The organism is Paraburkholderia sp. GAS448, assembly GCF_050435685.1.
Taxonomy (GTDB): domain Bacteria; phylum Pseudomonadota; class Gammaproteobacteria; order Burkholderiales; family Burkholderiaceae; genus Paraburkholderia.
The window spans coordinates 57,672-113,208 of record NZ_JBNDKT010000005.1 but is presented as its reverse complement, the minus strand read 5'-3'; the positions used below and the strand labels follow the sequence as shown (position 1 = coordinate 113,208).

General features: G+C 61.6%; 54 protein-coding genes and 5 pseudogenes (2 of these 59 only partly in view). 22 read left to right on the top strand and 37 right to left on the bottom strand.

Translation table 11 applies throughout. From position 1 onward, the window contains the following. On the top strand, window positions 1-207 hold the 3' end of the coding sequence (locus tag P3T23_RS11815) for an alpha/beta hydrolase fold domain-containing protein (RefSeq protein WP_429316346.1). Its footprint begins 738 nt before the window's first position; only the last 207 of its 945 coding nucleotides appear in the window; its start codon lies beyond the left edge, outside the window; its stop codon occupies window positions 205-207. 180 nt (window positions 208-387) lie between these two features. Beyond that, a complete protein-coding gene (locus P3T23_RS11810; protein WP_429316345.1) occupies window positions 388-1,092 on the top strand; it encodes a MarR family winged helix-turn-helix transcriptional regulator in 705 nt (234 codons plus the stop codon). Window positions 1,093-1,220: 128 nt separating this feature from the next. On the opposite strand, the gene P3T23_RS11805 is transcribed toward P3T23_RS11810, so the two are convergent. The 3 genes from P3T23_RS11805 to P3T23_RS11795 are packed head-to-tail and all read right to left on the bottom strand — an operon-like array spanning window position 1,221 to window position 2,812. Beyond that, entirely contained in the window at window positions 1,221-1,868 is a 648-nt protein-coding gene (locus P3T23_RS11805; RefSeq protein ID WP_429316344.1) for an NADPH-dependent F420 reductase, read from the bottom strand. 30 nt (window positions 1,869-1,898) lie between these two features. After that, a complete protein-coding gene (locus P3T23_RS11800) occupies window positions 1,899-2,573 on the bottom strand; it encodes an NADPH-dependent F420 reductase (RefSeq protein ID WP_429316343.1) in 675 nt (224 codons plus the stop codon). A gap of 29 nt (window positions 2,574-2,602) precedes the next feature. Beyond that, entirely contained in the window at window positions 2,603-2,812 is a 210-nt protein-coding gene (locus tag P3T23_RS11795) for an aldehyde dehydrogenase family protein (RefSeq protein ID WP_429316342.1), read from the bottom strand. A 173-nt stretch (window positions 2,813-2,985) separates the two neighbouring features. On the opposite strand from P3T23_RS11795, the gene P3T23_RS11790 reads away from it, so the two are divergent. Then, window positions 2,986-3,990: a LysR family transcriptional regulator gene (locus tag P3T23_RS11790; RefSeq protein ID WP_429316341.1), complete on the top strand. Its 1,005-nt coding sequence runs from the start codon at window positions 2,986-2,988 to the stop codon at window positions 3,988-3,990. Between the two features lie 62 nt (window positions 3,991-4,052). Here the strand turns inward: P3T23_RS11790 and P3T23_RS11785 are convergent, their stop codons facing one another. Then, window positions 4,053-4,175 (bottom strand): hypothetical protein, encoded by a 123-nt coding sequence (locus P3T23_RS11785; protein ID WP_429316340.1) that lies wholly within the window; start codon window positions 4,173-4,175, stop codon window positions 4,053-4,055. Window positions 4,176-4,234: 59 nt separating this feature from the next. Between P3T23_RS11785 and P3T23_RS11780 the strand changes: the two genes are divergently transcribed. Next, entirely contained in the window at window positions 4,235-4,570 is a 336-nt protein-coding gene (locus P3T23_RS11780) for a hypothetical protein (protein ID WP_429316339.1), read from the top strand. Between the two features lie 143 nt (window positions 4,571-4,713). Here the strand turns inward: P3T23_RS11780 and P3T23_RS11775 are convergent, their stop codons facing one another. Continuing rightward, window positions 4,714-5,346, bottom strand: coding sequence for a malonic semialdehyde reductase (locus P3T23_RS11775; RefSeq protein WP_429316338.1), 633 nt, complete (start codon window positions 5,344-5,346; stop codon window positions 4,714-4,716). A 644-nt stretch (window positions 5,347-5,990) separates the two neighbouring features. Between P3T23_RS11775 and P3T23_RS11770 the strand changes: the two genes are divergently transcribed. After that, window positions 5,991-8,960 (top strand): PQQ-binding-like beta-propeller repeat protein, encoded by a 2,970-nt coding sequence (locus P3T23_RS11770; RefSeq protein ID WP_429316337.1) that lies wholly within the window; start codon window positions 5,991-5,993, stop codon window positions 8,958-8,960. Window positions 8,961-9,024: 64 nt separating this feature from the next. On the opposite strand, the gene P3T23_RS11765 is transcribed toward P3T23_RS11770, so the two are convergent. From P3T23_RS11765 to P3T23_RS11750, 4 genes are all read right to left on the bottom strand, one after another. Further along, window positions 9,025-9,486: a MarR family winged helix-turn-helix transcriptional regulator gene (locus P3T23_RS11765; protein ID WP_429316336.1), complete on the bottom strand. Its 462-nt coding sequence runs from the start codon at window positions 9,484-9,486 to the stop codon at window positions 9,025-9,027. A gap of 275 nt (window positions 9,487-9,761) precedes the next feature. Beyond that, window positions 9,762-10,034, bottom strand: a complete 273-nt coding sequence (locus P3T23_RS11760; protein WP_429316335.1) for a hypothetical protein — start codon at window positions 10,032-10,034, stop codon at window positions 9,762-9,764. Window positions 10,035-10,104: 70 nt separating this feature from the next. Beyond that, window positions 10,105-10,551: an Ohr family peroxiredoxin gene (locus P3T23_RS11755; protein WP_429316334.1), complete on the bottom strand. Its 447-nt coding sequence runs from the start codon at window positions 10,549-10,551 to the stop codon at window positions 10,105-10,107. Window positions 10,552-10,755: 204 nt separating this feature from the next. Continuing rightward, window positions 10,756-11,202 carry an OsmC family protein gene (locus tag P3T23_RS11750; RefSeq protein WP_429316333.1) on the bottom strand — a complete coding sequence of 149 codons (447 nt, stop codon included), beginning with the start codon at window positions 11,200-11,202 and terminating at the stop codon, window positions 10,756-10,758. A 117-nt stretch (window positions 11,203-11,319) separates the two neighbouring features. Between P3T23_RS11750 and P3T23_RS11745 the strand changes: the two genes are divergently transcribed. After that, window positions 11,320-12,075 carry an SDR family NAD(P)-dependent oxidoreductase gene (locus P3T23_RS11745; RefSeq protein ID WP_429316332.1) on the top strand — a complete coding sequence of 252 codons (756 nt, stop codon included), beginning with the start codon at window positions 11,320-11,322 and terminating at the stop codon, window positions 12,073-12,075. 163 nt (window positions 12,076-12,238) lie between these two features. Here the strand turns inward: P3T23_RS11745 and P3T23_RS11740 are convergent, their stop codons facing one another. The 11 genes and pseudogenes from P3T23_RS11740 to msuE all read right to left on the bottom strand — a co-directional run bounded on the left by P3T23_RS11740 (window position 12,239) and on the right by msuE (window position 23,794). Beyond that, entirely contained in the window at window positions 12,239-12,640 is a 402-nt protein-coding gene (locus tag P3T23_RS11740) for a hypothetical protein (RefSeq protein WP_429316331.1), read from the bottom strand. 349 nt (window positions 12,641-12,989) lie between these two features. Next, the gene (locus tag P3T23_RS11735) at window positions 12,990-14,573 is read right to left on the bottom strand and encodes an EAL domain-containing protein (protein ID WP_429316330.1); all 1,584 of its coding nucleotides are present in this window, start codon (window positions 14,571-14,573) and stop codon (window positions 12,990-12,992) included. A gap of 296 nt (window positions 14,574-14,869) precedes the next feature. After that, window positions 14,870-15,035, bottom strand: a pseudogene (locus P3T23_RS11730) (BON domain-containing protein); the annotation flags it as partial. A gap of 901 nt (window positions 15,036-15,936) precedes the next feature. After that, a complete protein-coding gene (locus P3T23_RS11725; protein WP_429316329.1) occupies window positions 15,937-16,743 on the bottom strand; it encodes an ABC transporter ATP-binding protein in 807 nt (268 codons plus the stop codon). A gap of 2 nt (window positions 16,744-16,745) precedes the next feature. Continuing rightward, entirely contained in the window at window positions 16,746-18,107 is a 1,362-nt protein-coding gene (locus tag P3T23_RS11720; RefSeq protein ID WP_429316328.1) for an ABC transporter substrate-binding protein, read from the bottom strand. Between the two features lie 57 nt (window positions 18,108-18,164). After that, window positions 18,165-19,232, bottom strand: a complete 1,068-nt coding sequence (locus P3T23_RS11715; RefSeq protein WP_429316327.1) for a branched-chain amino acid ABC transporter permease — start codon at window positions 19,230-19,232, stop codon at window positions 18,165-18,167. 8 nt (window positions 19,233-19,240) lie between these two features. Continuing rightward, entirely contained in the window at window positions 19,241-20,122 is an 882-nt protein-coding gene (locus P3T23_RS11710; RefSeq protein WP_429316326.1) for a branched-chain amino acid ABC transporter permease, read from the bottom strand. A gap of 13 nt (window positions 20,123-20,135) precedes the next feature. Continuing rightward, on the bottom strand, window positions 20,136-20,930 hold the full coding sequence (locus P3T23_RS11705; RefSeq protein WP_429316325.1) for an ABC transporter ATP-binding protein: 795 nt from the start codon (window positions 20,928-20,930) through the stop codon (window positions 20,136-20,138). A 3-nt stretch (window positions 20,931-20,933) separates the two neighbouring features. Then, window positions 20,934-22,079, bottom strand: coding sequence for an AMP-binding protein (locus tag P3T23_RS11700; RefSeq protein ID WP_429316324.1), 1,146 nt, complete (start codon window positions 22,077-22,079; stop codon window positions 20,934-20,936). Window positions 22,080-22,081: 2 nt separating this feature from the next. Continuing rightward, entirely contained in the window at window positions 22,082-23,185 is a 1,104-nt protein-coding gene (gene sfnG, locus P3T23_RS11695) for a dimethylsulfone monooxygenase SfnG (protein WP_429316323.1), read from the bottom strand. 27 nt (window positions 23,186-23,212) lie between these two features. Further along, the gene (msuE, locus tag P3T23_RS11690; protein ID WP_429316322.1) at window positions 23,213-23,794 is read right to left on the bottom strand and encodes an FMN reductase; all 582 of its coding nucleotides are present in this window, start codon (window positions 23,792-23,794) and stop codon (window positions 23,213-23,215) included. A 225-nt stretch (window positions 23,795-24,019) separates the two neighbouring features. Between msuE and P3T23_RS11685 the strand changes: the two genes are divergently transcribed. The 4 genes and pseudogenes from P3T23_RS11685 (at window position 24,020) to P3T23_RS11670 (ending at window position 26,041) form a co-directional block, all read left to right on the top strand. After that, the gene (locus P3T23_RS11685) at window positions 24,020-24,154 is read left to right on the top strand and encodes a hypothetical protein (protein ID WP_429316321.1); all 135 of its coding nucleotides are present in this window, start codon (window positions 24,020-24,022) and stop codon (window positions 24,152-24,154) included. A 180-nt stretch (window positions 24,155-24,334) separates the two neighbouring features. Then, window positions 24,335-24,556, top strand: a pseudogene (locus P3T23_RS11680) (acyl-CoA dehydrogenase family protein); the annotation flags it as partial. A 55-nt stretch (window positions 24,557-24,611) separates the two neighbouring features. Beyond that, window positions 24,612-24,929, top strand: a pseudogene (locus P3T23_RS11675) (acyl-CoA dehydrogenase family protein); the annotation flags it as partial. Next, on the top strand, window positions 24,926-26,041 hold the full coding sequence (locus P3T23_RS11670) for a sigma-54 interaction domain-containing protein (RefSeq protein ID WP_429316320.1): 1,116 nt from the start codon (window positions 24,926-24,928) through the stop codon (window positions 26,039-26,041). The pseudogene P3T23_RS11675 and the gene P3T23_RS11670, both read left to right, overlap by 4 nt. Before the next feature lie 117 nt (window positions 26,042-26,158). Here the strand turns inward: P3T23_RS11670 and P3T23_RS11665 are convergent, their stop codons facing one another. The 5 genes from P3T23_RS11665 to P3T23_RS11645 all read right to left on the bottom strand — a co-directional run bounded on the left by P3T23_RS11665 (window position 26,159) and on the right by P3T23_RS11645 (window position 31,102). Then, window positions 26,159-27,403, bottom strand: coding sequence for an acyl-CoA dehydrogenase family protein (locus P3T23_RS11665; protein WP_429316319.1), 1,245 nt, complete (start codon window positions 27,401-27,403; stop codon window positions 26,159-26,161). A gap of 273 nt (window positions 27,404-27,676) precedes the next feature. Continuing rightward, the gene (locus P3T23_RS11660; protein WP_429316318.1) at window positions 27,677-28,690 is read right to left on the bottom strand and encodes a Gfo/Idh/MocA family protein; all 1,014 of its coding nucleotides are present in this window, start codon (window positions 28,688-28,690) and stop codon (window positions 27,677-27,679) included. Window positions 28,691-28,932: 242 nt separating this feature from the next. Beyond that, the gene (locus tag P3T23_RS11655) at window positions 28,933-29,364 is read right to left on the bottom strand and encodes a hypothetical protein (protein ID WP_429316317.1); all 432 of its coding nucleotides are present in this window, start codon (window positions 29,362-29,364) and stop codon (window positions 28,933-28,935) included. Between the two features lie 167 nt (window positions 29,365-29,531). Continuing rightward, complete coding sequence (locus P3T23_RS11650) at window positions 29,532-30,290, bottom strand: SDR family oxidoreductase (RefSeq protein WP_429316316.1); 759 nt, start codon at window positions 30,288-30,290, stop codon at window positions 29,532-29,534. A gap of 62 nt (window positions 30,291-30,352) precedes the next feature. After that, window positions 30,353-31,102: an SDR family oxidoreductase gene (locus P3T23_RS11645; RefSeq protein ID WP_429316315.1), complete on the bottom strand. Its 750-nt coding sequence runs from the start codon at window positions 31,100-31,102 to the stop codon at window positions 30,353-30,355. Between the two features lie 101 nt (window positions 31,103-31,203). On the opposite strand from P3T23_RS11645, the gene P3T23_RS11640 reads away from it, so the two are divergent. Beyond that, a complete protein-coding gene (locus P3T23_RS11640; RefSeq protein WP_429316314.1) occupies window positions 31,204-32,121 on the top strand; it encodes an AraC family transcriptional regulator in 918 nt (305 codons plus the stop codon). A gap of 206 nt (window positions 32,122-32,327) precedes the next feature. Here the strand turns inward: P3T23_RS11640 and P3T23_RS11635 are convergent. Together P3T23_RS11635 and P3T23_RS11630 are read right to left on the bottom strand one after the other, a co-directional pair. Then, window positions 32,328-32,459: pseudogene (locus P3T23_RS11635) on the bottom strand (transposase); the annotation flags it as partial. A gap of 85 nt (window positions 32,460-32,544) precedes the next feature. Then, on the bottom strand, window positions 32,545-34,065 hold the full coding sequence (locus P3T23_RS11630; RefSeq protein WP_429316313.1) for a DUF3300 domain-containing protein: 1,521 nt from the start codon (window positions 34,063-34,065) through the stop codon (window positions 32,545-32,547). Window positions 34,066-34,463: 398 nt separating this feature from the next. Between P3T23_RS11630 and P3T23_RS11625 the strand changes: the two genes are divergently transcribed. Beyond that, window positions 34,464-34,883 (top strand): hypothetical protein, encoded by a 420-nt coding sequence (locus tag P3T23_RS11625; protein ID WP_429316312.1) that lies wholly within the window; start codon window positions 34,464-34,466, stop codon window positions 34,881-34,883. A 285-nt stretch (window positions 34,884-35,168) separates the two neighbouring features. On the opposite strand, the gene P3T23_RS11620 is transcribed toward P3T23_RS11625, so the two are convergent. Then, a complete protein-coding gene (locus P3T23_RS11620) occupies window positions 35,169-35,597 on the bottom strand; it encodes a MerR family transcriptional regulator (protein ID WP_429316311.1) in 429 nt (142 codons plus the stop codon). A 245-nt stretch (window positions 35,598-35,842) separates the two neighbouring features. Between P3T23_RS11620 and P3T23_RS11615 the strand changes: the two genes are divergently transcribed. The 3 genes from P3T23_RS11615 to P3T23_RS11605 all read left to right on the top strand — a co-directional run bounded on the left by P3T23_RS11615 (window position 35,843) and on the right by P3T23_RS11605 (window position 41,772). After that, entirely contained in the window at window positions 35,843-36,976 is a 1,134-nt protein-coding gene (locus P3T23_RS11615) for an efflux RND transporter periplasmic adaptor subunit (RefSeq protein ID WP_429316667.1), read from the top strand. 12 nt (window positions 36,977-36,988) lie between these two features. Beyond that, window positions 36,989-40,153: an efflux RND transporter permease subunit gene (locus P3T23_RS11610; RefSeq protein ID WP_429316310.1), complete on the top strand. Its 3,165-nt coding sequence runs from the start codon at window positions 36,989-36,991 to the stop codon at window positions 40,151-40,153. A gap of 152 nt (window positions 40,154-40,305) precedes the next feature. Next, on the top strand, window positions 40,306-41,772 hold the full coding sequence (locus tag P3T23_RS11605; protein ID WP_429316666.1) for an efflux transporter outer membrane subunit: 1,467 nt from the start codon (window positions 40,306-40,308) through the stop codon (window positions 41,770-41,772). Window positions 41,773-41,917: 145 nt separating this feature from the next. On the opposite strand, the gene P3T23_RS11600 is transcribed toward P3T23_RS11605, so the two are convergent. Beyond that, the gene (locus P3T23_RS11600) at window positions 41,918-43,489 is read right to left on the bottom strand and encodes a DHA2 family efflux MFS transporter permease subunit (protein ID WP_429316309.1); all 1,572 of its coding nucleotides are present in this window, start codon (window positions 43,487-43,489) and stop codon (window positions 41,918-41,920) included. 241 nt (window positions 43,490-43,730) lie between these two features. Here P3T23_RS11600 and P3T23_RS11595 point away from each other — a divergent pair, with 241 nt between their 5' ends. Next, on the top strand, window positions 43,731-44,624 hold the full coding sequence (locus P3T23_RS11595; protein WP_429316308.1) for an AraC family transcriptional regulator N-terminal domain-containing protein: 894 nt from the start codon (window positions 43,731-43,733) through the stop codon (window positions 44,622-44,624). Between the two features lie 116 nt (window positions 44,625-44,740). On the opposite strand, the gene P3T23_RS11590 is transcribed toward P3T23_RS11595, so the two are convergent. After that, window positions 44,741-45,355 carry an NADPH-dependent FMN reductase gene (locus P3T23_RS11590; RefSeq protein WP_429316307.1) on the bottom strand — a complete coding sequence of 205 codons (615 nt, stop codon included), beginning with the start codon at window positions 45,353-45,355 and terminating at the stop codon, window positions 44,741-44,743. A 479-nt stretch (window positions 45,356-45,834) separates the two neighbouring features. Here P3T23_RS11590 and P3T23_RS11585 point away from each other — a divergent pair, with 479 nt between their 5' ends. The 3 genes from P3T23_RS11585 (at window position 45,835) to P3T23_RS11575 (ending at window position 47,693) form a co-directional block, all read left to right on the top strand. Further along, the gene (locus P3T23_RS11585) at window positions 45,835-46,074 is read left to right on the top strand and encodes a DUF2964 family protein (protein WP_429316306.1); all 240 of its coding nucleotides are present in this window, start codon (window positions 45,835-45,837) and stop codon (window positions 46,072-46,074) included. A 750-nt stretch (window positions 46,075-46,824) separates the two neighbouring features. After that, window positions 46,825-47,223, top strand: a complete 399-nt coding sequence (locus P3T23_RS11580) for a transposase (protein WP_429316305.1) — start codon at window positions 46,825-46,827, stop codon at window positions 47,221-47,223. Between the two features lie 161 nt (window positions 47,224-47,384). Next, the gene (locus P3T23_RS11575; protein WP_429316304.1) at window positions 47,385-47,693 is read left to right on the top strand and encodes a hypothetical protein; all 309 of its coding nucleotides are present in this window, start codon (window positions 47,385-47,387) and stop codon (window positions 47,691-47,693) included. 225 nt (window positions 47,694-47,918) lie between these two features. Here the strand turns inward: P3T23_RS11575 and P3T23_RS11570 are convergent, their stop codons facing one another. Then, window positions 47,919-48,809, bottom strand: a complete 891-nt coding sequence (locus tag P3T23_RS11570) for an AraC family transcriptional regulator (RefSeq protein WP_429316303.1) — start codon at window positions 48,807-48,809, stop codon at window positions 47,919-47,921. Between the two features lie 366 nt (window positions 48,810-49,175). On the opposite strand from P3T23_RS11570, the gene P3T23_RS11565 reads away from it, so the two are divergent. Continuing rightward, entirely contained in the window at window positions 49,176-49,634 is a 459-nt protein-coding gene (locus tag P3T23_RS11565; protein ID WP_429316302.1) for a DUF5131 family protein, read from the top strand. A gap of 2 nt (window positions 49,635-49,636) precedes the next feature. On the opposite strand, the gene P3T23_RS11560 is transcribed toward P3T23_RS11565, so the two are convergent. Beyond that, the gene (locus tag P3T23_RS11560) at window positions 49,637-49,882 is read right to left on the bottom strand and encodes a hypothetical protein (RefSeq protein WP_429316301.1); all 246 of its coding nucleotides are present in this window, start codon (window positions 49,880-49,882) and stop codon (window positions 49,637-49,639) included. Between the two features lie 259 nt (window positions 49,883-50,141). Here P3T23_RS11560 and P3T23_RS11555 point away from each other — a divergent pair. After that, a pseudogene (locus P3T23_RS11555) lies at window positions 50,142-51,334 on the top strand (polyhydroxyalkanoate depolymerase); the annotation flags it as partial. Window positions 51,335-51,611: 277 nt separating this feature from the next. Here P3T23_RS11555 and phbB read toward each other — a convergent pair. The 3 genes from phbB to P3T23_RS11540 form a co-directional block, all read right to left on the bottom strand. Next, the gene (gene phbB, locus P3T23_RS11550; protein ID WP_429316300.1) at window positions 51,612-52,355 is read right to left on the bottom strand and encodes an acetoacetyl-CoA reductase; all 744 of its coding nucleotides are present in this window, start codon (window positions 52,353-52,355) and stop codon (window positions 51,612-51,614) included. Between the two features lie 164 nt (window positions 52,356-52,519). Continuing rightward, window positions 52,520-53,095, bottom strand: a complete 576-nt coding sequence (locus tag P3T23_RS11545) for a phasin family protein (RefSeq protein ID WP_429316299.1) — start codon at window positions 53,093-53,095, stop codon at window positions 52,520-52,522. Window positions 53,096-53,337: 242 nt separating this feature from the next. Further along, entirely contained in the window at window positions 53,338-53,535 is a 198-nt protein-coding gene (locus tag P3T23_RS11540; protein ID WP_097391163.1) for a hypothetical protein, read from the bottom strand. An 811-nt stretch (window positions 53,536-54,346) separates the two neighbouring features. On the opposite strand from P3T23_RS11540, the gene P3T23_RS11535 reads away from it, so the two are divergent. After that, window positions 54,347-54,706 carry a hypothetical protein gene (locus P3T23_RS11535; RefSeq protein ID WP_429316298.1) on the top strand — a complete coding sequence of 120 codons (360 nt, stop codon included), beginning with the start codon at window positions 54,347-54,349 and terminating at the stop codon, window positions 54,704-54,706. Window positions 54,707-54,929: 223 nt separating this feature from the next. Here the strand turns inward: P3T23_RS11535 and P3T23_RS11530 are convergent, their stop codons facing one another. Together P3T23_RS11530 and P3T23_RS11525 are read right to left on the bottom strand one after the other, a co-directional pair. Further along, window positions 54,930-55,352: a hypothetical protein gene (locus P3T23_RS11530; protein ID WP_429316297.1), complete on the bottom strand. Its 423-nt coding sequence runs from the start codon at window positions 55,350-55,352 to the stop codon at window positions 54,930-54,932. Window positions 55,353-55,356: 4 nt separating this feature from the next. Beyond that, on the bottom strand, window positions 55,357-55,537 hold the 3' portion of the coding sequence (locus P3T23_RS11525) for a 3D domain-containing protein (protein ID WP_429316296.1). The gene runs 755 nt beyond the window's last position; only the last 181 of its 936 coding nucleotides appear in the window; its start codon lies off the right edge, out of view; it ends in the stop codon at window positions 55,357-55,359.

The following is a 55,537-nucleotide window of genomic DNA, read 5'->3' as shown; positions in this document are numbered from 1 at the left end:
CTAGTGATTACCGCCGAGTGCGACGTTCTGTGCGACGACGGTGAGGCCTATGCGCAAAAGCTGGCCGAAGCGGGTGTCCCGGCGACCAGCGTGCGGTACGCGGGCATGCTGCACACGTTTTACGGCATGCGGGGTGAGGTTGGCGCCGCCGCGCTGGCGCAGCGTCAGGTGGCCGATATGCTGAGCGCCGCGGTGCGGGCAGCCTGACGAGGCCAATCAGGCACCCGCGCGACGCGCGGTGCCATCGCGATCGTTCGACTCGCCGATACCCCGAGGCGGTTCGCGCCGGCGCCGCCCGATGCGTCCGCGTCGGGGAATTACGTACAATAGTTGGCGGTCCGCCCGCTACCTATGCGCGGCCCACCCGCTACAATCGGCCGAGATCGCATGAATCGCAAGGAAGTCAACAAGATGAGCACTGCCGCCACCAAGCAACCCGCGCGTCCCCGAGCCAGCAAGAAGGCGCCAGCGGCTCTGGGGGAATCCGCCAGGAAGCCCAATCGTCCCGGCACCAGCCACATCGAATTCATCTCCTTGCAGTGGCAACGCGAACGCAGCGATCTCGACCTGTCGAACTTCCTGCTCGCGATCTACTTCATGAGTCTGGGCACGCTCGTCGAACAGGCCTTCGACAAAATGTGCCAGCGTCTCGGCGGGATCAGCGGGTCTGACATGCGCGTGCTGCTCGCGCTGCGCCGCAGCGGCCATCCGTACGCGAAGCGCCCAACCGACCTGTATCGGGCGCTGCTCGTGACCTCGGGCGCGATCACCAAGAAGATCGACCGACTGGCCAGTCTCGGCATGGTGGAACGGCAGGCCGATCCAAGCCACGGCGGCGGGTTCATCGTGCACCTGACGAGGAAAGGCCTCGACCTCGTCGAGAAGGCGATCGTGAAGCTCGCGGACGAATCGTCGATCGCACCGGCGATGGCGCATTTTTCCGAGGAAGAGCGCGCCGCCGGCAATGCCTTTTGCTTGCGCACACTCGCGTTGATGGAAGAGCTGGTGCTCCCGGGACTCGAAGAGCCCGAGAACGCAACGCCGCAATCACGGACCAGGGATGCGCGGCCCACGCCCCGTAGCCGCGGATAATCGAACCAGCGCGAGCCCGCGCTATCGCTGCGTGGCGTCGATCTCCGAACCGTTCCGCGCGGCGCCAATTTTCGCCGCCACCTCGTATCCGTCCTCGATCGCCATCGCGAGGGTTGCATGGTCCGTCCTCACTGAGTCAGCATCTTGAACGCGTGGTGCCAGTCGCCCCTGAGGAATCCCGGCAAGCACCACAGCATGCACAGCGGTTCAAGCGCCCGTGCCGATACGATGCCGCCGCAATCGTAGGGCTCCCACCCGAACTGCCGGATGATCCCGCCTACCTGCTCCTTCGCGCCGTCGTCGTTGCCGCACAGGAACATGGTCGGCGTACCTTGCTCAAAATGTGGATTCACCATCAGCGCATTTCCCACGCTGCTGAACGCCTTGACCACATGAGCCAGAGGAAGCTTCGCCTGAATCCACTCGCCGAGTGACTCATTCGGTCCCGTCGTATATTGCAAAACCCCGCTGACCGGCGGTTCGTCGGCAAGCGGGTTGGTTGCGTCGATGAGCGTTTTGCCGGCGAGATTCTCGGATCTCGCAAGCTCGATCACGCTCGGGGCAATCCGACCGAGCACGGCCAGCACGACGATCTCGCCGAATTGTGCGGCTTCGTCGAACGTCCCCGCCCTGGCTCCGGCGTTTTGACGAACCCAGTCTTGTACCTCTTTCTTTCCTGTATCCCGCGTGCCCAGCATCGTGTCATGGCCATGCTTGAGGAAGCCCGCACCCAGCGCCCGACCCACGTCTCCCGATCCCAATACGGCTACTTTCATATCGTCCTCTCCTGAAGGTTGTATCGATTGCTACTCCGGCTCTCGAGCATCCCGCTCATGTCTCGTGCCCGCTGTTGTTTCCAGCATCAACGACAGCCCGACCCGGGTGCCAAACCCACGTGTGTAAGCGAGTTGCACGAGCAACATGGCCGCGGGTTCCACGTAGCGGGCAAGAATCAGCGGTCCTGCATCGACCGGCTCGGCCTCTATGTCGGTGACCAGTTTCCCGACCACGGCCCGCGCTTCACTGTCATCGCCGCAGACGAACACGCCGACGCGTTTGCCGCCGATCAGCATGCTGGGCGAATGCAACATCTCTGCGAACGGCGGGATCGCCTTGACTACCGTTGCCCACGGCGCAAGTTTGGCGATCTCTTCCGCGCCGGAAGTGTTGGTTCCGACGAGCAAGCCGCTCATGTCGGGCTTCAGCGCATTGGTGCAATCCCATAAGATTTTCTTCTGCGGTGCGTCGCCAACCTGCATGAGTGCGTCAGAGGCGGCAGTCCAGGGCGTCGCCAGCACCACCACGTCCGCGAACTGCACCGCTTCAGCGACTGTGCCGACGCTTGCGCCGAGCGCGGCGGCGGTTGTTCGGAGCTTTTCCATGTCGAGGCTGAAGCTCAGCATCACTGAATGGCCGACGGGCACGAGATGCTTCGTCAGACCGGTTCCCACGTTGCCTGCGCCGATGATTCCGATTTTCACGATCGAGTCTCCTTCAGTTGCGAGAGATATCAGGCGATGTTCGCCCAGATGGACTTGTACGGCGTGTAGCTCTCGAGCGCCTCGGCGCCTTGCTCGCGCCCATAGCCGGACATCTTGTATCCGCCAAATGGTCCGTTCGGATGGTACGTATGCGGTTCATACGAGGAACGGTAGGCACCGTCCATCGCATGCATCGCGAGTCCGCCAAAGAAGCGGAACAGCCCTGCGCGTCGCGCCATTTCCCATCGATGAGAAGCTGCCCGCGCGGGAAGCGCTTGCGCTGCGGGAGTTGCGCCGATTGCTGGACCATTGTCGACCGCCTGACGGTTACATCGTGAAGCTCATTCTCGGCGCGGTGACGATGCTGGTCTATGCTATGAAGCGTTCAAACAGTTGTGAGCGAAGGTGCAAAATGAAAACTGGCGGGGGCACCTCGATCGACCTGTTCAGGGCCTTGAAAACGTTCGCCGCGACGGTCGAGTCGACGAATTTTTCCGCGGCAGGCCGTCAGCTAGGCGTGACGCCTGGCGCGGTAAGCAAACAGATTGGCATGCTCGAGGCGTTGTTGGGCTGCCGGCTGTTCCAACGCACCACCCGCCACCTGGCGGTCACGGAAGAAGGGCGCCGTCTATACGCGATGGTGCTCCAACCGGCGCAGCAGATCGAGGACGCAATCGCGGCCTTGTCGTCTGATGAAACCCGGGTCAGCGGGCTCGTCAAGGTATCGTTGCCGATCGCATTCAGCCGCGTCGCGCTGCTGCCGGTGTTGAACAGGTTTCGGGAGCGCTTCCCGCAGGTCACGCTCGATCTGCGTTTCGAGAATCGCCAGGTGGACCTGATCTCGGAAGGATATGACTGCGCGATCGGACAACTGCACGATACGGATTCCAGCGTGGTCGCGCGCACCCTCGCGCCGTTGACGCTCATTCTTTGCGCGGCACCCGCTTACCTGGAGGAGCACGGCGAACCGCTTTCCGTCGAAGAACTGGAGCGCCACGAGCTCATTTTGTTCCGTTCCCCGACGTCGGGAAGAATCGAGACATGGAAATTGCGGTCGCGAAGCAAGGAAGTGGTATTCCAGCCTCACTCACGGCTCGTCGTGACCGATACCGAAGCGTTGGCGGAACTCGCGGTGGCCGGGTGCGGGATCGCCCTGCTGGGCGTACATCATGCGGCTGCGCTGATTGCCGCGGGCAAGTTGAAGTGGGTTCTGGCGAAATTTAGTGCTAAACGTAGCGACATCTGTATTTACTACGCTGCACGGAAGCACCTGCCACCGCGTGTCGCGGCATTCGTCGAGTTCGTCGTTGGGGAGGTTCGGGACAGTGAGGTTGTGAGGCGTTCCGGTGCGCTCGTTCGGCAGAGGGGCCAGGCAGTCATTCGGACGGCGCCAGGCAGCCTGGACATCCGTGCCTGATTCCATAGTAGCGGTTCATCCTGTTGAGTCGCGGCGCCAATTGTCTCGCAATTCGCACGTCGTTACTCATCCCTGGCGTCGCTACGCAGCCAGTCGATGACGCCCTGCACGGTCGGGGTGATTGCCCGGCCGTGAGGCACCACGACAAAGTAGGCCTCGTTGACCTTGACTGACGTTGTCGTCAATCCAGAACCAGCTTCTATTGGTTCTTTACCGACCGCGAAAAGAGCTGTTGGCCGCACTGTTGAGCCGATGGAAATCGACCAACACAGGAAACTGGATCAAACGGGCCGACGCCTACGCGGAAAGCGTGTGCGAAGCGGTATTGAATGTGTTCGATTGCTGGTTCGACGACACCATATTCGACTCGCGATTCGAAGCCGCCATCCGGAGCTGGGCACAGCAGTCGCGGGACATCGCTCGCGAGGCAGCCGACGACGACGAGCGACGGGTCGCCACCCTGACCGACGTGTTCAGGCGTTTCGACTACAAGCCACTCAGGACAAGGCCGATGCGCTTGCAAGAGATCTCCAATGCGCCGCAATGTCGAGCAACCAGGACGTCGTGGATGCTGCGTTGATCTTATAACCACACGGTCAGGCTCACCTCTGCAAAACGTGTCCGGCGTCTGAGTTGGGCCCACATGCTGATCCACCGGCATGTGGGCCGATTACACCCAGCCATGCGAGGGAGATCAGGCCCGCGAAGCCGGGTTCATGGTGGTCAGAGCAATTTGCACGCCTCGTCAAAATCCAGCCGTGGGCTGCGCGGGTACAGCCCTGCCGGATCACCATAGCCGAGATTGCAGAGGAAATTCGACTTCACGTGGCTGTCGGAAAAGTACTCCTGCTGGAAGGTGCCCTCCTGTGCGCTCGCAGGAAAAAATTCATGATCAACTTTTGCATGATCGAACCCGGACATCGGACCACAATCCAGTCCGAGGGAGCGGGCAGCCAGGACGAAATAAGCCCCTTGTAGCGAGCTATTGCGCCGTGCCGTGACCTCGGCCAGTTCCGGTGTGTCGGCGAACCAGGCTCGCGCATCTGCGTGCGGGAAGAGTTTAGGCAGCTTGTCATAGAACTTGCCGTCATAAGCGATGACGGCAGTCACCGGTGCGCTCATCGTCTTGTCGATATTGCCTGGCGCCAATGCCGGCAGAAGTCGTTGCTTCGCTTCCTGAGTGCGCAGGAACAGAATACGTGCCGGGCTGCAGTTTGCGCTCGTTGGACACCACTTCATCAGCTCGTAGAGTTCGCGCAACGTGTCATCACTGACCGGCTTAGGCAGCCAGCTATTGTGGGTGCGAGCCTGACGGAACAGCAGATCCATCCCTTCTTCATTCAATCGCTTGTCCATATTTGCCTCCCAACGGAAACGGACGTTGCAGGTTGCCTTCCTGCATCAACAACCACGAATTTCTGGAGGGCGGTACGCCGCCCCGGCGTTTCGTGAACATCACGCAGCTGGTCATCGACGATCTGAGCGCAGCCCCGTTTGGGTGTTATAGACGTACCACGAGTCGTTCATGGAAAAATTTGCGCGCTCTCGCGTACCGGTGACGCTCCGGGGAGCGCCCTGCTGGACTGTAAGGAAGCCGGCATTTCCGGGCAGAGCTATTACCGCCGGCGCAAGGCATACGGCGCCCGCCAGAAAGAGCTGTGACGTTGTACATTCGTAACTGCCGTTGATGTGGCGTCGAGCCGAACGGCCGAGTCACGCCCAGAGCCGGTCGCCGTCGTACAGGGTTCGGCCATGAACGGGCGGTCACAGGTCGCGTCCGGAAGCGGCCGCTCGATCTTCGACCCACCAGAAGCCGCTGGCCGTTATTTATCTGCTGGTTGCCCGGACAGTTCGAGCGATACCTCGATGCCGCCCGAGAAGAAGGTAGCCAGCCGGAGACAAGTCACTTCCTGTAATGCAGTTCGCTGGCGCCTGGTCGCTTGCCAACGAAAGACCGATCGCGCGCAGACAGTGCAGAAAACGCAAAAGGGGGCAGCGCGATGTCCACGATCTTCATCAGCCACTCCAGCGCGAATAACGCACTCGCACTTGCGATCGGACGCTGGCTTGCCGATAACGGCTGGGGTGACTACTTCCTGGACCTTGAGCCAGCCAAGGGGCTCGCCCCCGGGGAACGCTGGAAGGAAGCGCTCAGAGCTGCGGCTGACCACTGCGAGGCTGTGCTGTTTCTCATTTCGCCCGCGTGGCGCGACTCTCCCTGGTGCCTGACCGAGTTTCTGCTTGCCAAACAACTGGGCAAGACGATCTTTGGCGTGCTCGTCGAGACGGTATCGCTCGACGCCTTGCCGAAAGAGATGACGGCGGAATGGCAGCTCTGTGACCTCGTCGCGGGGGCTCAACGCCAGCGTTTCCGGGTCTGGCATGACCCGCTCGTCCCGGAGACTGAAGTCTCTTTCGCCGAAGCGGGGCTTTCCCGGCTCAAGCTTGGGCTGCGACGCGCCGGGCGCGAGGAGGTCGCACGCGCCGAGCGCGAGTCGCAGTTGCAACAAATCGCTGAGGAGCAAGCCCATGTCAAGGAAGAGCAGGCACGAACAGGGCGCGCGCAGCGACGCGTCCAGGTACTGATGGGCGTAATCGCGTTCATTCTGATTGTGACGGGTGGGTGGATCATTCACCAGACCCGGGCGGTCGCACGCCAGACTTCCCTTGTGTTGGCGTCGGCCGCGACGACAGCGAACGACGCGGGAATTTATGACCGCGGAATGCGCTTCGCCATGCTGGCGATGGGGAAGAGCTGGCTCTCGCCGGGATCGGTAGAAGCAGAGCTGGAAATGATGCGTGGCGCGCATGCATCAATGCAGATTGCGTTGCTCAGCGGGCATCACGAGCCGGTTGATTCCGCCGTCTTCAGCCCGGACGGTAAGCGGGTGGTGACCGCGTCCTGGGATAGGACCGCGCGGGTGTGGGACGCGACCACGGGCAAACAGATCGCGGTGCTCAGCGGGCATCAGGGGTGGGTTTATTCCGCGACCTTCAGCCCGGGCGGTCAGCGGGTGGTGACCGCGTCCCGGGATAGGACCGCGCGGGTGTGGGACGCGGCTACGGGCAAACAGATTGTGCAGCTCAGCGGGGATCAGGGGTGGGTTTATTCCGCCGCCTTCAGCCCGGACGGCCGGCGCGTGGTGACCGCGTCCGCGGACAGGACCGCGCGGGTGTGGGACGCGGTGACCGGCCAGGTGATCGCACAGCTTACCGGACATCAGAGACCGGTTTTCTCCGCCGCCTTCAGCCCGGACGGCCGGCGCGTGGTGACCGCGTCCTCGGACAGGACCGCGCGGGTGTGGGATGCGGCGACCGGCCAGCTGATCGCGCAGCTCACCGGGCATCAGGGACTGGTTTTCTCCGCCGCCTTCAGCCCGGACGGCCGGCGCGTAGTGACCGCGTCCGACGACAAGACCGCGCGGGTGTGGGATGCGGCCACGGGCAAACAGATCTTGCTGCTCAGCGGGCATCAGGGAGCAGTTTTTTCCGCCACCTTCAGCCCGGACGGCCGGCGCGTGGTGACCGCGTCCGATGACAAGACCGCGCGGGTGTGGGAGGCGGCGACCGGCCAGCTGATCGCGCTGCTCACCGGGCATCAGGGACCGGTGAGCTCCGCCGCCTTCAGCCCGGACGGCCGGCGCGTGGTGACCGCGTCCGATGACAAGACCGCGCGGGTGTGGGATGCGGCGACCGGCCAGCTGATCGCGCAGCTCACCGGACATCAGGGGCCGGTGAACTCCGCCGCCTTCAGCCTGGACGGCCAGCGGGTGGTGACCGCGTCCGTGGATCGGACCGCGCGCGCGTGGGACGCGGCGATGGGCGAACAGATCTTGCAGCTCAGCGGGCACCAGGAGCCGGTTGTTTCCGCCGCCTTCAGCCCGGACGGCCAGCGGGTGGTGACTGCGTCCCGTGACAGGACCGCGCGGGTGTGGGACGTGGCCACGGGCAAACAGATCGCGCAGCTCAGCGGGCACCAGAGGGGAGTTTTTTCCGCCGCCTTCAGCCCGGACGGCCAGCGGGTGGTGACCACGTCCGGGGATCAGACCGCGCGGGTGTGGGACGCGGCCACGGGCAAACAGATCGCGCAGCTCAGCGGGCATCAGGGGTGGGTTTACTCCGCCGCCTTCAGCCCGGACGGCCAGCGGGTGGTGACCGCGTCCGCGGACAGGACCGCGCGGGTGTGGGACGCGGCCACGGGCAAACAGATCTTGCTGCTCAGCGGGCATCAGGAGCCGGTTGATTCCGCCGCCTACAGCCCGGACGGCCAGCGGGTGGTGACCGCGTCTTGGGATGAGACCGCGCGGGTGTGGGACGCGACCACGGGCAAACAGATCGCCCGGCTCAGCGGACATCAGGAGTCGGTTGATTCCGCCGCCTTCAGCCCGGACGGCCAGCGGGTGGTGACCACGTCCGCGGATCAGACCGCGCGGGTGTGGGACGCGACCACGGGCAAACAGATCGCCCAGCTCAGCGGGCATCAGGGGTCAGTTTTTTCCGCCGCCTTCAGCCCGGACAGCCAGCGGGTGGTGACCGCGTCCGCGGACAAGACCGCGCGGGTGTGGGACGCGGCCACGGGCAAACAGATCGCCCAGCTCAGCGGGCATCAGGGAGCAGTTTTCTCCGCCGCCTTCAGCCCGGACGGCCGGCGCGTGGTGACCGCGTCCGATGACAAGACCGCGCGGGTGTGGGACGCGGCGACTGGCCAGATGATCGGGCAGCTCAGCGGGCATCAGCGGGCAGTTGGTTCCGTCGCCTTCAGCCCGGACGGCCGGCGGGTGGTGACCGCGTCCGCTGACGGGACCGCGCGGGTGTGGCCTGTCCGATGGCTCATGCAGTATCGAGGCCGGCGCCTGGCTGAAGCTGTCTGTAAGGAAAAGCTGGTGGGCGCAAACCTGCTCACAGCCGATGATGAAGCTGCCCTTTCTCTCATACGCGGGCGCGAGGGCGAAAACGTGTGTGAACGGTAACGTGGAGACCGGGGCCTCTGTCGCAGCTTTGCTGCGCGTCGGTCCGTTGCTCATGCCAAGCCCCTTAATCGCCGGCCTGGACTGCGTTGACAAGATTGTTACGTAGCGTCACGATCGCCTGCTGCACTTTCGCAAACTCGTCGGACGAAAGGCCAGTTGCCTCGGTGAGGTCCATCGTCAGGGCTTTTTCGCGCAGACGTCGGCCGGTTTTTGTCAGGCTGACCCGCACCTGGCGCTCGTCTTCGGGATCGCGCTGCCTTTCCAGATAACCCATCGCCTCGAGTTTCTTCAGGATCGGCGTGAGCGTGTTGGATTCGAGAAACAGCTTCTCGCCCAAACCGCTGACGGTCTGGTGGCCTTCCTCCCACAGCGCAATGATGGTGATGTATTGCGTATAAGTGAGCCCAAGCTCTTCGAGAATCGGCTTGTACGCCTTGCCGAACGCCAGGTTCGCGGAATAGACCGCAAAGCACAGGTAGTCTGAGAGCGGCACGGCCCCAGCGGGCGCCTGGTTCGTAGTTTTCATCTGTATCCTCTTTGGCTAGAGACCCACGTCTTGCAAACGCACCATAATACATCGCATGCGATTTTCTCGCAGCGGAGCGAAACCTCGACTGCCACGGCGTAGAACAGCCCTGGTTGGTCCCATGGGCGCTCAGCGGTTCCGGGTGCGCTGTCGTCAATTCCGCGACGCCGGGAAACGTTCGGTCAGGCTCACAGGTCGCCTGCGATCCGAGGCTGTGACCGTCGCGCATGCGGAACGACGATGCGCCACGGCCCAGCGACGGAGGGATGCAGGCTCTAGCGGTGTGCGAAGAGGCTGTCGCGCGGCGTCACGGCGACATGGCTCCCCGCCTGGGACAGTCCGGAGACTGCACCGCCATACGCCTTTTCCGGGCCAGTTGCGTCGTCGCGTTCGGCGGCGACGGTTCGCGCGCTCTGACCGCTTTGCGACGCCGGTGCGCCAACCGCGGGCCGGTAAAAGGGGGCCGGTCCGTAGCCGCTGGCGAATGCGGGTGCTGTGACAGACGCCGAAACCGCGACGAGCAATGCAACAATAAGCTTGGTCTTCATGATGGGAATTCCCTCAAAAGATGTTCAGTGAGAGGCACGTGCCTCAGCGAGATGCACGTGCCTTGGCCGATTACACCGTGACGACGTTCGTGCTGACCTCGATGTTGCCGCGCACAGACTTCGAGTACGGGCAGATCTGATGGGCCGCGTGCGCGATTTTCTCGACGACGTCCTTAGCCAGACCCGGCACGCGAACGGTGAACTCGGCGCCGAGGAACCACGCGGTACCGGTCTGCCCAATGTTGACCTTGATGTCCACGGAGTAGTCGGGCGGCAGCGTGACCTTCTTCATCGAGGCCGCAATCCCGAACACGGTGGTGTAACAGGCTGACCACGCGCCCGCAAACAACTGCTCGGCTGTCGGGTGCGGCTCGGTGGCGATGAACTCGAGGTTTTCAACGCCGGGGGCTGTCAGCTTGAGGTCGAAGACGCCAAACTCGCCGCGCTGGGCATTGGGGTCGCGATTGACCGTGGCGTGGGTGTTGCCTGAGGCGAGGACTTTTTCGATCTTTTCCATGATGGATTCCTTCGTGAATAAGGGTGTTAAGCGATTTTAAATCGCATGAGATGTGATCGCATGCGTTTGATAATGGGTGAAGATGCCTTCAATGTCAAGCGTGTAAGATCTAATCGCATGCGAGTTTAAATGGGCATGGATGGGAACCTTGCGTTGATCAGATTCCTCAAAAGATATTTACTGAAACCCGCATGCCTTATTCCATCACACCGTGACGACGTTCAGGCCGACCTCGATGTTGCCGTGCACAGCCTTCGAGTACGGGCAGATCTGATGGGCCAGGTGCGCGATTGCCTCGACGACTTCCGTTGCCAGACCTGGCGCGCGGATGGTGAACTGGGCGCCAAGGCAATGCCCGGCCCCGACCGACCCAATGCTGACCTGGATGTCCACGGAATAGTCGGACGGCAGCGTGACCTTCTTCATCGAGGCTGCAATCTCGAACGCGCTGATGTAACAGGCCGACCACGCGCCCGAAAACAACTGCTCGGCTCTCGGATGCAGCCCGGTGGCGATGAACTCGCGGCTTTCATCGCCGGACGCTGACAGTTTGAGGTCGAGGACGCCGAGCTCACCGCGCTGGACATTGGGGTCGTGATTGATCGTGGCGTGGCTGTTGCCTGAGAAGAGGACTTGTTCGATCTTGGTCATGATGGGTTCCTTCCTGAATAAGGGTGTTAAGCGGTTTTACATCGCATGCGCTTCAATCGCATGCGTCGCATGATGAAGGAGGAGTTGGCGGATGTCAATCGCAAAAGATTTAATCGCATGCGAGTTTTCGATAGGGCGAACGAAGATCCTGCAGCGGCCGTCACCGGCTCCGCCGATGGCTTGGGACAGGCCTTCGCGCTGCGCCTCGCGGCAAGCGACCACGAACTCGTTCTGACCGATCGCGAGCCGTGCGATGCGCTGGCCGCGCAGATCAGGGCCGCCGGCGGTCGCGCTATGACGCTCGCCTGCGATCTCGCCGATCCGGCCAGGGTCGAGCGCTTCGCAGCGCGTGTGCTCGAACAGGTCGGCAAGGTCGACGTGCTGGTCAATAACGCTGCATTCATGCCAATGGCGCCGATGGCGTCGATTACGGCGACGCTGTGGCGGCAGATCATGACCGTCAATGTCGATGCGCCGTTCCTGCTCGCCCAGGCATTCTCCGTCGGCATGGCTGAGCGGAACTGGGGGCGCACTATCAATCTCGCGTCCAGCACCGTCTGGGGACCGCCGCCGGGCATGTCCGCCTATGCCAGCAGCAAGATGGCTCTGCTTGGACTGACGCGTGCACTGGCGGCCGAACTCGGTGCGCATGGGATCACCGTCAATGCGATTTCCCCTGGGCTGACACGCCACGCCGGCAGCGCATCGAATCTGCCAGCCGAAGCGTTCGATGCCGTGCGTGCGCGCCAGTTTATTCCGCGCACCGAGCTTCCTGAAGACCTAACGGGTGCACTGGCGTTCCTCGCCTCGGACGATGCACGGTTTGTCACGGGGCAGGTGCTGAACGTCGACGGCGGTGGGTTCGGCTTCTAGCGCATTCCCGTCGGGGTATGGGGTTACGATGCCTTCAATGGGATGAATGACCGATCCACCTTTGCGGATTCAACCGGTCGATGCAACGGTTTGAATGGATTCGCCCGGCTCGACAGGCCAAACGACGCATCAAAATCGTTATCGGTTAGCGCCGTGAGGGCATTCACTCCTCGCATTGCATATCCTGCTTTGGCACAACGATAATCACCGCGTATGTCCCCCGGTCGAGTTCCACGCGCGCGACCACGGCCATCGTCGCGCTGTCGCTATCGTCGTACACGCTCACTTTTTCATGCCGAAGGCTTGTGATGCCGGTACACGCAGACGCGCGACCCTCGTCGGAGACCTGGCATTGGATCGGGTTGTCCGCAAGGTAGCGATATTTGTCTCTGTCGGGGGTCGCAAGGTACTCACGAACGCTCTGTGCCGATCCACCGACGCCGGTGACATACCCCATGGCGCACTGCTGTTTGGGGGTATCGCTGCCCCCGGATGTTTCGGCTGTCGCGGCCGTGCTTGCGGTCGCGATGACCGCCGCGAGTGTCAATGCAAGGAGGTATTTCATGGCGCAAATCACGTTTGTCGGATCGAGGTGCTGGATTGTAATCGCATCTTGCCCTGGGGGTCTGAAAGCGAAGAACGGCTGCTATTGTCAAGATTCGAAGCGCTGTTCAGGGGCTGCTACGGAAGTTCGGCGCTACGAGAAGTGCATCATATCGCTGGTCGGTGACGAACTTCCGGGTTCGGCCATCAACGACCGTTCATCCGCGCCATTGCGCTGACATTTGAACGTCGGCTTCACCGCTGACAGCGGCCCTTCGTCGGACGATGCCATCCGGCGGGTCGTCGGCCAGTTGCGGTCTGCATGTGCATTCGGCACGCGTGGCGTCACATTGACTCACTACACACCCGGGTTACTGACGGATCGGCTGAAGCGTCGGATTGCTTTCGTTAAGCCAGAGGACAAGTTCATTGACACGCATGGCCTTCGCAAACAACCAGCCCTGTCCATACTGGACGCCTCTTTGCGCCAGATATTCGACCTGGACATCGCGCTCGACGCCTTCCGCCACGATTTCCACCCCCAGTTCGTGTGCCATCTCGATGATATGAGGCGCGACGACGCTGGATGCTGCGTCTTGTGCAATGGTGTCGATAAATGACTTGTCGATTTTCAGGACATCGATCGTAAAGGTTTGCAGATACGACAGGCTGGAATACCCGGTCCCGAAATCATCGATATAGACAGGGTGGCCAGCATCCCTGAATGCCGCTATTGTTTGCCGCGTTGCGTCGGCATCCATGAAGCTTCGCTCCGTTGCTTCGATTCTGACCTGAGCAGGTCGAATACCCGTTTCCTGCAGCCGGGCCGTGAGAACTTTCAGGAAACGGCGCGTCCGCAAATCCTCGCTGCTCACGTTGATTGAGACGTAGAACGAAGGACGCGAGCGCAAGAGCTTCAACAGCTCGTCAATCGTCTTGTCCAGTACGAGGTCAGTCAACTGCTGAATAAGGCCGTTTTGCTCCGCGACCGCAACAAAGATTTCCGGCGAGATGTTGCGTCCGTTCAGATTCCACCTGACGAGCGCTTCTACGCCAACGCATTCGCCGCTCGTGAGGCGGACGATCGGCTGGAAAACCACGTCGAGTTTCTTGCGTGCTATAGCCCATTCGAGCGTCGCCGGGAAGGAGAGTTGCCGCGAGATTCGCCTGAACGCAATCCAGCCAAGCACACCTCCGACAACGACACCAATCGAAAGCCACATCACGAGCAAACCAGGCCAGTGACCCACGAGGCTACTGCGCGGAGACTTGACTACCACCCCGAGGGGCCGGCTTGACGAACGGGCGACAGCGTAGTGCCATTGTTCATTGTTCACGTGCCCAGCCAGCTTCCATGCGTTGAGCATGTCGTCGGCGTCCGCACCAGGTGACAACGCAAGGATTGTGTTTGTCTCGACATTGACCACCGCGATCGGTCGTCGGGCGGGGTCGATAAGATCGACGTAGGACTGCGGGTCGACCGAGACATAATTTCCATTGCGGCCAATCTGAATATCCTGACGCTCGTCGCTGAGGGGGTTCTTCTGCCTGTACCAGAGCAGATAGCCGTCCTTGCTCCGCCAATCGGGCGGAGGCATCGTCAGATGTTGCGCCCGAACGTCGCCTAAAAGCGGTGAGCACAGATATTGTCCGCCGCCGTAAGCACCAGCGTCCTGCACGTACCGGTAATTGAAAACCACGCGGGCAAACTGCGCGATCTGGACGGGAGAGCAGAGACCGCCGCGCAGCGCCTCCATGGCAGCAATAGCGGCGAATGCCTGGTAGGTGACAAGCTCCGTGCGCATCACAGCTTTCGCGGCGAACTGCTGCAGATCTTCTTGCTCGCGACGTTCTGCATCCTCGTCGGCGATATAGATGCTGGTCAGTACCGGGGCAACCGTAGCGATGCAGCCCAGTGCGACAGAAGCAGAAATAAGCGACAGCCGCTTGATCATCTCGCAAGTTCCGTCGTGAATGACCGTAAGGGAGGCTTCGCGCCACAAGTGCGGCATGCTCAGGGTCGAACGCGTGGAATTACGATGCCAGCATGAAGAATAGTAACTGGAGCTATTTTTTCAATGCGTTTGATTTGGGCGCCCTATATCCGCTCCTGGGCGAATGCGAACAGCCGATCTCGCAAGGAGGCAGTGGCTGCGTGAGGCCGCCAAATCGGGCGTCGCCACTGATGGCTAGATGTCGGCGTGGCCAGTTGTCTTCGGCCTCGCCGTACTCCGTGCTTGACTACGGCAGTTTACATGCCGCCAAACGGTTTCTTCAACGTCAGCTTTGGTCACCGACGTCACTCCGGGAACACCCCTGGCGATCGCCTCGGCCTTGCCGATCTGGGCAGCTTCCGTGACCGTGCCATTCAATGTCACCGCGCCGTCTTTCGCGATGACACTGATGTCTCCGGCGCTCCCGCGAGCGTCTGAACGGATAAACCTTCATTGGTCGCGCAAGTGGCCGCGAACGGCTAATAACTCGTCTCGAGATTTGACCGCTTCTATGGCCGTAGTAGGCTCTGAAGCAGCCGTTGCAACTGCGACGTTTCGAACGACGGCTTCACGCCCTGAGGCGGTCAGTCAAGGTTTTTTCGAGGGCATTGCTGTGCGAACGGCGGGAAAGCCCTTAGCGGACGCGCCGCCGGTACCGATCGGATGACCGCAACGACGACCCGACTGACATGTTCGTTGCGCAAAGGTCAGGTTTCTGGTGCGGAGCCGCCACACGATTGTCAGCGGGAGCGTTCGTACCAGCGGCCGCATCTGGAGGCACTGGCGGACAAGCTGGAAGACACCATCTATTTCGTGGTCCGCCGCGGCGACTTCGCGGTCTGTTATGCGCGCGCGGAAGGCGCGTTTCCGATCAAGACGCTGACGCTGCGCGTCGGCGACCGGCGTCCGTTGGGCGTGGGGAGCAGCAGCCTTGCAATTGCGGCAGCGCTGTCCGACGACGAAGTGCAACGCCTGCTGCGCGACCAGCGGGCGGAGCGCGAGCCGTTCCGCTTCACTGACGCGAGCAAGAGCTGGCCTCGATCGAACGGCAACTACCTCATCTGCTCGCGGATCTGTGAGCGGTGCGCGGCCGGTGCGTGGCCACCAGGCCGCTGTCAGGCACCCCCGATCCTCCGCGTCTCCTTTCCTCGACGGAACCCTGCCGCGCCATGCCCCAAAACGCCGCCGTTGCCGCCATGGACGATGATGCGCTTAGTGGAACATCATGGGTGCTGGGATCTCTTATTTCGCCGTTTCCCTGCCAATTACATACGGGTGATGCCGAACCCCGACAGGTGGCTCAGAGCGAATCCATCCCGTCGCTTCAGATCGCAAGTTGAGCTCGCAAGCGACGTGACCTCCCCGGCGTTCCCCCAGCGCCGGGATTGCCACTCCCCAGATACGCATCTCGCAGGGTGTCGAGCCCCAACAGCGTTTGCGCCTTGCCTTGCGTGACGACCCGGCCACTTTCGAGCACGTACCCGAATTGTGCATAGCGCAACGCAATCGCCGCGTTCTGTTCCGCCAGCAAGAAGCTCACGCCATCGTCTCGATTGAGGGTCGCCACCGTCTCGAAGATCTCTTCGACGACCTGCGGAGCGAGCCCCATCGAAGGCTCGTCGAGCAAGACCAAAGCGGGCCGCGCCATCAAGGCGCGGCCAATCGCAACCATCTGCTGTTCTCCGCCGGACGTATAGCCCGCAAGCGTCTTGCGACGCTCCTTGAGCCGCGGAAAGATCCCATAGATGTGCTCGAGGTCCGCCTCGAGGTCCGCCCTTCGAGGCCGCCGCACAAAAGCGCCGAGCCGCAGATTCTCTTCGACCGACAAATGCGCAAAGCAACGCCGTCCCTCGAATACCTGGACGAGCCCACGCTCGGCGAGCGTCCATGGGTCCGCGTCGGTAATCGGGTCGCCGCGATAAGCAATGCGACCCGACGTGAGCTCACCCCGTTCGGCGCGAATCAGGCTCGAGATGGTCTTAAGCGTGGTCGTTTTGCCGGCGCCGTTGCCGCCCAACAAGGCGACGATGGCGCCAGACGGCACGGTCAGTGAAACGCCACGCAATGCCGGTATGAGCTGACTGTACGTCACGGCAATCTCGTCAACCTGCAGAATTGGCGCGGCGCTCATGCTCAGAGATCCTTGCTGCAGTCGCGCGGCGTAATGCCCTTTTCCTTGGCGTACGCGCTCGCTGATTTCTCGATGATCGGACGCAGCAGTGCACGATCTGCCTGCACCCATCCGCTAATGACCTTCCATTGCTGGCCGTCCCACTGCTGGAAGCGTACGGCGCCACCGCCTTCGTGATCCGAGCACGATAGTTTCAATGGCTGAACCAGCCCGTACGCACCCAATTGCTTAAGACGTGTGTCGTCGAGATCAAGATGCTCGAAGCCCCAGCGTACCTGCTCACCGGTAAGCGGCTTGTTACCGAATCTGGCCTGCGCCACGCGCAACGCTTCAACATTGAGAATGCCGTTGACGACGCCCAGGTTGTAGTACACCGTACCGAAACGCGCCGGGTCTTTCAGATTGCCGTCGCCAGGTTTGATCACATACTGATTGATCGCCTGAAGTACGGGGAAGTCGGTACCCGAAGGATGCGTGGTGATCGAAATGAATCCCTTCGCGGCGTCGCCTGCCGGGCGTGCATCCTCTTCCGAATTACTCCAGATGTTGCCGATGATGTGATTGGCCGGGAAGCCCACTTTTTGTGCCGACTTCAAGGCGACCGGATTCATCACGCCCCAGCCGCGCAGAATCACCCAGTCCGGATTGATCCGGTGAATGGTGAGCCACTGCGAACCTTGCTCGTTACCCGGATGCGGCACCTCGATCTGCGTGAGTTCGAAGCCGTACTTTTTAGCAAGCGCATCCAGCACGGGAATCGTCTCGCGACCGTAAGGAGAGCCGTGGTAGAGCACCACGATTTTCTTGCCCTTGAGCTGATTCAACCCGCCTGATTGCTGACCGATGTAATTGACGATCGCGGAGACTTCGCTATACGGATTGAGTTGCAGCGGAAAGACATACGGGAAGACCGCGCCGTCGGTGGAATCCGTGCGGCCATGATTGATCGTGATCAGCGGGATCTTATCGGCGGTCGACCGGTCGAGCGTCGCATAGGCGATGCCGACCGAAAGCGGATTGGTCGCTGCTGCGGGGGCGCCGTTCAGGCCGCTTTTGAGCCGTTCATAGCATTCCACGCCCTTTTCCACGACGTATTCGGTTTCGCATTCGCTCCACGTCAGCTTGACGCCGTTGACGCCGCCATCGCGCTTGTTGACAAGGTTCATATAGTCGATGAAGCCGCCAAAAAAACCGCTGCCGCCCGCCGCATACGGGCCGACGCGATAGCTTTGCAGCGGGAAATATTCTTCGCCCGCGGCGTGTGCGGTGGGTACAAATGCAGCGGTGAGCGCAAGCATCAGGCTGGCGGCAGCCGTGACGCGCGATACCGTTCCGCGCTTTTTAAAGGAGTCGATGAAATTCATGCTGAGCTGACCTTGAATAGATAAGCATTGGTTTGAAAACGATGAGAGAAGCCGGCATTACGCACGCAGTGGCCAGTCGCGCAGACGATTCCGCGCGGTCTGAACCAGTCTTGCGAGTCCGTCCGGCTCCTTGATAAGAAAACCGATGATCAGCGTGCCGAAGAGGATCTTCTGCAGGTTCTGCAACTGGCCGGCTTCGATACCGACGGTAGCGAGCGCACCGGCCGCGTTCGACAGGAGAATGGGTAGCAGGACGATGAACGCCGCCCCCAGAAAATTCCCGCCGATACTGCCCATGCCGCCAATGATGATGATGAACAGCACCTGAAACGACAGATTGAGATCGAAGCCGTGCGGCTCGACCGTGCCAAGATAAGCGAATGCCCATAGCGCGCCCGCAATGCCGATGACGAACGAACTGAGCGCGAAGGCGAGCAGCTTGGTGCGGCCGACCGGAATGCCGATCACGCGTGCGGCCGTGTCCATGTCACGCACGGCCATCCAGCGCCGGCCGAGTTCGCTGCGCACGAGGCGGGCTGCCAGGGCGAACAATACCGAGGCAACACTGAGTATGGCGAGGTAGCGTGCAGCGGGTGTGTCGATTTTCCAGCCGAACGCCGTGAGACGCGGCGCGCTCAGGACGCCCGACGTATCGTCGTTGGAAAACCAACTCACCCGCGTAAAGATCCATTCCACGAAAAATTGCGCGGCCAGGGTCGAGACAATCAGGTAGAAGCCCTTGATGCGCAGACTCGGCAAACCGAACAGCGCACCGGCAAAGGCGGTGATCAGTCCGCCGAGAAACAGATCGACGACAAGCGGCAACGCCGGCACCCGCACAACCAGGTTGTAGGTGGCATAAGCGCCGATCGACATGAATGCGGCGGAGCCGAGCGAGAGTAGCCCCGCATAGCCGGTCACAAGGTTCAACCCCAGTCCCGCCAGCGACAGCACGAGAAACGGAATCAGAATCGCGTTGAGCCAATAGTCGTTGCCGAATACCGGAACGACGATGAACGCGATCAGCGCGAGAATCACCGCGAGCCCGACCTTCAGCAGCGGCAAGCGCTGCGGGTACGGTTTGAACTTGCGCGGCGCGTTCAGGGTGGCGTGAGACGATGACATAGGCGGCCTCACACGCGTTCGACGGCGGTTTCGCCGAATAGACCGGCCGGCCGCGCGAGCAGGAACAGCATCGCGAGCAGGTAAGGAAACCAGTTTTCGATACCGCCGCCGAGCATGCTGCCGACGTACACCTCGGCAAGCTTCTCCGATGCGCCGATTAGCAGACCGCCGACAATCGCCCCGCCGATCGAAGAAAACCCGCCGATGATCAGCACCGGCAGCGCCTTCAGCACGACCAGCGACAACGAGAACTGCACGCCGAGCCGCGCGCCCCACAGGAGTCCCGCCACGAGGCTGACGAAGCCGGCCAGCGCCCACACGATCGCCCAGACGCGCGGCAGCCGCACGCCGATGGCTAGTGCGGCGAGCGGGTCGTCGGCGACGGCGCGCAGCGACAAGCCGAGCCGTGTGCGATTGGTCAGCAGCGACAGGCCGATCACCAGCACACCGGCGGTGGCCGCGGCAAAAATGTCGAACTGGCTGATCATGACGCCGCCCACGTTCAGCGGTTTGTCGTCGATGCCCAGATCCAGGCCGTGGACCTGGGCGCCCCAGAACAACTGCGCCGCACCTTCAAGAATGAAGCTCAGACCCAGCGTCGCCATGAACAGGACAATGGGCGGGCGATTCACCAGCGGGCGCAGCACAAGGCGGCCGATCAGCACCGCGATCAGCACCAGTGCCGCGAGTGTCACGCCGAACGCGAGCACGGGGTTCACATGCCGCTCGACGAGGCTCACATAGGTCAACGCGCCGAACAGCACCATCGACCCCTGCGCGAAATTGAATACGCCGGACGCCTTATAGATCAGCACGAAGCCGATCGCGACCATCGAGTACATCACGCCCGCCAGCAAGCCGCCGACGAGTACTTCGAGGAAAAATCCCATGTTGTTCGCTCTCTCAATGACGGGTGCCGAGATAGGCGGCTAGCACGTCCGGGTTGCTGCGCACGTCGGCCGGGGCGCCGTCGGCAATCTTCTTGCCGTAGTCGAGCACGACCACGTGATCCGACAGGTCCATGACCACGCCAATGTCATGCTCGATCAGGACGACAGTCACGCCGAATTGCGTGTTGGCGTCGAGCACGTAGCCGGCCATGGCGCGCTTTTCGTCGGCGTTCATGCCGGCCATCGGCTCGTCGAGCAGCAGGAGACGCGGCTCGGCGGCAAGGGCGCGGGCCAGTTCGACGCGCTTTTGCACGCCGTAAGGCAGCGTGCCGACGGTGCTATGCCGATAGCGCTGCAGGTCGAGCGCGTCGATCACGACTTCCGCATAGCGGCGTTGCGCCGTTTCATCGCTACGCGCGCGGCCGATATTCAAGGTCTGTTCGAGCCACGTGCTGCGCCGGTGCAGGTTGCGGCCGGTGAGCACGTTATCCAGCACGCTCATGCGGCGAAACAGCGCGATGTTCTGAAATGTGCGCGCAATTCCGCTGTGCGCGGCGTGATAAGGATTCATTCGCCGATAGGCGCGGCCGTCGAAATGCACGCTGCCGTGCTGCGGCTGATAGACCCCGTTGATGACGTTGAGCAACGAGCTTTTGCCCGCGCCGTTCGGACCGATCAATGCGCAGATCTCACCCGTGTGCACCGCGAAGCTGATATCGGTGATCGCTTTCACACCTTTGAACGACAGCGAGATATGATCGAGCGACAGTAGAGCGTCGAAAGATGAAGTCATGGAATGTTGGGTCATGCATCAATACGCCGGTTGTTTCGTCGCGTCGTCCGCCCCGTAGCGCTGGCGTGCGGGTGCTTCACGCGGGTGTTCGATGCGTCGCCACTCGCCGGTATCGGGCCAGGCGCGCACGTCGACACGTAACGCTGCGAATAGCGCGGCAGTCGTCTCGTCGAGCGGTGGCCCGATGACGAGTGCAGCACGGGTGCGCGAAAAGCCGATGACTTCGCGCAACGGGCCGGTGATGAGCCACCAGGTCAAGGTCCGCGCCAGCGGGCCGCCCTGCCTGCGCAGCGCCCGGCTGATCAGGCGACGGCGCCACGAGGGTGCGCCCGGCAAGCGGTCGTCGACGAGCTGGGCCACCCGGGCGTAGGTCTCGCGCGTGCCGGCAACCAGAGTCGGTGCAAGTTCGCGGCGATCGTTGTCGCGAGTCGCAAGCGACTCCGGAAAATTCAGGCGGAACCCGCTCAGAACCCAGGGTGCGATCAGATAGCGCGCCTGGGCGGCCGCGGCGAATGCGCGTGCGGCAAACGCTTCGTCGCCTGCAGTCAGTTTCTCCGTGTCGACGAGTTGCTGGGCTTCCTGTATCAGCGTCGCATGGGAGAAACACTGGGCGACGAGTTGCCCATCCGCATCGAGACGCACGAAGGCGAATGCGTCGTCGTGGGGGCCAGCGGCGGAGGCGAAGCGGCCTTCGTCCCGGGCCGGCAGTGCACGATAGTCGGTCACGGCGGGATGCGGATGGCACGTCAGATCGCGCGGGTTGGCATCGATCACACGCAATCCTTCGTGAGCCAGCAGACGATCTACCTGACTGTCGTCTTCGGCGAACACAAAGCGTGGGGCGAGATGCGTGAGTACGGAGCGCAACGCGTCGTCGGCTAGCTGCGGGTCGAGCGGTATGGCCACGCCGCCGTTCCACTGCGCCGCGAGCGACAGTAGCAGCGCCTCCTCACGCGGATGACTGACGAGCAGCAGGGCATCGCCCGCCGTAAAACCACGTTGCCCGAGACCGGCGGCCAATTGCTCGACCGCCGTGGCCACGTCTTGCCACGACAACGCGCGCCATGCGCCAAGCCGCTTGTGGCGCAACGCGATAGCATGCGGCCGGCGCTGCGCCTGATGGCGCAGCCAGTCCGGCAGCGTCGACGGCTGTGCGTTTTCCATGCTCAGGCGGCCTTAGCCTGCTGCTTGAGTTCGAGCTCGCGCACCAACGGCAAGACCCGTTTGCCGAAATACTCCACCTCTTCGATGAAATGGAGGAAGCCCGTCAGCACGAGATCCACCCCCACCGATTTCAATGCGACGATACGCTCGGCGATCTGCTGCGGCGTACCGATGAGATTGGTGCGGAAGCCGTCGTTGTATTGCACGAGGTCTTCGAAACTCGACCTGGCCCAATTGCCTTCACCTTCCGGCGAAGCCTTGCCGGCCTGCTTGACGGCGTCGCCGAAGGCATGCACGGCTTCGACGTGCGCATGCTCGATGATGTCGGCGAGCACGGCCTTGGCCTCTTCTTCGGTATCGCGGGCGATCACGAAGGCGTTCACGCCGATGCGCACCTTGTGGTTATTTTTGGCTGCCTTGGCCTGGATGTCGTCGATCTGCGCTTTCAGGTTCTCCGGCGTATTGCCGTTGGTGAAGTACCAGTCGGAAACGCTGGCGGCGTTGTCGCGTGCGGCGCGCGAACTGCCGCCCTGGAAGATCTCCGGATGGGGCTTCTGCACCGGCTTGGGGCTCAGCGTGTAATCGTTGAAGCGGTAGAAGTCGCCCTTGAAGGTGAATTTGTCCTGCGTCCAGATGCCTTTGAGCGCCTGAATGAATTCGTTCGAGCGGCGATAGCGTTCGTCATGTTCGAGCCACGGCTCGCCGATTGCGGTGAACTCGCCTTTGAACCAGCCGCTCACCACGTTGATCGCAACACGGCCATTCGAAATATGGTCGATGGTGGCCAGTTGTTTGGCAACGACTGCGGGGTGCCACGGACCGGGCAGGATCGCGGCCAGGACTTTGAGTTTCGTCGTTGCGTGCAACAGCGCCTGACTGAACGAAACCGATTCGTGCTGATGTTCGGCACCGTACCCGGCGGTGAAGCGAATCTGACTCAGCGCGTATTCGAAACCCGCTTGCTCCGCGGTTTGTGCAAGCTTCTGGTTGTACTCGAGACTCCAGTCGGTGCGCTGTTCGATCGTGCTGACAACCAGGCCGCCGCTGACGTTGGGCACCCAGTAGGCGAACTTGACGGCGTCGCCGTGAGAATGGTTCTGGCTCATGGTGTTCCTGATGATTGAGTGAAGGGCTTATGCAGCCAGTGTTGCAGCTTGCGGAAACGAAGCGGGCAGGCGGCCCGCATGCAGCCAGGGCAACGCGCGTGTCACCGCCAGTGCAATGCGTTCTTCCAGTGCAGGGTTCGAAATGGCATAGCCGCTGAAATCCGCCTCGGACGCATACACGCCGATCGGCAGCGTGCGTGCCTGAAAGAAGCTGAACAGCGGACGCAGCTGATGATCGATGACGAGCGCGTGACGATCGCTGCCGCCTGTTGCGGCAAGCAGAACCGGCACATCGAACAGCGCCTCGTGATGCACGAGATCGAACAGATGCTTGAAGAGCCCCGTGTACGACGCACGATAGACCGGGCTCGCCACCACCAGCAGGTCGGCGGATTCAATCGCCTTAATATGCGCTTCTACGTCAGCAGGGACCTGCTCGCGATGAACCGCGCCGGCGAGACTCGATGCGATCTGCCCGAGCTCGACGAGATGTGTGTCGACCGGTACCGCGTCGCCGAGCGCGGCGAGCAAGCGTTCAACCACGGCGAGCGTGCGTGACGGCCGCTGCAGTCCACCGGAGACGGCGACCACTTTCAATCTGTTGCTCATTCGAACAATCCTTTCAATCAAAAACGAATTAATCGAGACTGCAGCTCATTTAGCGAATACCGTGCCATCAGTTTTGCGCGGGCAAGCCGTTCTTTCGACTCACCCGCCGGCCTGAGTCGATCGGCCGCCAAGTCAAATGGCATACCCGTTCGAGGTTATTTCGTCGGCGCATATCGCGGTGGCAGGGAAACATTGCAGGCTGACGTATGAAGCTGGTGAAGCAACATGGCCTCGGCGCTGCTGCTGGAGCAGCAGCGCCGGGTATCGGAGAGACCCGTGCTGGCTTTCAGTATTCCGACAAGTCTGCTGCCTGAGAGGCGCCAATCGGCTGCGGCGCAGATGAAGAAGCAACGTCCGTAACGACTCTGCTGCGTAATCAGCAATTCGACTTTGGTTACCACAACAAAATGCATCGGAAGTTGCGGTAGATCGTCAGAATACGTCTCTCAGGAAGCAACTCTGATCGACGCCGTTCAACATCCGTGAGCCGACACATGACGGTCCACGCCCGCACAGCGTGCAGTGAGTGTCTTTGTCCCTATGAACTCGACCTACGTAATGCCTGACGCACCGGCATCCAGGCTACTGGGCACGGAGACAGCCCCGATTACTGAAACGCCGATGCAGATCGCGCAGCGGCTGGCGGACATATTTGCTGCAAGCGCTGCCGAACGCGACGCGCAGGGCGGAACGCCGAAGGCAGAACGGGACGCATTGCGCGCCAGCGGTCTTCTGTCGATGAGCATTCCGCAGCCGCATGGCGGCCTCGGAGCCAACTGGCGCCAGACCCTTGACGTGGTGCGCATGCTTGGCCGCGCGGCTCTTGACCGACCGCGCGGCAGATCGTTTCGATGCCGCCTGGGCCCGCGAAGACGCGCTGACCGAAGCCGAGCGCGGCGAAGTGGCGTTGGCGGTCGCAACGGCCAAAGTCGCCGCCACCGAAATCGGGTTCAGTATCTGTACCCGGATGTTCGACGTGGCCGGAGCGCGCGCGACGCATGGCGCGCTGAGGCTGGACCGCCATTGGCGAAATTTGCGCACCCATACACTCCATGATCCGCTCGCCTACAAGCTTCGTGAAATCGGCGAATGGACTTTGACGCAACGATATCCGACGCCGAGTTTCTACTCATGAACCATTCACTCAATCAGGTGTTATCGGACCGGTCAGCCATCGCGCGAACGGAAACGCCGCCTTTGCTGACCATGCCCGACAAGCGCACGCTCACCACCTCCATTCGTGCTACCGCGCAGATCTTCTCGGACCCGCGATCGGTGGCGTTGCTCGAACGCATTCGCATGGTGGCGCCGAGCGACGCCAACGTGCTCGTGATCGGCGAGACAGGGACCGGTAAAGAACTGGTCGCGCGCCACGTGCATAACCTCAGCGCCCGCAATGACGGCCCGTTTGTGGCGGTCAATTGCGGGGCGTTCTCCGAGTCGCTGGTGGAAAGCGAGTTGTTTGGCCACGAGAAGGGCGCATTCACCGGCGCGTTCTGCGCGAAACCCGGCTGGTTCGAAGCGGCCAACGGCGGGACGCTGTTTCTGGATGAAATCGGTGATCTGCCGCTGTCGATGCAGGTCAAGCTGCTGCGCGTGCTGCAGGAACGGGAAATCGTGCGACTCGGCTCACGCAGGAGCATTCCGATCGACGTGCGCGTGCTGGCCGCCACCAATGTGCATCTGCAGGACGCCGTGGCGGCAGGCCATTTCCGCGAGGACCTGTTTTACCGCCTGAACGTCGTGCATCTGGCTGTGCCGACGCTGCGTGAGCGGCCCGGCGATATCCTGCCGCTGGCCCGATATTTCATCGAAGAGTATCGAAACCGCCTGGGCTACGGCCCTTTCGGCATCGAGCCGTGCGCGGAGCGCAAGCTGCTGGAACATAGTTGGCCCGGCAACATTCGTGAACTGGAGAATGTCATCCACTACGCGTTACTGGTGTGCCGCAGCGGTTCACTGCGCGAGGGCGATCTGCAGATGTCGTCGTTCGGAATGCATGCGCCGCGACGAGCGGCCAATGAGCCAGCGCCGACGACACCGCTTGAAGGCCTCGAGGAAGCGTTGCGTCATCTGTTCGATCACGCGGAAGGCAACCTGTTCGAACAGATCGAAGACACCGTGATGCGCGTGGCATTCGACTTCTGCTACCGCAATCAGATTCAGGCGGCGAGGTTGCTGGGCATTAGCCGCAATGTATTGCGGGCACGATTGATCCGCGCGAAGCAGATTTCGGCGCAGAAGTAGGCTCACACCCGTGATGGTGGACGCAGTTTGTGATTTTGCGTGCAGTTGGAAGTCCAAGCGGACCGGCCGCAAGACCGGTCCGCCTGGCGCCACGTGCTGTGGCGTGGCGGTACTGGACTACGCAGCCGTTCTGCTGTTGCCGATCTGCCAGACGAAGGGCGGCTCTTTGCCGTTGATTTCCCAGTCGCCGACGATCCGTTCCTTGTAGATAAGCGGGTTGTGCGATGCCGCTGTGCGCGCGTTTCTCCAGTGACGGTCCAATAGTTTGTTTTCGCTGATGCCGGAAGCGCCGAGTGCATTGAACAGGTCGGTTGTCGCCTGCAGAATCAGGCCCGCCACAGCCACTTGCGCTTTTGCTGATTCAATTTCGGCCGCCACGTTTGCGGCCTGTTCGGCATCGCGGTCGGTGCCGAAGCGTGTTTCGTACGCTCTTTGCGAGGGCTCTGCCGCACGCACGGCTGCGGCCTCCGCAGCGTACACGCGGGCCGCGATTTGCCCCACCACCTGCTGCACCTGGACATCTTCGCTGACGCGCGGCGCGTTGCCGTGGCTGTAAACCCGGGTACGTTTGCGCACTTCCTGCGAGATGTCGCGCAATGCCGCGCGACCAGTGCCCGCGATCACGGCGATCAGCACGAGTTGATAGAACGCCGTCTGATATTTGAAGCGCGTGGAGAAGTCGATGATGTTCTCTTCGTCGACCACGGCGTTTTCGAATACGGAGGTGCCGCTTCCCGTGGTGCGTTGACCAAAGCCGTCCCAATCGTCGCTTTGTCTGACGCCCGACTGGCGCGTACTCACCGCTGCGATGACGTCGGCGCCGTTGTCGTCGCGCTGCGCATAGACGTCGATCCAGTCGGCGAAGATGCTTCCCGTGCTGTAGTACTTCGTTCCGTTGACGACCCATTGGTTGTCGTGGCGTGACACGCGCGTAATCACATCGCCGATCTTGACAGCACCTACTTCGGTCCAGGCATTGCCAACGATTTCACCCGCCACGAAGCGTTGAATCCATTTTTCCCGAGCTTCGCCGGGTGCTGCATTAATTCTGTCTTCAACGAAAGCAAAGTGGCCACGCAACGCTTGCGGCAAACCCGAGTCGGCCTCGGCCAGCTCGATCAGGAGCTGCACGAGTTGCGGCAGCGACGCGCCGGCTCCACCGTACTCGACCGGCACTCTGACGGCGCCGAACCCGGCTTCCTTCAACCAGACGATCTGTTCGTAAGGCAGTGTACGAGTGCGTTCGCGTTCAAGCGCGCCTTCCGCGATCCGCTTGAAGATCGGCCTGAACCTGGCGGCCAATCGCTCATAGTCAGTGCCGTAGGAAAGTGGCGATTTTTCCAGCTGGTTTTGTGATGTCATGCGCGCTCTCTTAAATCGATCTGTGGAGAAGGCAGAGCCTTCAGGCTCTAGTTCATGAGAGTGAGAGCATAAGCTGTGCCATCGGGCAACTGTCTCGCGGCCTTGATGAATCGAGAGGGCAAGAGCTTCTGGCTGCTGTGGTCGAAGCAGTCTGCTGATGAACTGCTTGCCTGAGAGCAGTGAATGGAATTGTTGCGAGCGAAGTGATGCGCTTCATTGAGTAGTGCGCATATTCACCATCGATGCACCCGGAGGTTGCCCCTGCGTAGCACTTCAACTTTCCAGGATTCTCTCCCACGCGCCCGATCGAGCCGAGCGGAACACGGCGTCGATCACTCGCATATTTGCGCGCGCATCTTCTAGCGGAATAGCCTGCCCGCTTCCACTCAATATCGCCTCCGCGAACGTGGAGGCTGCGATGCCATATTGATCGCACACCGGAAGTTCCAGCCAGCGATCAATCCCGACACCGGCGCTTGTGTTTTCACTCACTAACAGACGCGTCGGTCGATCGCTTGGTGCATTGAATGGAATCTCGACCTCGATCCGCCCCTTGGTACCGTGAAATTGCATCCGCTGATAGTTATGGGTCTGGGTCGAGTAAAAGAAACTGGCCTGCACACCGTCGAAGTCCATCAGCACAGAGCCAAGCCGGTCGACTTCAAATATTGGATCCTGCTCCATCAGGGCAACCACTCGCCTTGGCTCAGACCTGGTCACGAAGCGTGACGTTGTGATGGGATAACAACCAATATCGAGCAGACCGCCGCCACCCAGTTCGCTCCGGTTGCGGATATCGTGCGGGTTCGTGTTGTTATAGGTGAAGCCGCCGGTCACCGCCCGCAATTCGCCAATCGCATCTTCGTCAATCAAGGTCCGCACCTTCAACCATTGCGGATGCGTGCGAACCATGAAGGCTTCCTGTATGTATCGGCCGTTCCTGTCGCGCGCAGCGATGAGTCGTTCAACCTGTTGGGCGTCCAGCCCGATCGGCTTCTCACACAGGACGTGCTTGCCCGCCTCGACGGATTTGATCGTCCATTCCACGTGGATGTGATTGGGTAGCGGAATATATACCGCGTCGATTTCCGGGTCCGCCAGGAGCCCCTCGTAACTGTCGTATGCGACAGTCAAGCCATATTTGGCTGCGGCTTCCCGAGCCTTCTCCCGAGATCGCGACGCGATGCCCTTCACCCGACACTTTGGCGCGCTGTGCATGGGTATGACAACCTTGTCGTTGATCTTCGCGGTGCCCAGGATCCCCCAGACAATTTCATCCCTTGCCATGACATCCCCTTTTCCGATCAAGTCTCTGAGGAGTAGAGCAGGCTGAACAACCGCGTGAGCCGGCAAGTCCATGAGCCCGCGAAGGACCAGAAGCGTCCGGTCGTGCCAGTTTACACTCGGTGATTACGATCGCCGATACAAGACCGCTCTCGACCACCTTCGCAAGCGAACGGACGTTTGCTGGTCGAAGCTGACGTCCGAATGACCGAGTGAAGTTGCGGTCGAATGGGGTGCGCGCGTAATCAATGGTACGTCGTCGTAGACGACTGCAGCTTCGTCAACACGCCGCCTTTGAACCGGAACCAGCCTTGTGAGCTCTGCATCACGACTTCATCGCCTTGCCAGAAAACGCGCTTGACCGTCATGCGCTTACCCGAGCGTTGCACAAGTGGCGGATGGTGGCGAAAGTCGTACAGCACCAGCCCGGAGTCAGTCTGCACGAGCATGCGCGTGACGCTGTCATCTGCGTTGCCGACGTCATCGAAATGCGTGAGCGTGCTTGCGCTGAAGCGATCGAAAGTTTCCTTGTCGAGCATTCCCTCGAAATCGCGGCCGACGCGCACGAATTGCAATTTCCCCGCGGGTGTGACGAGCGGGCCGGACGCGTTGCTTTGCGCATGAACGCAAGTCATGAAAGAGGTGGCTGCGAGCGCAGCGAGGAGCAGTCGTCTCATGGTTCCTTTTAGATTCAGCGGTCCTTGGGGAATTGTCGTCAATTTTGGTCGACACGTCGACGGCCTTTCACTGGCCGCACCCGGTCCAACCTTGACCGGCTCAGGTCGCACCCTGAGCCACCGTTCGAACTCTCATCGATCCCTTCGATCACGCGCACGAGACTACATCACCACGGGATCGTTTCGTTTTCCCAGCGCGTGAACGTCCCTGTGGGGCTGTCCGGGCCCAGCAGCGCGACGCGCACCGCCTCGCGAGCGCCCTCCTCCACAGTCTCCGTGCCCGCATATCCGTTGAGGTTCGTCCTGGTGAAACCCGGCGAGACGGCGTTGACCTTGATCCCCTCCGGCTCCAGCTCGATCGCCATGGCGACCGTCAAAGCGTTGAGAGCCGTTTTGGACGCAGGGTAGACGGGGCCGAAGATCGCGCGGTAGGCGAAGGCCGGGTCCGAGTTCGCCGTCAGCGACCCGACGCCACTCGACACGTTGACGATGCGGGCACCCGGCGTCTCGCGCAGGAGCGGCAGCATCGCCTGGTAAACGGCGAGAACGCCGAACACGTTGGTGTCCCACACCGCGCGCATTTCATCGAGGGACACGTTGCTCGGACGGGTCGTCTTCACGTACTCCTCGACGGACTGGCCGGGCTGCCTGTTCGTATTCGAGATGGCCGCGTTCTGGACGAGCACGTCGAGGCGGCCAAACTCGTTGCCCACGCGCTGCGCTGCGGCTTTGATCGAAGCCTGATCCGTCACGTCGAGCTGGAGTGCGCGGGCGTCCGGCCCGGCCTCCCTGGCTGCAGCCTCGCCGCGTTCGAGATTGCGCGACCCGACCAGCACAGTGAAGCCGTGTGCCGCGAGATCCTTTGCGATCTGAAGACCGATTCCTTGATTAGCCCCGGTGACCAGGGCGACGGGTTTGTCCTGCATGGCAATCTCCTTGTCGTATTGCGCCGTAGCGCGCAGAAATTCAGGGCGGTGGCGCCGGTCGGTCAGCGAACCTCGGCCGCCCATGCTTCGGCGTCGGCGCCGGCCGGGATGCGCATCGGGGATGACGGGTCGGTTGCTGCGCGCCACACGGCTTCGGCGACGTCCTGTGCCCGGGTGATCGGGGCAGACGTATCCCCCAGGTGCGCGACGACGCTCTTGACCAGATCGGCATAGGCCTCGTGGTCGAAGCCGTGTATGTGGGCGCGCGCGTTCTCCCCGAAGCGGGTCTCAGGCGCACGGCCCGGCAGCACCAGGCGCGCCCGCACGCCAAACTGCTCGAGCTCCAGCGCCATTGATTCAGTGAATGCGTTCACCGCCGCCTTGCTCGCACGGTATGCGGCGAGCAGGGGCAGTGCCTTCAACGTCACGCTCGACGTGACGTTCACGACGACGCCGGCCTTGCGCTGCCGGAACTGGGGCAGCACCGCTTGCGTCAATGCGATCGTGCCGAAGGTGTTGGTCTCGAAGAGCTCGCGCACCGTCGCGAGCGGGACGAGTTCGGCCGGGGAAGCCGCGCCGAAGCCCGCGTTGTTGACGAGGACGTCGATCGGGCCTGCGACCTCGACCGCCTCGCGAATGCTCTCAGGATTCGTGACGTCGAGCGCCAGCACGCGCATGCGGTCTGACTTGGGCAGCACGTCGGCGCGCGGCGTGCGCATCGTGGCGACGACCTGCCAGTCGCGTGCCAGGAAGTAGCGGGCGATCTCGAGGCCGAAACCGGAAGAGCAGCCGGTGATCAGGACGGTCTGCATGGGAACTCCTGTGAGGTGGTTTGCGTGAGCTCCTACGATAGGTCTCCGAGGCCGTACTTGCTACAATCAATAATCCGAATTTCATTTGCAGGAGTCCGGCGATGATCGATCCGTTGGCCGAAGTGGTGACGCTGCTGCAGCCGGGTGCCCGGTTTTCCAAACTTGTCCACGGCGCCAGCCCCTGGCGCATCAGTCGCTCGGATGCCGGCCAGCCTTTCTATTGCGTCATCCTCGAGGGCGGATGCCGCCTCACGATCGACGGACACGAGCCAATCGAGCTGCTTTCGGGTGACTTCGTCCTGATTCCTGCGGCCTACGGCGTCGCGATGTCCAGCCTCGAGCCGCCACCGCCGGGCGTCGAGACGGCGGCGCCCATCGCGCTGGGCAACGGTGAATTCAGAATCGGCACCCCGGCCAGCCCGATCGACTTACGAATGGTGGCGGGCCACTGCAGCTTCGGTTCACCGGATGCGACCCTGCTGGTCTCGCTGCTGCCGCAACTCGTGCATGTCCGCGGCGAACAGCGGCTAGCCACGCTCGTGCAACTTGTGCGAGAGGAAACACGCGAGCAGCGGCCCGCGCGCGAGGTCGTGCTTTCACGACTGCTGGAAGTGCTGCTGATCGAGGCGCTGCGGTCCACGGCAGAAACGAGCGCGTCACCGGGCCTGGTGCGCGGGCTCGCCGACGGCCGCCTCGCCGCCGCGATCCGCGGGATGCACGAGCGCCCGACGCACGCGTGGACGGTCGCCGAACTCGCGAAGGAGGCCGCGCTCTCGCGCTCGACCTTTTTCGAGCGCTTCAGCCGCGCGGTCGGCGTTGCGCCGATGGAATATCTGCTCACGTGGCGCATGGCACTCGCGAAGGATCTGCTGCGCCGTAAAGAAGGCCGTGTCGCGGAGATCGCGGAGCGCGTCGGCTATAGCTCCGCCAGCACCTTCAGCGTCGCTTTCACTCGACACGTCGGCCGGCCGCCGACGCAGTACGCGCGTGAGGAGCAGGCGGCCGCGAACGGCGCGTAAAGCGGCGCAAACAGGCTGTGCTGGGATCTGGACACGCGTCCATGGCTCAATCATGTCCCACATGCACGCGCTGCGCGATCGCCAGATAGCTCGGTCGGCGGCGGGGGTGTTGTCTCCTTCGCGTTTGACGAGTGGAACGACTGCAACGGGTCGAAGGACTGAAATCGCTCGCACGGCGATATGACGCCGCATCGACTTTGCGGTATCTGACGCAGGAATTTTGGGCATTGCCAGCGCCAGTGCACCCAGCATTTCTTGCCGCTGCGCTGCGTGACCGGCGCGATGCCGGAATAATTCTGCAACTCAGCCGCATTCTGGAAGCGGTCACGCCGCTGGCCGTCCATCGTTGCAGGTTCGATACGTCAGACGCCTGTGCCGGATGCGCTGTTCGTGCTTGTCCGCAGGCGGGCGATATGCCGCTCTTCAGTGCGCCCTGGCGCCGTCCGACGTCGCCGGCCGCGCCACCCCGCCCGCAGGACGGAATACGGGCGCTGGTATGCCGCTGACGCGTCCGGGCATAGCTGGCGCCTGCATGCCAGGGCCGCGACCGGATGGTACGAAGCCTGGCGCGACGTGCGGCATCACCGCTGCGGCTGGCCGCGGCATCGGCTGCGGCATCTGCGCTGGAGGCGCCCGCAGTACTTGAGGCGCCTGTACGTGGGGCAGCTGCGGTGACAGAGGTTCCTGCGCGCGGGGCGCCCATACCCGAGGCATCCGCTCATGAGGAACCTGCGGCGCCGGTGGGACCTGCGCGCGGGGCGCCGTCCATACCTGAGGCGTCTGAGCGTGAGGAACCTGCGGTGGCTGAGGTACCTGCGCGCGGGGCGTCGTCAATACCTGAGGCATCTGCGCATGAAGACCCTGCGGCGCCGGCACCGGAGCCGCCTGCGGATGCGCGCCCCCCGGCATCCCGGCGACGGCCGGCACGGTGCGCGATGAAGGAACGGCCAACGCTGCCGGATTTCCGCGCGAGGCCGGGCGCGCATCCGGCGACGCGGCGTTCGACGCAAACCGGCTCTGCACCACCGGGTCGCGGTACGGAACGCCATGCCGATGCCACGGATCGTGCGTCCACTCGACTCCCGACGGCCGATGGTGGCGGTCCAGGTCGGCGAAGCGGTCGCGGTCGAGGTCGATGTGGTGCCGATGCCAGTCACAATGCTCCCAACCCCACAGCGGAACGACTATGGCTACGCTCACCCAGCCGAAGCCGAACGGACCGGGCACCGCGCCGTAGAAGTTATTGGGGAAATAGTAGGGCGGATAAGCGGGGTAAGGCCAGGCGCCATAGGCGGCCGTCGGGTTGTAGACCGGAACGTAGACGGTGTCCGCGCTGGCGGGCTGAATCGTGATGTCCTGCCCGACCTGGTTGACCGCCTCCTCCGGTATCGACTGCAGCGTGCCTGCCGCCTGCGCACGCAGGCGAAGGCGCTGGATCGAATCCATGACCGCCGGCTGGCTGGCCAGAAAGGCGTCGCCAATGCGCTCGGTCCACTCGAGGTTGTCATCGAGCATCTTCAGCACCTGCGGAAACGGCACGAGCGACTTCACACTCGGATCCCAGGGCTGTTGCTCGAGCGCGTCAGTTAACTGCCCGCCCTGGAGCGCCGCGTTGCCCGGCTGCTGAACCCAGCGATCGGCTTCGACGACTTCCAGCGGATAGGTCGCTGCCATCAGGATCTGGGCGACGAGCGGATCAGGATAGAGCGCAATCGGCGCGAGCATTTGATCGAGCGACTCTGCCGTCAACGGCGCGGCTGCCTGCGGCGCCGGTTGGACCTCGCTCTCACCATGCACGCCCGATGATGCTCCGAGGATCAGGCTTGCCAGCATCCCGGCGAGGATCCGGAACGTGGTCGACTTCATCTTCCCTCCTCGCAAGGCGCGATCCACGCAGATCGGCGGCGGATCGCCCTCAAACCAGACATCGCTGGTCTGTTTCACTTTTGACTCCGTTCGAACGTGCGAATTCGCGAACGCGGGGCTGCGGCCCGGTCGAAATCGTTACCGTTGTTACAGTTCCACGGAAAGAACGATCGGGACGGGTGGCAAATTCCAGCGCCGCCTGCGCGACAGGCCGCCGGCTTAACGCGCCCGAGTGTTGGCTCCGATCGCCTCACGCGTCTGCTCGGTCGCGAATTCGGTCGATGCAATAGTCAGCGAAGTCGTCGACATCCTGGTTAGCGAAAGTCCAGGAACCTGATGTCGAACCAGGTACGATCACGAATGTTGTACAACGTGGCAGCGATGTTGAGGAGTTGTGCGAAAGCAGCTTGGAACCGCCGATCAACTGTCTGCTCGATCGATTGGGTCGTGCAGAATGACGAAGAGGAGAGCGCGACATGGAAATTCGGCTTTCAAAACGTCCAGAGACACTGAAGCAGCTGCTTTTCGCGGCCATGGTAGCGTCGCTGTCAGGATGCACCGTTCCGATCGATGAACTCCGGGCGCGCGATCCGAACGAGTCGTTCATCGTGCAGGCACCGCTTAAGTGCCTTTACGATAAGGGCGTTGAGCACACCGCCGCGTCATCGGACACGACGGAGCCCCGCTTCACGTCGTCCCTCGATCAGCCAGCGGGCGCGGCCTGGTTCCGGCAGCCGCTCACGCTGGTGGAGCTCTCGCGAGTGTCAGACAATGCAACGGCGATTACTCGACATCAAACAGGTTCAGCAGAGGCGGTTAGTCAGGCGGACGATCTGATGGCGTTCTTCCAGTCCAACCCGTGCGCTACGCCCGGTGCTAACCCATCCCAGCGATGAGTCGGAAGCTCACTGGAGTTGACATGTTGCAGCGGCAATTTGGGGACGTGACCTTGAACTGATCGCGGCAAGCTTGCGAAATCTTTTATCGCGCGTCTCGAACGACGGGTTTGGTGTCGTCGTGGCCACCTGGCGGCGTCGGGTCAGAAAATCAACTTGTGAATTGGCTAACCGACTTCAATCGACACATCCTCTGGGCCTGTCTCGGCGACTTCGCTGGGTCCGCCTTGATGCAAAGCCAGTTCGCCAGGTGCTGGCTCAAGACTTGAACTCGCCTCGTGCAGATCAATTGGCCGCATTGGTCGCACAGTCCCTCAAATCGATCTTCAACTGCTCAAGTTCGGCGATTCGCTGATCGATGCGCTGCTCCCATAGGCGCGACAACGGCTTCCAGTCTTTCCCGCATGGTAACTGGTTCGCCGGCAGCCTGGCGAGGTGCCCGGCGATTTCCTCCAGGCTGAATCCGGCGCGTTGGGCCAGCGCAATGTAGTTGATGCGCTGCAGCACCAGTTCGCGGTAGCGGCGATGCTCGCCGCTACCCTCTCGTTCGGAAGCGATCAGCCCGAGCTTTTCGTAGTAGCGCAGCGTGGATGCCGGCACGCCGCTTTGCTGCGTCATATCGCGGATGCTGATTAGTTCGTTCCGGCGCGGCGAGTCGTGGGCGGCAGCCTTCGGTTTGGGCGAAGCAGTCATGGTGGAGGCTTTTGTGTTCACGTTCCCATCATGAACGGCCGATGCGGTTCGCGCAAGGGCGTGCGTCACGGGGTTTCGTCTCCGCCTGCGGCAGAGTGTCCGGAACAACGGACCCACCGCGGCCACTTGACTTAAGTTGAAGCCAGTTTCAATATATATCTAAAGTTGAAGTTAGCTTTAAATAAGTCAAGGAGACGCTCGTGCCTTACTCCCCTCGTTATCGCGCGCTGTTGCGCGCGGGATTTTCCTTTTTTGCTGCCGTCGCGATGGCGGCCGTTCTCCCCGCCTGTAGCAAGGGTAGCGCGCACGCGGCGGCGGCGGCGCCGCCGGCCGAGGTCAGCGCGGCTCAGGTCGTGGTCAAACCCGTGCGCCAGTGGGACGAATTCACCGGCCGCATCGCCGCCACCGACGCGGTCGAGGTGCGCGCGCGGGTTAGCGGCTATATCGAGCGCATCGCGTTCAAGGAAGGCGAGGAGGTCAAGTCCGGCGACTTGCTGTTCGTGATCGACGCGCGCCCGTACAAGGCCGCCTACGACAGCGCGGCGGCGCAGCTCGAACGTGCTCGCGCGGGGGCCCAACTGGCGCGCGCGGAGGAGCAGCGCGCACAGACGCTGATCGCGGTCAACGCGATCTCGCGCGAGGAAGTCGACACGCGCCACGCCGGCCTGGCCCAGGGCGACGCCGACGTGCGCGCGGCCGAGGCGGCGCTGGCCACGGCCAGGCTCAATCTCGGCTTCACCGAGGTGCGCTCGCCGATCGCCGGGCGCGTCAGCCGCGCCATGCTGACGGTCGGCAATCTGGCCCAGGCTGACCAGAGCGTGCTGACCAGCGTGGTCTCGCAGGATCCGGTCTATGTCTACTTCCAGCCGGACGAGCAGACCTACCTGCGCTACGCGGCACTCGCGCGCAAAGGCCAGCGGCCGGACACGGCCAATCCGGTGCGCGTCGGCCTTGCCAACGACATGGGCTTTCCGTATTCCGGCACGGTCAACTTCGTCAACAACCAGGTCGACTCGGCCACCGGCACGATCAACCTGCGTGCTGTGGTGCCGAATCCCGACCGTGCGTTGACCCCGGGTCTGTATGCGCGCGTGCAGCTTGAGGGCAGCGCCGAGTTCAGGGCGATGCTGATCGACGACAAGGCGATCATGACCGACCAGGACCGCAAGTACGTCTATGTGGTTGGCCCGAAGAACGAGGCCCTGCGCAAGGACGTCACGCTCGGCGGCTTCGCCGACGGGCTGCGCATCGTGCAGTCCGGGCTCGCACCGAACGACAAGGTCATCGTCGCCGGCCTGCAGAAGATCTTCTTCCCGGGCGCGCCGGTGAACGCTAGCACGGTGGTTATGGACGCGCCGCCGGCGCCGCCTGCCGCGCTGTCCCCGATCGCGGCGAAGTAAGGAAAGCGCGCCATGAATATCTCCAGATTCTTCATCGACCGCCCGATCTTCGCGGCGGTGCTGTCCATCGTGATCTTCGTCGCCGGCCTGATCGCGATCCCGCTGCTGCCGATCAGCGAATACCCCGAGGTGGTGCCGCCGACCGTGGTCGTGACCGCGACCTATCCCGGCGCCAATCCCAAGGTGATCGCCGAAACCGTCTCGGTGCCGCTGGAGGAGCAGATCAACGGCGCCGACCACATGATGTACATGAAATCGGTGGCCGGTTCCGACGGCGTCTTGCAGATGACGATCACGTTCGAGCCAGGCACGGATCCCAGCCAGGCCCAGGTCGACGTGCAGAACCGCGTGGCCCAGGCGCTGTCGCGCCTGCCTTCGGAAGTGGTCGCGCTCGGCGTGACCACGCAGAAGCAGTCGCCGACCTTTGCCGTCATGGTCACGCCGTACTCTCCGGACGGCCGCTACGATGCGCTTTACCTGCGCAACTACGCCAACATCAAGATCAAGGACGAACTCGCGCGCCTGCCCGGCGTCGGCCAGATACGAATGTTCGGCGGCGGTGACTACGCGATGCGCGTCTGGATCGATCCGAGCAAGGTCGCCTCGCGCGGCCTGACCGCGGGCGACGTGGTCCGCGCGATGCAGGATCAGAACATCCAGGTCTCGGCCGGCCAGCTCGGCGCCGAACCGATCAAGGGCGGCAGCGATTTCATGATCGCCATCAATGCGCAGGGCCGCCTGCAATCGGCCGGTGAGTTCGGCAACATCGTGCTCAAGACCGGCGCCAACGGCGAGGTCGTGCGCCTCGCCGACGTCGCACACATCGAACTTGGCTCTAGCGACTACACCCTGCGTGGCGCGGTTGATGGCAGGTATACCACGGCCATCGGCGTGTTTCAGGCGCCGGGAGCCAACATGTTGACCGTACGCGATGCAGTGATCGCGAAGATGGACGAGCTGGCCAGGCAGTTCCCGCCCGGCATGACCTACCATTCGTACTACGACAGTACCATTTTCGTGCGCGATTCGATCAAAGCCGTGGTGCACACGCTGGGCGAGGCGATCCTGTTGGTCGTGCTGGTGGTGATTCTGTTCCTCCAGACCTGGCGCGCCTCGATCATTCCATTGATCGCGGTGCCGGTGTCGGTGATCGGTACTTTCGCCGTGCTGTATGTGCTCGGCTTCTCGATCAACACACTGACCTTGTTCGGCCTCGTGCTGGCGATCGGCATCGTCGTCGACGACGCGATCGTCGTGGTCGAGAACGTCGAGCGCAATATCGAGGAAGGGCGCACGCCGCTGGAAGCCGCGCACCAGGCTATGAAAGAGGTTTCCGGGCCAATCGTGGCGATCGCGCTGGTGCTGTGCGCAGTGTTCGTGCCGATGGCCTTCCTGACCGGCGTCACCGGTACCTTCTACAAGCAGTTCGCGGTGACCATCGCGATCTCGACGGTGATCTCGGCGATCAACTCGTTGACCTTGTCGCCGGCGCTCGCGGCCAAGCTGCTGCACGCACACGGCGCGCCCAGGGACGCCATCTCGCGCGCCATCGAGCGCGCGTTCGGCTGGGTGTTCGGCCCATTCAATCGCTTATTCAAGGCGAGTTCGGACAAGTATCAGGGCTCCGTGTCGCGCATCCTCAAGCGCCGCGGCGTGGCGTTCGCGGTCTACGCGGTGCTGCTCGCGGGCACCGGCCTGATGTTCAACACCGTGCCGCGCGGCTTTATCCCGACCCAGGACAAGCTCTACCTGATCGCTGGCGTGAAACTGCCGGAGGGCGCTTCGATCAGTCGCTCCGACGCGGTCGTGAAGCGAATGGACAAAATGGCCCTGGAGACAGAAGGCGTTGACCACACGGTTTCGTTCGCTGGTCTCAACCCAACCCAGTTCACCAACACGCCCAACTACGCCATAGCCTTCGTGATCCTGAAGAAATTCGACGAACGCCACGTCAGCGCCAAGCAGATCGCCGACGCGATCCAGGCCAGGCTCAACACGATCCGGGAAGGCATGGCCTTCGTAATGATGCCGCCGCCGATCCTCGGCCTTGGCAACGGCGCCGGCTATTCGCTGTTCGTCGAGGATCGCGCCGGCAGCGGCTACGGCGTGCTGCAGCAAGGCGTGGGCGCGCTGCAAGGTGCGTTAATGAAGGAGCCGGGTATGGGCTTCCCGTTCTCGGGCTACCAGTCCAACGTGCCGCAGCTCGACGTGGGCGTCGACCGCGTCAAGGCCAAGACCCAGGGCGTGGCGCTGAGCGATCTGTTCGAGACCTTGCAGGTCTATCTCGGCTCGACCTACGTCAACGATTTCAATCTGTTTGGCCGCACCTGGCGTGTGTATGCGCAGGCCGAGGGCGACTACCGCAAAAAGGTCGAGGACATTGGCAACCTGAAGACGCGCAACGCGCAGGGCGAGATGGTGCCGATCGGCTCGATGGTGAACATCAAGCAGAGCTACGGCCCTGATCCGGTGATCCGCTACAACGGCTATCCGGCCGCCGATTTCGTCGGCGAGGCCAACCCGGCTCTGCTGTCCTCCGCGCAAGCGATGGACAAGATCACCGAGGTTGCCGGCAAGGCGCTGCCGAACGGCATGAGCTTCGAGTGGACCGACCTGAGTTTCCAGGAAGCCACCCAGGGCAAGGCCTCGTTGCTCGTGTTCCCGGTCGCGATCCTGCTGGCCTTCCTCGTGCTCGCTGCGCTGTATGAGAGTTGGGTGCTGCCGCTCGCGGTGATCCTGATCGTGCCGATGTGCATGCTCTCGGCGCTGGCCGGTGTCAAGCTGTTCGGCGGCGACAACAACAACACCTTCGTGCAGGTCGGCCTCGTGGTACTGATGGGCCTGGCGTGCAAGAACGCGATCCTGATCGTGGAATTCGCGCGCGAGCTGGAATTCCAGGGCAAGGGCATCGTCGAAGCCGCGCTCGAAGCCTGCCGCCTGCGCCTGCGGCCGATCGTGATGACCTCGGTGGCCTTCATCGCCGGCACCGTTCCGCTGGTGCTCTCTCATGGCGCTGGCGCCGAAGTGCGCTCGGCCACCGGCATCACCGTGTTCGCCGGGATGATCGGCGTGACCCTGTTCGGCCTGTTCCTCACGCCGGTGTTCTACGTCGGCCTGCGCAAGCTGTCCGGCCGCAAGCTGGTCCAGCATCGTGAGGGCAGCATGGCGCGTGGTTGAAGCCCGGCAAGTGCGGTGTCGCCACCGCTTCGGTCTGGATGGGCCTTGACGACACCGGGCGCAACGCGGTCTCGACGCGCATCCGGAAAAAGCCGGGCAGATCGCGCAGTTCCGCGCGGCCGATAAACGATTTCCCTGGAGAAGCAAACGCCATGCGCAGATTAACTCCGTCCCTGCTGATCGCCGCCAGCCTGACCCTGGCCGGCTGCGCGGTCGGCCCCGATTACCATCGCTCCGACCTGCCTGTGCCCGCGCGGTTCGCGCGCAAGGAAGCCGTGTCCGCGTCGAGCACCGCCGGCATCGCTGCGCCGGTCCCCGCCGACATGCAGTTCTGGCAGGCGTTCGGCGATCCGCAGTTGACTCAACTCGTCGAACAGGCGCTGGCCGCGAACCACGATCTGCGCAGTGCGCTGGCGAACTACGATCGCGCCGCCGCGCTGTTGCGCGAGGCCAGGTTCGACTACGTGCCGACCATTACCGCCAGCGCGCAGGGCGGGCATCAGACGCTGAGCGAGTTGCAGGCCGTGCCCGGTACGCCGCGCTCGTTCCGCAGCTACGAGATCGAGGCCAACGCGAGCTGGGAGCTCGATCTGTGGGGCCGCGTGCGTCGCGAAGTGGAGTCGGCGCGCGCCGACACCGCGGCCAGCCGCGCCGATCTCGCCGCCTTGCAGGTGTCGATCGCCGGCGAGACCGCGAGCACCTACGTGCAACTGCGCGGCCTGCAGGAGCGCTTGCGCGTGGCGCGCGAGAACGCCAACAACCAGCGCGAAACATTGAACCTCGTCGAAGCGCGATACAAAGCCGGCCGCGACACCGACTATGAGCTTGCGCTCGCGCGATCCCAGTTCGAGACCACCTCCTCGCGCGCGCCCGCGCTCGAGGCACAGGTGGCGGTGGCCGAGCATCGCCTCGCCGTGCTGACCGGCCGCCCGCCCGAGGCGCTGATCGCCGAACTCGATGCACCCAGGCCGCTGCCGGCCCTGCCCGCGGACATCGATCCCGGCACGCCGGCCGACCTGATCCGTCGCCGTCCCGACATCGCCGCGGCGGAAGAACGATTGCACTCGGCGACCGCGCAGATCGGGGTCGCCACGGCCGACCTGTTCCCGAAGTTTTCCTTGAGCGGGCTGATCGGCACGCAGGCGTTCACACCCGGCGCGCTGTTTCACGGCGGTACCGGCATGAATTCGGCCTTCCTCGGCATCGACTGGTCCTTTCTCGACATCGGCCGCGTGCGCGCGCGCATCGCCGCGAGCCGCGCCGATGCGGCCGGCCTGCTCGCGCAGTACCAGCAGACCGTGCTGCTTGCGCTGGAGGACACCGAGAACGCGCTGATCCGCGACGCCCGCACACGCAGCGAGGACGCGCAGCTCGAGCGCGCCGCGCGCGACAGCGCGGAGGCGGCGCGGCTGGCCCGCGTGCGCTACCAGGCCGGGATCATAGGCCTGTTCGAAACCCTCGACGCCGAACGCCAGATGCTCTCCGCCCAGGATGCCGCAGCCGACAGCCGCACGCGCAGCGCCACGGCCGCGGTCGCGCTCTATCAGGCGCTGGCCGGCGGCTGGCCGCAGAAACTGCCGGAAGCGGAAAAACTGTCCTCGACGGCTTTGTCACGTTGACGCAGTGTAGTCGTAAGATCCGGGGATGAAGTCGACGAAATCGCCTTGTCACGGCGGGGGCAGCTCATGCGGTCGAACTCGTCTCGAAAGCGACATCACGAAGCAGGTCGCGGTCAATGCCGGTACTTCAACAATGGTTCGATTTTTAATGTGCTGCCGACGCTGCACCAGAACCCCCTCCCGTGACAGGACGTGTTATCCATACGAGCGGGATGATGAGGATGAAAATGAACGTCGAAATGTAAAAGAAATCATCAAGGCCCATGATTGCAGCCTGGTTGGTCACGGTCACGTCAAACAGCGCCAGTGCAGAATCTCGACTGATATGCAGCCCATTCTGGATGGATTCAATGGTGTTGGTGAATACAGGATTGGCTACGCTTGCCTGTTCGGTCAGGCGGACGTGATGGAGTATCGTCCGGTTACTCCACACGGTACCGGATATCGAGGTCCCGACCGCACCGCAAAAGATGCGGACGAAATTCGACAAGCCTGCCGCGGCAGGAATACGTTCGGGAGGAAGGCCGGACAGGAGGATGGAAACGAGCGGGACGAACCACAGCACGGTCGGAATACCCTGCAGGAGGGTCGGCAACACGAGGTGTAGCGTGTCTACGTCGCTCACGTACTGCGTCCGCATCAAAAAGACACCCGCAAATCCGATGAAGGCCGCGGTGGCCACCGTGCGCGGGTCGATCCTGTTGAGCACGTGCCCCATGAAAGGCGAGAGGATCACAGTAAAGATGCCCACGGGCGCGGTCACCAGGCCCGCTTCGAATGCACTGTACCCAAGATAACTCTGCATCCACTGCGGCAGCAGCACGAGATTGCCAAAATACACCGCATAGGAAACCGAAACGGCTATCGTGCCCCCGCTGAAATTGCGCAAGGCAAAGAGGCGCACGTCAACAACAGGGTTCTCGTCTGTCAGCTCCCATATCAGGAAGAATGCGAAACCGATGACGGCCGCTATGCCCAGCTCCACAATGAACGGCGATCTAAACCAATCCAGATCCCTACCCTTGTCGAGCATCACCTGAAGCGAGCCCACCCATGCCACTAGCAGAAGCAGTCCCACCCCGTCGATAGGAAGCTTTTTCGTCGGCGTTTCCCGGCGCCGATAGATGATCCACGTCACAGCCGAGGCAGCGATCCCCACCGGGATATTGACGTAGAAGATCCATGACCAGCTGTAGTTGTCCGTGATCCATCCGCCCAGGATAGGCCCGGCAATCGGCCCCACCGTCGCAGTCATCGCCCACAGGGCCAGTGCCAGGCCAGCCTTGGCCTTGGGATATGAGCTCAGCAAAACGGATTGGGACAGTGGAATCAATGGGCCGGCCACCACGCCCTGCAGGACTCGCGCCGCGAGCAGGAGCGGCAGGCTGGGCGCAATTCCGCAAAGCCACGAGGCCAGCACAAACATCAGGATGGATCCGACGAGGAGGCGAACCTGTCCGAAGCGCTGCGTGAACCAGCCGGTCAGCGGCATCGAGACTGCATTGGCGGCGGCAAAGATCGTAATGACCCACGTACCTTCATCGACGGATACCCCAAGATTGCCGGAGATCGTCGGTATCGCGACGTTGGCGATCGATACATCGAGCGCGGACATGAACGTGGCCAGCGCGACAACGATGGTCGCGACCACCAGCTTGCTTCCTGTCAGCGGTGGAAACCCGGTTGTCGGCCCGGGTGAAGCAGATTCTTGCGCCATCGACTATAACGTGCGTAAGGCGTCACGTGGGAAATGAAACTGAAGCACTCAGAAAGCGCTGCTCCGGCATGCGGCGAAACCCGTGAGAATCGGCAGCACGGGAACGATGCCACGGATACCGATGCATCGGTTACATCAATCCCCCAAAAGTTGTGCCTGATCCTGCAAACAGACACCCAAATGGTTCTATCTGCCGCTACCATGGGGTGGAACAACTTCCGGTTCGGCATTGTCGCCCGCCATGAGTATCCAAACCTTCAGGGAAATTGCCCGGCTGGTCGCCCGTCATGCGAAAGACGAAGGTCGGAACGCCACGCCTGTCGACAGCCTGGTGGTAGCGCGGTACACATCCCGTTCACCGTCGATCCACTCCCCGCAATCGCCGATGTTCGGGATGGTGGTACAGGGCAGAATGAGCATCGAACTTGGTGGGACGATCCAGAATTTCGGGTTGGGTGACTATCTGTTTGTGTCGTTCGATGTTCCGGTGGCATTCCGGGTTATACAGGCTAGCGAGGAACAGCCGTGTCTTGGACTAGGTATGTCGATTTCCCCGGAGCGTCTATACGAAGTGCTCGCCAGGGTGGAGGACATTCCCCCACATCCCGCGGCAACCGAAGGAGCATGCAGTGTCATTGTCGCAAGCGCGAGCTTCGACTTGCTGGGTGCGGCACTTCGCCTGTTACGCCTGCTGGATACCCCCGGCGACATCCGGCCGATGGCGCCCCTTATCGAGCAGGAGATCATTTACCGGCTTTTATCCGGGCCGCATGGCGGACGCCTGCTGCAACTGGCCGTAGCGCACAGTCCGGCCAACGGCGTAGCCAAGGCGATCGCCTGGCTGCGCAGGCACTACGTGCAACCGCTGCGGATCGCGGACCTTGCCGATCAGGTCGGGATGAGCGAGTCCTCATTGCACCACCACTTCAAGGCAATCACCGGCCTCACGCCTATGCAGTACCAGAAGCAGCTCCGACTGCACGAAGCACGTCGGCTAATAGAGATCGAGCGTCGGAACATCGGCAGCGCCGGCTATGCGGTGGGCTATCAAAGCCGCTCGCAGTTCAGTCGTGAATACAGCCGGCTATACGGGGTGTCGCCGCAGCAGCACATGACCAGCAGCAGTTCGACATAACGGAGGGGTTGTGCCCTCGTTGATCCCGAAAACTTCCGGGCAGCTCGACAGGCTCCAGCATGGCTCTCTGGTAGCCTGGAGCGAGAAAGCCACTATCTGGACGTCGCCGTGGGGCCTCAGCCCGAGACAGCGTCGCACTGCGAATCCGCGACAAGTTGCATCGTAAGATGTTCTAGCGCCGCTACCCTACGGCCATCTCGCAGTTCGCCGGCTTCGTCGAACGCTTGACATGCGTGCCGTACCAGGACTGTGGAAAGGAACGCCACCTTCAGGTCTATCTCGATCGATACACGCATTTTAAGTGCGGCGACGTCGACGCCAAACCCGTCAGCCGAAAGGGCGGCCAATGCGTATACCGGTCGGAGTCGCTCTGGCGACTGTCGTCGTTCGGCCTCTATCGCGCCGAGCCACGCGATGGCGTTGACCAGTAACTTCGGCAAGTAGCCGTGGCGAGCTGTCGTCACTAATAGGACACCGTTTTGTCTGAGCGCCAGTTTATGCAGAGATCGGGCCTCCAGGGGGACGTCCTCAGGGAGGTCGATACGGTCAGGATAGAGCGGCAATGGGTATTCAGTCAGGTTCAATACCGTTAGCACGGCATTTTCTGCTGCTAGCCGTTTAGTGGCAAGTGCGGTCAGGCGACCGTCGCACGATTCCCTGGTCGCCGATGTCGACACTATCAGGATTTTTGGTCGACACTTCGATGCACTGCCGAAAATACTTGTCGTCATCTCTCGCTCCCGTTCACGTTGAGGTCGCGATCAGTACGCTTAACCGAAGCGTCGCACCGCCCATTGGACTTTGCGCTGTGGTGGCTTGCTCTCTTCGACCGAACCTCGTTGCCGACGAACGCACATTCAACGGTTTTGTGAGAAGCAACCGTTTACGAAAGATGGCACGGCGCCCGCGTATCGGTTACCGCAATCGCGCGAGAGTTGTGCCTGATCCTGCAAAAGAAACATCAGCGGATCGATCTGCGGCTACGATGGAAGGACTGGGACAACATCCGGCCCGGTCCCGTTGCTCAGGCAGCACCTGAGAGCTAACGATGTCACCCCGCAGAGCTCCAAACGATCGCTACCTGCGACGAACGTTATCCCCGCGCCTTCGGCCGCCCCCCGGGCCGAAGTGCCTTGGCGCCACCACTGCAGGTGGTGGCGCACTTTTTCACGTGCGGCGGCGTTCGATAAGCGTTGGAGACCCGCGGCAAATGGCGCGTAGTCGACGCGCCGTTCGGGAGAACGTCACGGTGCGAGCTGAATGGAGAATCGCGCTTGCAGCGCTTGCGGCTTTCGCTGCGCTGGCGGGCGTGGCGATCTGCATCCAAGGGCTGTTGTCCGACCTGACGCGGGTCATCTGGTTGGGCATTGGGATCATTGCCGCAGCGGTCGTTGCGCTCGTCGTGATGCTGAACCTGTGGCCGAATGACGATTGGCATGACGATTGGTAGTTTGAAGTGCGTGATGGCGGACATCGATCCGGGCATCGACGGTCGCAGGCCCAACTCGCAGGCGGTGCAATACACGTCTCCCACTATGTCTTCATGCTGCATGAAGAAGCTCACACGCATTGCATGTACGCCGGAGAAGAAAAGGTGTCTGTTGACCTCGAAAAGGACGTAGGCGCGCGCGTCGATTGCGATGGGGCACAAACGCTTGACCAATTGACTTCGCAGTCCTCGTCACACAGCGCGACAAGCGTTATCCCGAGTAAACCAATGACGACAATGATTGCCGTCACAACCGCAAGTCTCAGAAGCGTTCGGTTCGCAGCATCGATTCGTCCTCCTCCACTTTGCTGCGAACCCCTTGCACGAGCTTTTCTCATCCAATCCACCGTTCGTCTATTCAATGGGGCGACCAGCCAGGCAATTTCCCTGAAGATAGGGGTACTCATGGTGAGAAACGAAGCCGATTTGGGAGTTGTGCCAGTCCTCACAATGGTAGCTGCAGATGGATCGGCATGTGCATCCGTTTGCAGGATCAGGCACAACTCTCGGCGAATTGATGTAACCGATGCGTCGCCATCCGTGGCATCGTCTTCTTACGGCCTGGTTAGGCTGTAGTGGGTATCTGTGCTTGATCGAAGAGGGTGTTCGAGGTCGCGGTGGGCTATCCTCAAGGCGGCTCGAAGCACTGTGGACGAGCGGAGCGCGCTGCGAGCCGGCACACCGGAGTTAGCTTTGTTGAGGTGAAATATGATGCTGGCCGACGATTTAGGAGACAACGAGTGGGAGTTGGTCGAAGCGTTGTTCTGTGCGAAGCCCGCGCGGAGCGAGCGGCGCGGCCGGCCGCGCGCGCAAACGCGTGCGGTTCTCAATGCGGTGCTATGGGTGCTCTCGACCGGCGAAGGCTGGTCCAGGCTGCCGGGCCGCTACCCGTCGCCGCCTACATGCAGGCGCCGCTTTGACGAGTGGCAGGCGGATGGCACGCTCGCCGAAATAATCAAACGTCTCAACTCGAGCGGCCGCGAAATTTCGCCGCGCGGCAGCATCGGCGCCACCGCCGCCAAACCGCCGGCACAGCCTGGCAGCGATCGCCTGCGCGGCGCCTTCTGGACCAACCCGGCGTCCTGGCGGACGCCGGTCAGGATGGCGTAACGCACGACGAACTGTCCGATGAGGATGGCTTCATCCGACACGAAGACAGTCTGCGAAGGGCGGTCATGACGGAAACGGGATGACGATGAACCGGAGCGGCGTTTTCATGCGAAACACGACGGTTTTGCCTCCTGGCCAGAAAGCGTAGAAATTAGCCTGATATGCCCGTCGACCTTGAACAACTAAGAAAGCTGGCGGAAGCCATGACGGGTGAGGCGGCTGATACCCTTCGGCAAGCGGCCAGCGAGATTGGACTCCTTCGCAGGCACCTGTTTGAGGCGCATGCCAGTAATGCGGACAGCGAACGGCTCGACTGGCTAAGTGAGCAGGCTCATGAAGAATATTCTGATCCAGTGCGTCGCACCTACTTTGCGCTGCCCCGCATCGTGACGAAGAAAAATGATGCAAGCGCTACGACATTGAGAGAGGCTATCGACCTCGTTCGCATGCCTCACCATCACGACGTGTAGGAAGATCTTCAACCCGCTGCATCTGTGTGGGCTACAACTGCAACCGCCCGGTCTTACGAGCGTGTGTCCGACGATAGCTGACGCACGATATCCGCGTGTTCGGAACAAAAAAATGCCGACCGCTGTGCGATCGGCAAAAGGCTCCAGCTTGTTAATTAGGAGGGCCGTGCTGGAACCTGAAGGAGCTCCCGCGGACATGGTGGGATCGGTGAGAGCTACCTCCGTTCATGCATGAGTGCTGCCATTCATGTGCTGCTGCGGCGATACCCCGTATAGCCGGCTGTATTCACGGCTGAACTGCGAGCGGCTCTGATAACCAACTTCATAGCCGGCGCTGCCGATGTTCCGACGCTCGATCTGTATTAGCCGACGCGCCTCGTAAAGTCGGAGTTGCTTCTGGTACTGCATGGGCGTAAGGCGGGTGACTGCCTTGAAATGATGATGCAATGAGGACTCGCTCATCCCGACATGGTCGGCAAGGTCCGCGATCCGCAGCGGTTGCACGTAGTGCTTGCGCAGCCAGGCGATCGCCTTGGCTACGCCGTTGGCCGGACTGTGCGCTACGGCCAGTTGCAGCAGGCGTCCGCCATGCGGCCCGGATAAAAGCCGGTAAATGATCTCCTGCTCGATAACGGGCGCCATCGGCCGGATGTCGCCAGGCGCATCCAGCAGGCGTAACAGGCGAAGCGTCGCATCCAGCAAGTCGAGGCTCGCACGGGCGACAATGACACTGCATGCACCTTCGGTTGCTGTGGGGTGTGGCGGCAAATCCACCCTCGCGAGCACTTCGTGTAGACGCTCCGGGGCAATCGACATACCTAGTCCAAGACACGGCTGTTCTGCGCTAGCCTGTATAACCCGGAATGCCACCGGAACATCGAACGACACAAACAGGTAGTCGCCGACACCGTAATGTTGGACCTGTCCACCGAGTTCGATGCTCTGCCGACCCTGTACCACCATCCCGAACATCGGCGATTGCGCACAATGGATCGACGCCGAACGGGAAGTATGCCGCCCTACTAACAGACTATCGACAGCCGTGGCGTTGGCACCTTCGTCTTTTGCATGACGGGCGACCAGCTCGGAAATTTCCTTGAAGATTTGGATACTCATTGTGGGCAACGAAACCGATCCGGGATCTGTACCAGTCCTCCCATGGTAGCCGCAGATAGATTCGCCTGTGTGTCCGTTTGCAGGATCAGGCACAACTCTCGGGGGATTGATGCAACCGATGCGTCGGTATCCGTGGCATCGTTCGCATGCCGTCGATTCTCAAAGGTTTCACTGCATGTCACTGCCAGGCTTCCCGGGTGCGCTTCGCTTCGATCCCTGCGCTAGCGAACACTACGATGCTGCCCGAGTTCACCACGGCGAACTGCGCATAAAGCGTGGTTGCTCGTGTGTGGCCCCTGCCGAACGTCTGGGCCCGGCGTCAGCGTCGAGGATCAAAAGCGCGCCGACGAGCGGATACCGCAACTGTTGCGGGTTCCTGCAGCGGTGTGCTGGATCAGCGCCGAGCCGTTGCTCGGGCCGGTCGATCTTGTCAGCGCGGGCGCCATCTGGTCGAACATGAACGGGAACATGATCAACTCACCCAGAAGCGGTCTGCGCGGCGTTGACTGGATCGTCGCCGGCGGCGAAAGCGGCCCGGGCACGCGACCGATGCATCCGGATTGGGCTCGCTCGCTGCGCGACCAGTGCGCAACCGCTAGTGTGCCGTTCCTGTTCAAGCAATGGGGCGCATGGTTGCCGGTTGAAACGGACGAGCCGGGCGACGGCGACTGTTATGCGATTGCCGATGACGGCTCCGACCGTGAGCTCAGCGGGCGCCACGAACTGACGTCGATCGGGATGCAAGAATTTCTCTGCGTCGGCAAGAAAGCCCCCGGTCGCGAACTCGACGGCTGCACGCACGATGAGTTTCCCGAGGTGCAATGAATCTACCCGTTGCCAACCTCGTGACCTTCCAGGCCAAGGGACACGATCTTCAAAATGTATTCCAACGCGTCAGCCTCGGAAAGCCCGCCTTTAAGAAGCGGTTCGATGCTCACGTGCCGCGGCGGAAGAAGGCCACCCCGCACTCCGGCCGCAGGTTGGACCAAGATCGACGCCTCGGCCTTATCCGCGATCAGCATCACGATAATTTGATGACCGTGCACAACATTTCTTTTGTTCAGTGAATTCATGGCTGTCTCCTGACGTGGGTTGCCAGCAATCCTAGCATGAAGGAACGCCCCATCCTTTTCAGCGGCGTGATGGTGCGCGCGCTGTTCGACGGCCGCATGCATGACGATTTTCCAGAGGTGCCATAATGCCCTGCACTCCTTTCCGCTTGCCTGATGGAACGAAGAGCATGCCGCATACCGCCACCACCCATATTCAGACCATGAGGATAACGATAAGAGCAGGAAGCGGCGTTCCAGGCGCACCGGAACCAATGCATATGTGTATGAGTTGCATGATTGGCAGAGAGCAGCGTGGGCTCCTTTCCTTCCCTGGCTTCAGGTCACAGCTAACTTCCTCACACGCGTCGGTAACTCGTTACACCCGACACCCTCCAGACAAATTGCCGCCGGCTGCGACTTACTGGTGAGACTGCACAAGCGTTACGCAAAACCGCAGTTCGGGCTCACCGAAACGGTCGTTGACGGACGGCAGGTGATGGTGACCGAGACCGTGGCGCTGGAGAAGGCATTCTGCCGCCTTGTTCACTTCCAGCGGGCGACCCCAGGCAAGCATCCCGTTGTGCTAGTGGTCGCTCCGCTGTCAGGCCATTATGCGTCACTACTGCGTGACACGGTACGGGCGATGCTGCCGGATTTCGATGTCTATATCACTGACTGGCTCGACGCCCGCGAGGTCCCCCTTTCCGATGGAGCATTCCATCTAGATGACTACGTCGCCTATGTACGTGAGTTCATCGACTTTCTCGGCCCGGAAGTTCATGTGGTAGCGGTGTGTCAGTCCACGGTTCCCGTCCTCGCTGCCGTTTCCCTTGCGGCAGCACGGGGCGAGCCCACGCCTGTGAGCCTGACCCTGATGGGCGGTCCGGTCGATGCGCGCCGTAGCCCCACCGCGGTCAATAAACTGGCTGTCAGCAAACCACTCGACTGGTTCGCGCGCACGCTGATCAACACGGTGCCGCGTCCACACTGCGGCGCCGGTCGGCGTGTGTACCCGGCTTCCGACAGCATATGGCTTTCGTGGCGATGAATCCCGATCGCCACATGAAGGCGCACGTCGATTACTACTTCGATGTATCCGCGGGCAACGTGGAGGCGAGCGTTAAACATCGTCGTTTCTATGACGAGTACAACGCCGTGCTCGACATGGCTGCCGACTATTATCTGGAAACAGTCCGCGTCGTCTTTCAGGAGTTTTGCCTCGCACGCGGCACCTGGCGAGTAGATGGCGAACATGTACTCCCGAACACTATCCGCGGCTCGGCCCTGATCACAGTCGAAGGAGACCGTGACGATATCTGCGGACCCGGTCAAACTCACGCTGCGCACGATCTCTGCACTGCAGTCGACGCTTCGCGCAAGCACTCCATCACGGTGGCGGAATGCGGGCACTACGGCATCTTTTCAGGGAGCAGCTGGCGCACGCAGATCTATCCGCAGATTCGCGACCTGATTTATCGCTACCAGGTGGGGTTGAACGAGGGTCGCGAACAGTCGTCAATACGATCGCCCTCGGTACCACAACAGGTTAGCGAGGGCGGAAGCTCAACACCGCGGGCTGCACCAGCCCAACCAGTCGGGATGGTGATCCAGCCGTCTGAGCAGTTTTCGGCGCATTTGCTCCCGGTGATAGTGAGCGGCGACGAACGCTGATGCCGTCACCAGCACGAATGAACCTACTACGATCGCCATTGCTTCACTCATCGGAACCTCCATTGCTGATCTCTCGGGTTCACTGCAGGTGTTGCCCTCCATTGATCGCAATGTTGGCGCCGGTCACGAAGCCCGCTTCGCGCGAACACAGGTACAGCACGAGTGCGGCAACTTCGTCCGGTTGCCCGAGCCGGCCGACCGGAATCTGCGGAATGATCTTCGTCTCGCGGATGTCCTCGGGCACCGCCATCACCATCTTCGTCGCGATATAGCCGGGCGAGATCGTGTTGACAGTGACGCCCTTTTTCGCCACCTCGAGCGCCAGCGATTTCGTGAAACCATGCATGCCGGCCTTTGCCGCCGCATAGTTGGTCTGGCCGAACCCACCCTTGGAGCCGATGATCGACGACACGTTGATGATGCGGCCCCAGCCGCGCTCGACCATGCCGTCGCACACCGGCTTCGTCATGTTGAACACCGAATCGAGGTTGGTGCGGATCACCGCGTCCCAATTGACCTTGTCCAGTTTTTTGAAGCTGGCGTCGCGCGTGATGCCGGCGTTGTTGACCAGGATGTCGACCGGTCCGACTTCCGCTTTGATCTGCGCCGTGCATTTTTCGCACGAGTCGTAGTCGGCGACGTCGACCGCATACGCGCGGAACTGTCGTCCCTCGGCTTCCATGCGTGCGAGCCACTCGTTCGCACCGGTGTTGCCGGGCGAATAGGTGACCATGACCGCATAACCGGCGTCATGCAACTTGATGCTGATCGCCTCGCCCAGTCCACCCATGCCACCCGTTACTACCGCGATCTGCTTTGCCATCGAATCGTCCTCGCAAATACCGGCGGTGTGCTCGTCTGTAGAAACACTGCCTTCAGTCAAAAATTGGATGCATTGAAATGCCTGACTCTTACCCAAAGTGAATAAAAGGAATCCTATATATAAGTATGGAACCGAGAACGCGGGCATCGCTGCCCGCGTGAGTCTTAGTGCTTCGCGCTCGCGGCTACTGCAGCCGACTCGGTGGCACTACGTTTGACGGCCTTGGACGCTGAGGCCGTGACGGCTTCGAGATTGGTCCCGGCCATTTCCACGGCCTGCTGCCCCGTCTTCTGCAGCGATTCACACAGCGTGGTGGTGGCGCTGATCGCGGACTTCCACGCAGCGATCGCCGCTTCGGAACCCGCGGGAGCACTCTTCGCCGCTTCCTCGATGAATTCCTGCATGCGTGCGTTATACCGTTCGTACTGCGTCTGTGCGAGTTGCGCGACCTCAGCCTGTGTAGTTGACGCGATGTCGAAGAGTTGACGGCCGTATGACAGTGATTTCTCCGCGAAAGGCGCGGTGAAACCGGCCTGCAGCGTGAACCACTGCTGCGGGTCTGTTGTGCCAGGCGTCTTCGTCAGGTTCTCCTGCGATTCCGCCAGCGTGGACCTGACGACCTGCAGGTTCAGCGCAACCAGTTTTTCGACGCCTTCAAAGACCTTGCCGGTCAATCCGAAGAATGCGTCGAGGCTGGCCTTCTGCGATGCGGCGATTTGCTCGGGACTCGATAGAGCCATTATTGAAATTCCTCAGGATGCAGTCCGCCGCGCGAAACCCCGATCGACCGGATGTCGCGCGGCGAATGGCGATGATGGATGGACCGAAGCGCAAGGACGCCTGCCAGGCAGCATGCGTCGCGAATACTTCGGAGGGTCGTTACAGCAAGAGGCACTACACATTAAAGTCCGACAAAAGCTACTTCGCTTACTTCTTCTTCGGCGCGCTCGCCACGTGATGCAGCGACAGGCGCCGCAATTCCCTAGCGCCTACGCGCGACGGCCTTGAGAATGGAAGCGCCTTCGCTTGTGACATGAGGACGTGGGTGGCCCGACGCAAGGCTTTCCAGCGATATGAGTTGACGCTCCAGCAGCGTGTCGAGCTCGGCGCGACCCAGTTCGATCTGATCCGGCGCGTCCTTGATGAGCATCAAGGTGGCGAATTCATGGGGACTCAGCATATCGTCTCCTCGATTTAGTCTGTCTGCGCCGCGAGCATTAATTACCCTCTCCGCGGCGACTGGCGGCAAATATTTCCTTTACCTTTGCAAAGCAAACGTTCAGGAAATCCTTACAGAGACGTCATCATAACCGCTCAATTTTCAATTGCAATATACGGAGTACATTTTTGATTTGTCTGTTTATTTAGCCTGCATATTGGGGAGACGCCTTGCCCTCGCCCTGCCGGTGCGGAGGCCAAGGAAGCCTTGATCGGCGGGGGTCCGGGCCGATCTGGAGCGCACGCCATGCCCGAATTAGCACTCAATCAAGAACACAGCGCAGCCGCGCCATATTCATATCTGAATATGGCGTTTATAGGTCAGCATTGCCTTCTTCAGACATGGCCGCTTATAACCGGATATTGAGAAATATTTATTACATCGTATGCGAGTTGCTTATTTTCAGAACTCCGATCAGCGAAAAGGCTCAAGAAGTATTGACTTCTCCCGCTGTCGCGAGGGACCAACAGATGTCGGCAGAACCACATCGGATCACTACACTTCACCATGTCCGATTCCGTCACTGCAGCACGGGATTGCTTCGAGATGTGTCGATAGGTAGTCCTTGATATGTTGTCCGAGTGTCGCGAAAGGTTGGCGTATTAAATCTGTCATGAACTGTCAACTCGCGGTCCGGAGCGCTGTCTAACCGCACGCGAGCCTGAACGGGTGCTACGGATGCGTTTGCGGGCAGCTTCTGGCGCGTTTCCAACGGCAAACGGGCCTGTTGCCGGCCCGACACGCGTGAGTTGACCGGCGCCTGGGAACGGAGATGGGTGATCATCACCGGATGATCGTCAACTTGAATGAATCACAGATCCGCGCCCTGGACCAGGTGCGCGCCGTCCTGGACGGCACGCAGACGCTCGACTTTTCTCCCGCCGCAAGCCCCGGCGAACGCCACGAATGGGTTGCATCGGTGCTGCGCCGCTTGCGCTATAACCAGCTCAAGCGGCCTCATCGTGGGCTCGTCCTGCGCTATCTGCGGCGCTTCAGTGGCTTCAGCCGGGCTCACATGACACGGCTGGTGCAACGCTGGATGCTCGGGCACAGGCTCGCGTGGGTGAAGGGCACGCCCGCGACGTGCGGGCCTTTTTGCATCGCTAATCCGGTGCGCTTTCCGGCGCAGTAGCCTGTACCGGCTCCACGCCTGCCAGCATGGCAATTGCGCATGCCAGCAGCAACGCAGCGAGCAAATAGGGAGCCTATCACGGTACCGACCTGCTGGAACAGCGACGGCCACTTACGAAAGCGTAGGCGCAGCACGTTTGCACCTGACGCTGGAATGAAAAGCCCCGCCGAAGCGGGGTTGAACCATCACTAAATATCCGAACAGGTGTAACGGAACCAGACCGCTAATTTCCTTTGGGCGACTCGACTTCTATCGAATCCACAGTCTCCGTAATTGATGTTGTCTTTCGCAAATCATCACCAATAATTTCTCGATGGTGGGTGTCAAAAAACTGTGTCTTTGTGTCTATTATGAGGGTAACAGGAACATCGCCTTTTTGGCTATGCCAGATTGCATTAAACCTATATGGCCCCATGCGCGCGCCGCCCATATGCGGCATTGTTGGGCTATTAATTCGAATCCCCCAACCGGTATCGGTAATTGAAAATGATTGGGTTATGAATTGCTCAAAAATTGGGCGATTTTTCATCATCGGAACGATGTCCGATGTAAAGCTCACTGAACCATCAGCGTAGGCAAACGGGATTGCGCCAACACCAAGGCAGCCTGCAAGGATTACGCGCAGAAAATACTTTCCAGTCGACATTTAATCAGCTCCCGAAACCGATATATTTAACCTTGCGTTGTGTGTTATTTACCGGACCGCTTTCCCATGTTGCCTGTATAGCTGCGCCAGCGCCGACAAAATTGTCTATGTGATGCCCGATGATTGCGCTTCCGGTATCATCCACAAAGCGACGGCCAACCATTTCAATGTTGACTTGAGCCCGC

Bases quoted from the DNA above. Each gene is read 5' to 3' on its own strand.
- P3T23_RS11615 (WP_429316667.1), top strand. From the start codon at position 35,843: ATGGCGGCCGTTCTCCCCGCCTGTAGCAAGGGTAGCGCGCACGCGGCG.
- P3T23_RS11640 (WP_429316314.1), top strand. From the start codon at position 31,204: ATGATCGATCCGTTGGCCGAAGTGGTGACGCTGCTGCAGCCGGGTGCC.
- P3T23_RS11745 (WP_429316332.1), top strand. From the start codon at position 11,320: ATGCGAGTTTTCGATAGGGCGAACGAAGATCCTGCAGCGGCCGTCACC.
- P3T23_RS11645 (WP_429316315.1), bottom strand. From the start codon at position 31,102: ATGCAGACCGTCCTGATCACCGGCTGCTCTTCCGGTTTCGGCCTCGAG.
- P3T23_RS11790 (WP_429316341.1), top strand. From the start codon at position 2,986: ATGAAAACTGGCGGGGGCACCTCGATCGACCTGTTCAGGGCCTTGAAA.
- P3T23_RS11610 (WP_429316310.1), top strand. From the start codon at position 36,989: ATGAATATCTCCAGATTCTTCATCGACCGCCCGATCTTCGCGGCGGTG.
- P3T23_RS11600 (WP_429316309.1), bottom strand. From the start codon at position 43,489: ATGGCGCAAGAATCTGCTTCACCCGGGCCGACAACCGGGTTTCCACCG.
- phbB (WP_429316300.1), bottom strand. From the start codon at position 52,355: ATGGCAAAGCAGATCGCGGTAGTAACGGGTGGCATGGGTGGACTGGGC.
- P3T23_RS11765 (WP_429316336.1), bottom strand. From the start codon at position 9,486: ATGAAAACTACGAACCAGGCGCCCGCTGGGGCCGTGCCGCTCTCAGAC.
- P3T23_RS11705 (WP_429316325.1), bottom strand. From the start codon at position 20,930: ATGACCCAACATTCCATGACTTCATCTTTCGACGCTCTACTGTCGCTC.
- P3T23_RS11740 (WP_429316331.1), bottom strand. From the start codon at position 12,640: ATGAAATACCTCCTTGCATTGACACTCGCGGCGGTCATCGCGACCGCA.
- P3T23_RS11770 (WP_429316337.1), top strand. From the start codon at position 5,991: ATGTCCACGATCTTCATCAGCCACTCCAGCGCGAATAACGCACTCGCA.
- P3T23_RS11655 (WP_429316317.1), bottom strand. From the start codon at position 29,364: ATGAGACGACTGCTCCTCGCTGCGCTCGCAGCCACCTCTTTCATGACT.
- P3T23_RS11710 (WP_429316326.1), bottom strand. From the start codon at position 20,122: ATGGGATTTTTCCTCGAAGTACTCGTCGGCGGCTTGCTGGCGGGCGTG.
- P3T23_RS11755 (WP_429316334.1), bottom strand. From the start codon at position 10,551: ATGGAAAAGATCGAAAAAGTCCTCGCCTCAGGCAACACCCACGCCACG.
- P3T23_RS11750 (WP_429316333.1), bottom strand. From the start codon at position 11,202: ATGACCAAGATCGAACAAGTCCTCTTCTCAGGCAACAGCCACGCCACG.
- P3T23_RS11685 (WP_429316321.1), top strand. From the start codon at position 24,020: ATGGCCTCGGCGCTGCTGCTGGAGCAGCAGCGCCGGGTATCGGAGAGA.
- P3T23_RS11650 (WP_429316316.1), bottom strand. From the start codon at position 30,290: ATGCAGGACAAACCCGTCGCCCTGGTCACCGGGGCTAATCAAGGAATC.
- P3T23_RS11530 (WP_429316297.1), bottom strand. From the start codon at position 55,352: ATGTCGACTGGAAAGTATTTTCTGCGCGTAATCCTTGCAGGCTGCCTT.
- P3T23_RS11585 (WP_429316306.1), top strand. From the start codon at position 45,835: ATGGCGCGTAGTCGACGCGCCGTTCGGGAGAACGTCACGGTGCGAGCT.
- P3T23_RS11570 (WP_429316303.1), bottom strand. From the start codon at position 48,809: ATGAGTATCCAAATCTTCAAGGAAATTTCCGAGCTGGTCGCCCGTCAT.
- P3T23_RS11775 (WP_429316338.1), bottom strand. From the start codon at position 5,346: ATGGACAAGCGATTGAATGAAGAAGGGATGGATCTGCTGTTCCGTCAG.
- P3T23_RS11760 (WP_429316335.1), bottom strand. From the start codon at position 10,034: ATGAAGACCAAGCTTATTGTTGCATTGCTCGTCGCGGTTTCGGCGTCT.
- P3T23_RS11605 (WP_429316666.1), top strand. From the start codon at position 40,306: ATGCGCAGATTAACTCCGTCCCTGCTGATCGCCGCCAGCCTGACCCTG.
- P3T23_RS11540 (WP_097391163.1), bottom strand. From the start codon at position 53,535: ATGCTGAGTCCCCATGAATTCGCCACCTTGATGCTCATCAAGGACGCG.
- msuE (WP_429316322.1), bottom strand. From the start codon at position 23,794: ATGAGCAACAGATTGAAAGTGGTCGCCGTCTCCGGTGGACTGCAGCGG.
- P3T23_RS11735 (WP_429316330.1), bottom strand. From the start codon at position 14,573: ATGATCAAGCGGCTGTCGCTTATTTCTGCTTCTGTCGCACTGGGCTGC.
- P3T23_RS11810 (WP_429316345.1), top strand. From the start codon at position 388: ATGAATCGCAAGGAAGTCAACAAGATGAGCACTGCCGCCACCAAGCAA.
- P3T23_RS11545 (WP_429316299.1), bottom strand. From the start codon at position 53,095: ATGGCTCTATCGAGTCCCGAGCAAATCGCCGCATCGCAGAAGGCCAGC.
- P3T23_RS11670 (WP_429316320.1), top strand. From the start codon at position 24,926: ATGAACCATTCACTCAATCAGGTGTTATCGGACCGGTCAGCCATCGCG.
- P3T23_RS11805 (WP_429316344.1), bottom strand. From the start codon at position 1,868: ATGAAAGTAGCCGTATTGGGATCGGGAGACGTGGGTCGGGCGCTGGGT.
- P3T23_RS11715 (WP_429316327.1), bottom strand. From the start codon at position 19,232: ATGTCATCGTCTCACGCCACCCTGAACGCGCCGCGCAAGTTCAAACCG.
- P3T23_RS11575 (WP_429316304.1), top strand. From the start codon at position 47,385: ATGCCCGTCGACCTTGAACAACTAAGAAAGCTGGCGGAAGCCATGACG.
- P3T23_RS11725 (WP_429316329.1), bottom strand. From the start codon at position 16,743: ATGAGCGCCGCGCCAATTCTGCAGGTTGACGAGATTGCCGTGACGTAC.
- P3T23_RS11660 (WP_429316318.1), bottom strand. From the start codon at position 28,690: ATGGCAAGGGATGAAATTGTCTGGGGGATCCTGGGCACCGCGAAGATC.
- P3T23_RS11580 (WP_429316305.1), top strand. From the start codon at position 46,825: ATGCTGGCCGACGATTTAGGAGACAACGAGTGGGAGTTGGTCGAAGCG.
- P3T23_RS11625 (WP_429316312.1), top strand. From the start codon at position 34,464: ATGGAAATTCGGCTTTCAAAACGTCCAGAGACACTGAAGCAGCTGCTT.
- P3T23_RS11665 (WP_429316319.1), bottom strand. From the start codon at position 27,403: ATGACATCACAAAACCAGCTGGAAAAATCGCCACTTTCCTACGGCACT.
- P3T23_RS11700 (WP_429316324.1), bottom strand. From the start codon at position 22,079: ATGGAAAACGCACAGCCGTCGACGCTGCCGGACTGGCTGCGCCATCAG.
- P3T23_RS11720 (WP_429316328.1), bottom strand. From the start codon at position 18,107: ATGAATTTCATCGACTCCTTTAAAAAGCGCGGAACGGTATCGCGCGTC.
- P3T23_RS11595 (WP_429316308.1), top strand. From the start codon at position 43,731: ATGAGTATCCAAACCTTCAGGGAAATTGCCCGGCTGGTCGCCCGTCAT.
- P3T23_RS11795 (WP_429316342.1), bottom strand. From the start codon at position 2,812: ATGGCGCGACGCGCAGGGCTGTTCCGCTTCTTTGGCGGACTCGCGATG.
- P3T23_RS11560 (WP_429316301.1), bottom strand. From the start codon at position 49,882: ATGAATTCACTGAACAAAAGAAATGTTGTGCACGGTCATCAAATTATC.
- P3T23_RS11590 (WP_429316307.1), bottom strand. From the start codon at position 45,355: ATGACGACAAGTATTTTCGGCAGTGCATCGAAGTGTCGACCAAAAATC.
- sfnG (WP_429316323.1), bottom strand. From the start codon at position 23,185: ATGAGCCAGAACCATTCTCACGGCGACGCCGTCAAGTTCGCCTACTGG.
- P3T23_RS11535 (WP_429316298.1), top strand. From the start codon at position 54,347: ATGGGTGATCATCACCGGATGATCGTCAACTTGAATGAATCACAGATC.